General features: G+C 35.8%; 58 protein-coding genes and 1 other annotated feature (2 of these 59 running past the window's edge). Of the genes, 51 read left to right on the top strand and 7 right to left on the bottom strand.

Features of this window, described 5'->3' with window-relative positions:
• From spoIIP to ACFSO7_RS19195, 37 genes are all read left to right on the top strand, one after another.
• Positions 1–718, top strand: the 3' portion of a protein-coding gene (spoIIP, locus tag ACFSO7_RS19375; protein ID WP_377879010.1) for a stage II sporulation protein P. It extends 488 nt beyond the left edge of the window; the window shows 718 of its 1,206 coding nt (coding positions 489–1,206); the start codon falls outside the window, past its left edge; the stop codon is at positions 716–718.
• 12 nt (positions 719–730) lie between these two features.
• Positions 731–1,060 (top strand): YqxA family protein, encoded by a 330-nt coding sequence (locus ACFSO7_RS19370; RefSeq protein ID WP_377879009.1) that lies wholly within the window; start codon positions 731–733, stop codon positions 1,058–1,060.
• A gap of 167 nt (positions 1,061–1,227) precedes the next feature.
• Positions 1,228–3,063 (top strand): translation elongation factor 4, encoded by a 1,836-nt coding sequence (gene lepA, locus ACFSO7_RS19365; RefSeq protein ID WP_377879008.1) that lies wholly within the window; start codon positions 1,228–1,230, stop codon positions 3,061–3,063.
• A 64-nt stretch (positions 3,064–3,127) separates the two neighbouring features.
• The gene (gene hemW / locus ACFSO7_RS19360; RefSeq protein ID WP_377879007.1) at positions 3,128–4,264 is read left to right on the top strand and encodes a radical SAM family heme chaperone HemW; all 1,137 of its coding nucleotides are present in this window, start codon (positions 3,128–3,130) and stop codon (positions 4,262–4,264) included.
• An 85-nt stretch (positions 4,265–4,349) separates the two neighbouring features.
• Complete coding sequence (gene hrcA, locus ACFSO7_RS19355) at positions 4,350–5,381, top strand: heat-inducible transcriptional repressor HrcA (RefSeq protein ID WP_377879006.1); 1,032 nt, start codon at positions 4,350–4,352, stop codon at positions 5,379–5,381.
• 120 nt (positions 5,382–5,501) lie between these two features.
• The gene (grpE, locus tag ACFSO7_RS19350; RefSeq protein ID WP_377879489.1) at positions 5,502–6,026 is read left to right on the top strand and encodes a nucleotide exchange factor GrpE; all 525 of its coding nucleotides are present in this window, start codon (positions 5,502–5,504) and stop codon (positions 6,024–6,026) included.
• Positions 6,027–6,057: 31 nt separating this feature from the next.
• The gene (dnaK, locus tag ACFSO7_RS19345; protein WP_377879005.1) at positions 6,058–7,872 is read left to right on the top strand and encodes a molecular chaperone DnaK; all 1,815 of its coding nucleotides are present in this window, start codon (positions 6,058–6,060) and stop codon (positions 7,870–7,872) included.
• A 139-nt stretch (positions 7,873–8,011) separates the two neighbouring features.
• Entirely contained in the window at positions 8,012–9,136 is a 1,125-nt protein-coding gene (gene dnaJ, locus ACFSO7_RS19340; RefSeq protein ID WP_377879004.1) for a molecular chaperone DnaJ, read from the top strand.
• A gap of 19 nt (positions 9,137–9,155) precedes the next feature.
• Complete coding sequence (gene prmA / locus ACFSO7_RS19335; RefSeq protein ID WP_377879003.1) at positions 9,156–10,094, top strand: 50S ribosomal protein L11 methyltransferase; 939 nt, start codon at positions 9,156–9,158, stop codon at positions 10,092–10,094.
• A 232-nt stretch (positions 10,095–10,326) separates the two neighbouring features.
• Positions 10,327–11,076, top strand: a complete 750-nt coding sequence (locus ACFSO7_RS19330) for a 16S rRNA (uracil(1498)-N(3))-methyltransferase (RefSeq protein WP_377879001.1) — start codon at positions 10,327–10,329, stop codon at positions 11,074–11,076.
• Between the two features lie 6 nt (positions 11,077–11,082).
• Entirely contained in the window at positions 11,083–12,438 is a 1,356-nt protein-coding gene (gene mtaB, locus ACFSO7_RS19325) for a tRNA (N(6)-L-threonylcarbamoyladenosine(37)-C(2))-methylthiotransferase MtaB (protein WP_377879000.1), read from the top strand.
• A 142-nt stretch (positions 12,439–12,580) separates the two neighbouring features.
• The gene (gene rpsU / locus ACFSO7_RS19320) at positions 12,581–12,754 is read left to right on the top strand and encodes a 30S ribosomal protein S21 (RefSeq protein ID WP_019154564.1); all 174 of its coding nucleotides are present in this window, start codon (positions 12,581–12,583) and stop codon (positions 12,752–12,754) included.
• 15 nt (positions 12,755–12,769) lie between these two features.
• A complete protein-coding gene (locus ACFSO7_RS19315; protein ID WP_377878999.1) occupies positions 12,770–13,216 on the top strand; it encodes a GatB/YqeY domain-containing protein in 447 nt (148 codons plus the stop codon).
• A gap of 209 nt (positions 13,217–13,425) precedes the next feature.
• Positions 13,426–14,175 carry an NfeD family protein gene (locus ACFSO7_RS19310; RefSeq protein ID WP_377878998.1) on the top strand — a complete coding sequence of 250 codons (750 nt, stop codon included), beginning with the start codon at positions 13,426–13,428 and terminating at the stop codon, positions 14,173–14,175.
• Positions 14,168–15,166, top strand: coding sequence for a flotillin-like protein FloA (gene floA, locus ACFSO7_RS19305; RefSeq protein ID WP_377878997.1), 999 nt, complete (start codon positions 14,168–14,170; stop codon positions 15,164–15,166). Before ACFSO7_RS19310 ends, floA begins: the two co-directional genes overlap by 8 nt.
• A gap of 32 nt (positions 15,167–15,198) precedes the next feature.
• Complete coding sequence (locus ACFSO7_RS19300; RefSeq protein ID WP_377878996.1) at positions 15,199–15,663, top strand: hypothetical protein; 465 nt, start codon at positions 15,199–15,201, stop codon at positions 15,661–15,663.
• Between the two features lie 62 nt (positions 15,664–15,725).
• A complete protein-coding gene (gene yqfC, locus ACFSO7_RS19295) occupies positions 15,726–16,010 on the top strand; it encodes a sporulation protein YqfC (protein WP_377878995.1) in 285 nt (94 codons plus the stop codon).
• Between the two features lie 15 nt (positions 16,011–16,025).
• Positions 16,026–17,216: a sporulation protein YqfD gene (yqfD, locus tag ACFSO7_RS19290; RefSeq protein ID WP_377878994.1), complete on the top strand. Its 1,191-nt coding sequence runs from the start codon at positions 16,026–16,028 to the stop codon at positions 17,214–17,216.
• The gene (locus ACFSO7_RS19285) at positions 17,217–18,176 is read left to right on the top strand and encodes a PhoH family protein (protein ID WP_377878993.1); all 960 of its coding nucleotides are present in this window, start codon (positions 17,217–17,219) and stop codon (positions 18,174–18,176) included. It abuts the gene before it with no gap.
• 184 nt (positions 18,177–18,360) lie between these two features.
• Positions 18,361–20,496, top strand: a complete 2,136-nt coding sequence (locus ACFSO7_RS19280; RefSeq protein ID WP_377878992.1) for an HD family phosphohydrolase — start codon at positions 18,361–18,363, stop codon at positions 20,494–20,496.
• Positions 20,497–20,513: 17 nt separating this feature from the next.
• Positions 20,514–20,984 carry an rRNA maturation RNase YbeY gene (ybeY, locus tag ACFSO7_RS19275; protein ID WP_377878991.1) on the top strand — a complete coding sequence of 157 codons (471 nt, stop codon included), beginning with the start codon at positions 20,514–20,516 and terminating at the stop codon, positions 20,982–20,984.
• Positions 20,968–21,351, top strand: a complete 384-nt coding sequence (locus tag ACFSO7_RS19270; RefSeq protein ID WP_377878990.1) for a diacylglycerol kinase family protein — start codon at positions 20,968–20,970, stop codon at positions 21,349–21,351. The genes ybeY and ACFSO7_RS19270 overlap by 17 nt, the downstream gene beginning before the upstream one ends.
• 262 nt (positions 21,352–21,613) lie before the next feature.
• Positions 21,614–22,534 (top strand): GTPase Era, encoded by a 921-nt coding sequence (gene era, locus ACFSO7_RS19265; protein ID WP_377878989.1) that lies wholly within the window; start codon positions 21,614–21,616, stop codon positions 22,532–22,534.
• A 139-nt stretch (positions 22,535–22,673) separates the two neighbouring features.
• A complete protein-coding gene (locus ACFSO7_RS19260; protein ID WP_377878988.1) occupies positions 22,674–22,817 on the top strand; it encodes a YqzL family protein in 144 nt (47 codons plus the stop codon).
• A gap of 33 nt (positions 22,818–22,850) precedes the next feature.
• Entirely contained in the window at positions 22,851–23,603 is a 753-nt protein-coding gene (gene recO / locus ACFSO7_RS19255; RefSeq protein ID WP_377878987.1) for a DNA repair protein RecO, read from the top strand.
• Between the two features lie 174 nt (positions 23,604–23,777).
• Positions 23,778–23,957, top strand: a binding site (T-box leader).
• Positions 23,958–24,017: 60 nt separating this feature from the next.
• Positions 24,018–24,908 (top strand): glycine--tRNA ligase subunit alpha, encoded by an 891-nt coding sequence (gene glyQ / locus ACFSO7_RS19250; protein WP_377878986.1) that lies wholly within the window; start codon positions 24,018–24,020, stop codon positions 24,906–24,908.
• Positions 24,901–26,973, top strand: a complete 2,073-nt coding sequence (gene glyS / locus ACFSO7_RS19245) for a glycine--tRNA ligase subunit beta (protein ID WP_377878985.1) — start codon at positions 24,901–24,903, stop codon at positions 26,971–26,973. Before glyQ ends, glyS begins: the two co-directional genes overlap by 8 nt.
• A 112-nt stretch (positions 26,974–27,085) precedes the next feature.
• Positions 27,086–27,718 carry a transcriptional regulator CcpN gene (gene ccpN, locus ACFSO7_RS19240; RefSeq protein ID WP_377879488.1) on the top strand — a complete coding sequence of 211 codons (633 nt, stop codon included), beginning with the start codon at positions 27,086–27,088 and terminating at the stop codon, positions 27,716–27,718.
• A gap of 27 nt (positions 27,719–27,745) precedes the next feature.
• The gene (locus tag ACFSO7_RS19235; RefSeq protein ID WP_377878984.1) at positions 27,746–28,555 is read left to right on the top strand and encodes a pyruvate, water dikinase regulatory protein; all 810 of its coding nucleotides are present in this window, start codon (positions 27,746–27,748) and stop codon (positions 28,553–28,555) included.
• 367 nt (positions 28,556–28,922) lie between these two features.
• Positions 28,923–29,381 carry a YaiI/YqxD family protein gene (locus ACFSO7_RS19230; protein ID WP_377879487.1) on the top strand — a complete coding sequence of 153 codons (459 nt, stop codon included), beginning with the start codon at positions 28,923–28,925 and terminating at the stop codon, positions 29,379–29,381.
• A 34-nt stretch (positions 29,382–29,415) separates the two neighbouring features.
• Entirely contained in the window at positions 29,416–31,230 is a 1,815-nt protein-coding gene (dnaG, locus tag ACFSO7_RS19225; protein ID WP_377878983.1) for a DNA primase, read from the top strand.
• Between the two features lie 40 nt (positions 31,231–31,270).
• On the top strand, positions 31,271–32,395 hold the full coding sequence (gene rpoD / locus ACFSO7_RS19220; RefSeq protein WP_377878982.1) for an RNA polymerase sigma factor RpoD: 1,125 nt from the start codon (positions 31,271–31,273) through the stop codon (positions 32,393–32,395).
• Positions 32,396–32,646: 251 nt separating this feature from the next.
• Positions 32,647–33,165 carry a hypothetical protein gene (locus ACFSO7_RS19215; RefSeq protein WP_377878981.1) on the top strand — a complete coding sequence of 173 codons (519 nt, stop codon included), beginning with the start codon at positions 32,647–32,649 and terminating at the stop codon, positions 33,163–33,165.
• A gap of 92 nt (positions 33,166–33,257) precedes the next feature.
• Complete coding sequence (locus tag ACFSO7_RS19210; protein WP_377878980.1) at positions 33,258–34,397, top strand: acyl-CoA dehydrogenase family protein; 1,140 nt, start codon at positions 33,258–33,260, stop codon at positions 34,395–34,397.
• Between the two features lie 127 nt (positions 34,398–34,524).
• Positions 34,525–34,890, top strand: coding sequence for a cytochrome c550 (gene cccA / locus ACFSO7_RS19205; RefSeq protein ID WP_377878979.1), 366 nt, complete (start codon positions 34,525–34,527; stop codon positions 34,888–34,890).
• Between the two features lie 84 nt (positions 34,891–34,974).
• Positions 34,975–35,685, top strand: a complete 711-nt coding sequence (locus tag ACFSO7_RS19200) for a tRNA (adenine(22)-N(1))-methyltransferase (protein WP_377878978.1) — start codon at positions 34,975–34,977, stop codon at positions 35,683–35,685.
• A complete protein-coding gene (locus ACFSO7_RS19195) occupies positions 35,682–36,797 on the top strand; it encodes a Nif3-like dinuclear metal center hexameric protein (RefSeq protein ID WP_377878977.1) in 1,116 nt (371 codons plus the stop codon). The genes ACFSO7_RS19200 and ACFSO7_RS19195 overlap by 4 nt, the downstream gene beginning before the upstream one ends.
• Before the next feature lie 253 nt (positions 36,798–37,050).
• Here ACFSO7_RS19195 and ACFSO7_RS19190 read toward each other — a convergent pair whose 3' ends face one another.
• Together ACFSO7_RS19190 and vrrA are read right to left on the bottom strand one after the other, a co-directional pair.
• Entirely contained in the window at positions 37,051–37,995 is a 945-nt protein-coding gene (locus ACFSO7_RS19190) for a 4-hydroxy-3-methylbut-2-enyl diphosphate reductase (protein WP_377878976.1), read from the bottom strand.
• A gap of 137 nt (positions 37,996–38,132) precedes the next feature.
• Entirely contained in the window at positions 38,133–38,774 is a 642-nt protein-coding gene (gene vrrA / locus ACFSO7_RS19185) for a VrrA/YqfQ family protein (RefSeq protein WP_377878975.1), read from the bottom strand.
• 236 nt (positions 38,775–39,010) lie between these two features.
• Here vrrA and ACFSO7_RS19180 point away from each other — a divergent pair, with 236 nt between their 5' ends.
• Together ACFSO7_RS19180 and ACFSO7_RS19175 are read left to right on the top strand one after the other, a co-directional pair.
• Positions 39,011–40,327, top strand: a complete 1,317-nt coding sequence (locus ACFSO7_RS19180) for a DEAD/DEAH box helicase (RefSeq protein ID WP_377878974.1) — start codon at positions 39,011–39,013, stop codon at positions 40,325–40,327.
• A gap of 59 nt (positions 40,328–40,386) precedes the next feature.
• Positions 40,387–41,277 carry a deoxyribonuclease IV gene (locus ACFSO7_RS19175; protein WP_377878973.1) on the top strand — a complete coding sequence of 297 codons (891 nt, stop codon included), beginning with the start codon at positions 40,387–40,389 and terminating at the stop codon, positions 41,275–41,277.
• Positions 41,278–41,623: 346 nt separating this feature from the next.
• Here the strand turns inward: ACFSO7_RS19175 and ACFSO7_RS19170 are convergent, their stop codons facing one another.
• Positions 41,624–41,881: a DUF2624 domain-containing protein gene (locus tag ACFSO7_RS19170; protein WP_377878972.1), complete on the bottom strand. Its 258-nt coding sequence runs from the start codon at positions 41,879–41,881 to the stop codon at positions 41,624–41,626.
• 151 nt (positions 41,882–42,032) lie between these two features.
• Between ACFSO7_RS19170 and ACFSO7_RS19165 the strand changes: the two genes are divergently transcribed.
• Genes ACFSO7_RS19165 through zur form a run of 3 tightly spaced genes read left to right on the top strand, consistent with a single transcriptional unit; the run spans position 42,033 to position 44,085 of the window.
• Positions 42,033–42,818 (top strand): metal ABC transporter ATP-binding protein, encoded by a 786-nt coding sequence (locus ACFSO7_RS19165; RefSeq protein ID WP_377878971.1) that lies wholly within the window; start codon positions 42,033–42,035, stop codon positions 42,816–42,818.
• On the top strand, positions 42,815–43,660 hold the full coding sequence (locus ACFSO7_RS19160; RefSeq protein WP_377878970.1) for a metal ABC transporter permease: 846 nt from the start codon (positions 42,815–42,817) through the stop codon (positions 43,658–43,660). Before ACFSO7_RS19165 ends, ACFSO7_RS19160 begins: the two co-directional genes overlap by 4 nt.
• 11 nt (positions 43,661–43,671) lie before the next feature.
• Entirely contained in the window at positions 43,672–44,085 is a 414-nt protein-coding gene (gene zur / locus ACFSO7_RS19155) for a zinc uptake transcriptional repressor Zur (RefSeq protein WP_377878969.1), read from the top strand.
• A gap of 18 nt (positions 44,086–44,103) precedes the next feature.
• Here zur and ACFSO7_RS19150 read toward each other — a convergent pair whose 3' ends face one another.
• Positions 44,104–44,688 carry a hypothetical protein gene (locus ACFSO7_RS19150; protein ID WP_377878968.1) on the bottom strand — a complete coding sequence of 195 codons (585 nt, stop codon included), beginning with the start codon at positions 44,686–44,688 and terminating at the stop codon, positions 44,104–44,106.
• Between the two features lie 245 nt (positions 44,689–44,933).
• Here ACFSO7_RS19150 and ACFSO7_RS19145 point away from each other — a divergent pair, with 245 nt between their 5' ends.
• Complete coding sequence (locus tag ACFSO7_RS19145) at positions 44,934–45,230, top strand: hypothetical protein (protein ID WP_377879486.1); 297 nt, start codon at positions 44,934–44,936, stop codon at positions 45,228–45,230.
• Between the two features lie 229 nt (positions 45,231–45,459).
• On the opposite strand, the gene ispG is transcribed toward ACFSO7_RS19145, so the two are convergent.
• On the bottom strand, positions 45,460–46,557 hold the full coding sequence (ispG, locus tag ACFSO7_RS19140) for a flavodoxin-dependent (E)-4-hydroxy-3-methylbut-2-enyl-diphosphate synthase (protein WP_377879485.1): 1,098 nt from the start codon (positions 46,555–46,557) through the stop codon (positions 45,460–45,462).
• 103 nt (positions 46,558–46,660) lie between these two features.
• Positions 46,661–46,978, bottom strand: coding sequence for a hypothetical protein (locus ACFSO7_RS19135; RefSeq protein WP_377878967.1), 318 nt, complete (start codon positions 46,976–46,978; stop codon positions 46,661–46,663).
• Positions 46,979–47,134: 156 nt separating this feature from the next.
• Between ACFSO7_RS19135 and ACFSO7_RS19130 the strand changes: the two genes are divergently transcribed.
• Entirely contained in the window at positions 47,135–48,808 is a 1,674-nt protein-coding gene (locus ACFSO7_RS19130) for a methyl-accepting chemotaxis protein (protein ID WP_377878966.1), read from the top strand.
• A 26-nt stretch (positions 48,809–48,834) separates the two neighbouring features.
• On the opposite strand, the gene ACFSO7_RS19125 is transcribed toward ACFSO7_RS19130, so the two are convergent.
• Positions 48,835–49,605, bottom strand: coding sequence for a DUF1189 domain-containing protein (locus ACFSO7_RS19125; protein ID WP_377878965.1), 771 nt, complete (start codon positions 49,603–49,605; stop codon positions 48,835–48,837).
• Between the two features lie 268 nt (positions 49,606–49,873).
• Here ACFSO7_RS19125 and ACFSO7_RS19120 point away from each other — a divergent pair, with 268 nt between their 5' ends.
• From ACFSO7_RS19120 to pstB, 7 genes are all read left to right on the top strand, one after another.
• On the top strand, positions 49,874–50,482 hold the full coding sequence (locus ACFSO7_RS19120; RefSeq protein WP_377878964.1) for a superoxide dismutase: 609 nt from the start codon (positions 49,874–49,876) through the stop codon (positions 50,480–50,482).
• A gap of 141 nt (positions 50,483–50,623) precedes the next feature.
• Positions 50,624–51,841 carry an MFS transporter gene (locus ACFSO7_RS19115; RefSeq protein ID WP_377878963.1) on the top strand — a complete coding sequence of 406 codons (1,218 nt, stop codon included), beginning with the start codon at positions 50,624–50,626 and terminating at the stop codon, positions 51,839–51,841.
• Between the two features lie 367 nt (positions 51,842–52,208).
• On the top strand, positions 52,209–54,401 hold the full coding sequence (locus tag ACFSO7_RS19110; protein WP_377878962.1) for a peptidoglycan D,D-transpeptidase FtsI family protein: 2,193 nt from the start codon (positions 52,209–52,211) through the stop codon (positions 54,399–54,401).
• Positions 54,402–54,599: 198 nt separating this feature from the next.
• The gene (locus ACFSO7_RS19105) at positions 54,600–55,556 is read left to right on the top strand and encodes a PstS family phosphate ABC transporter substrate-binding protein (RefSeq protein ID WP_377878961.1); all 957 of its coding nucleotides are present in this window, start codon (positions 54,600–54,602) and stop codon (positions 55,554–55,556) included.
• 74 nt (positions 55,557–55,630) lie between these two features.
• The gene (gene pstC / locus ACFSO7_RS19100) at positions 55,631–56,575 is read left to right on the top strand and encodes a phosphate ABC transporter permease subunit PstC (RefSeq protein ID WP_377878960.1); all 945 of its coding nucleotides are present in this window, start codon (positions 55,631–55,633) and stop codon (positions 56,573–56,575) included.
• Complete coding sequence (pstA, locus tag ACFSO7_RS19095) at positions 56,575–57,453, top strand: phosphate ABC transporter permease PstA (RefSeq protein ID WP_377878959.1); 879 nt, start codon at positions 56,575–56,577, stop codon at positions 57,451–57,453. Before pstC ends, pstA begins: the two co-directional genes overlap by 1 nt.
• A 34-nt stretch (positions 57,454–57,487) precedes the next feature.
• Positions 57,488–57,671: the beginning of a phosphate ABC transporter ATP-binding protein PstB gene (pstB, locus tag ACFSO7_RS19090; protein ID WP_377878957.1), read on the top strand. The gene runs 629 nt beyond the window's last position; 184 of the gene's 813 nt are visible here — the first part of the coding sequence; its start codon is at positions 57,488–57,490; the stop codon falls past the right edge of the window.

The following is a 57,671-nucleotide window of genomic DNA, read 5'->3' as shown; positions in this document are numbered from 1 at the left end:
CGGACAAGATACAAATCCTACACCTCCAGCTTTGACTACAGGGGAACGGAAAGTGGTATTTGTTTACTTTACACATAATCGAGAGTCTTATTTACCTTATTTGAAAGGTGAAACAGATCCAAATCGAGCCTATCATTCAAAGGTGAATGTAACAAAAATTGGTGACAGATTGAAAGATAGCCTTGAGGCTAATGGGGTTGGTACGGAAGTAAGTAAAACGGATGTAATGGGAAATTTAAACAAAAAGAAAATGGTCTTTGGTCAAGCCTATCAAGAATCGCGACCAGTAGTTCAAACGGCAATGTCACAAAATCGAGAGCTACAATATTTTATTGATATTCATCGTGATAGCCATCGAAAAGATATTACAACTACAAACATAAATGGTAAATCATATGCGAATCTTGCCTTTATTATTGGTGCGGAACATGCCAACTATGAGCAAAATCTTAAATTAGCAAAAGAATTGCATCAGCGTTTAAATAAAAAGTACCCAGGTTTAAGTCGTGCAGTTACTGCGAAACAGGGCAAGTTAACGAATGGTAAATTTAATCAAGATTTGTCAAATAAAGCTATCTTAATCGAATTTGGTGGAGTAGATAATACTTTTGAAGAATTATATCGCACAGCAGATGCGTTAGCAGATATTTTTAGTGAGTATTATTGGCAGGCAGAAAAAGTTACTTCCCCAATTGAGCAAGAGGCAGAAGCCCAATAATACCGAATTAAGGTGATAACATTGAAATTATTTTTATTTAAAAGCTTGCTCATAGCGTCCCTCATGTTTCTTTCGGTATTATTCGGGATGCAGCAAGCAAATATCGGAATCCAAAAAATGAAAGGCTACGAAGATCCAAAGTTTAAAAGTGCTTTATCCCTTCAGACTACGGAATCAGGTGAGTTGCACGCCTCAGTATTAGGTAATGACGTGACAAGTCACGATATAGAATCAAAAAAACAAAAGCTAGAAGAACTGAAAGCCTATAACTTTTTTTCAGACCTAGGAAAGAAAATCTCAACGATTATAAGCGGAGGACTACGAGCATTAATGGAAAAATAAATACACTTTACTAATTTAAAGCACTGGGGGACAGTCCCCCAGTGCTTTAAATTAGTAAAGTGAGATGTATATTTACAATACTTGTAGTAATTATTGAATCTTCATAAACCTACTGATATAATCAAAAATAGTTTAAATTGGTCGTAAAGTAGGAGTGAAGCTTTTTAATGAATAGAGAAGAAAAACTGCAAAGACAATCAAAAATACGTAATTTTTCTATTATTGCACATATAGATCATGGGAAATCAACATTGGCTGACCGTATTTTGGAGAAAACAAATGCGTTAACTTCCCGTGAAATGAAAGATCAATTACTAGATTCCATGGACTTAGAACGTGAACGTGGAATAACCATCAAATTAAATGCCGTACAATTAAAATATAAAGCAAAAGATGGTGATGAGTATACTTTCCATCTAATCGATACCCCAGGACATGTTGACTTCACCTATGAAGTTTCCAGAAGTCTTGCTGCCTGTGAAGGTGCTGTATTAGTTGTGGATGCTGCACAAGGGATCGAAGCACAGACATTAGCAAACGTCTACTTAGCTTTAGACAACAATCTTGAAATACTTCCTGTTATTAATAAAATTGATTTGCCAAGTGCAGATCCGGAAAAAGTTCGCAAGGAAATTGAAGAAGTTATTGGTCTTGACGCTTCCGAAGCCGTTTTGGCTTCAGCTAAGGCAGGCATTGGAATCGAGGACATTTTAGAGCAAGTTGTTAAACAAGTTCCTGCTCCAACGGGAGATCCAGATGCACCTTTAAAAGCGCTAATTTTTGACTCTTTATTTGATGCCTATCGTGGAGTCGTTGCCTATATCCGAGTAACGGAAGGAACCGTTAAAGTCGGAGACAAAATCAAAATGATGGCCACTGGCAAAGAATTTGAAGTAAATGAAGTTGGAGTATTTACACCGAAAGCCACTTTAAGAGATGAATTGACCGTTGGTGATGTAGGTTTCTTAACCGCTGCAATCAAAAATGTAGGAGATACTCGAGTAGGGGATACAATTACGAATGCGAAAAATGGAGCGACTGAAGCTCTTCCAGGTTACCGAAAGTTAAATCCAATGGTGTATTGCGGTCTTTATCCAATTGATACGGCAAAATTTAATGATTTACGTGATGCATTAGAGAAGCTTCAATTGAACGATTCAGCACTTCAATTTGAGCCCGAAACATCCCAAGCACTAGGATTTGGATTCCGTTGTGGGTTTTTAGGCTTGCTTCATATGGAAATTATTCAAGAGCGAATTGAACGCGAATTTAAAATCGACTTAATTACAACAGCACCAAGTGTTATTTATCATGTGATTATGACAGATAAAACAGAGATTAATGTGGACAACCCATCGAATATGCCTGACCCACAAAAGATTGACAGAGTAGAGGAGCCGTATGTAAAAGCTACGATGATGACTCCAAATGACTTTGTTGGTGCTATCATGGAACTTTGCCAAGCGAAACGCGGAATTTTTATTGATATGCAATATCTAGATTCCAATCGAGTAAGTATTGTATACGAAATTCCTTTGGCAGAGATTGTTTATGATTTCTTTGATCAATTGAAATCCTCCACAAAGGGCTATGCTTCATTTGACTATGAGCTTATTGGATATAAACCATCGAAGCTTGTGAAAATGGATATTCTTTTGAATTCTGAAAAAGTGGATGCACTAAGCTTTATCGTTCATAATGATTTTGCTTATGAACGCGGGAAAATCATTGTTGAGAAATTGAAGGAACTAATTCCTAGACAACAATTTGAAGTCCCGGTTCAAGCGGCGATTGGTCAGAAAATCGTTGCACGATCTACGATCAAATCGATGGGTAAAAACGTTTTGGCTAAATGTTATGGGGGAGACATTTCCCGTAAGCGGAAGCTATTAGAAAAACAAAAAGAAGGTAAGAAACGCATGAAGTCAGTTGGATCTGTTGAAGTTCCACAAGAAGCGTTTATGGCAGTACTTAAAATGGACGACAATAACTCTAAAAAATAATTTCCTTTTAAAGAGGTTAGCGGCGCTAGCCTCTTTTTAATACTTACTAAAGGTTGTGATTATAGTGATTCAAGCTGCTTACATCCATATCCCATTTTGCCAGCAAATTTGTCACTACTGTGATTTTAATAAAGTTTTCCTAAAAGACCAGCCTGTGGGAGAATATTTAGACTCGCTGGAACAAGAAATGATTTTAACGTTGAAGGAGACACCAACAAAAAAGCTTCATTCCATTTTTGTTGGAGGCGGAACACCAACAGCTTTATCTGAAAATCAGTTAGTCCACTTATGTGAAATCATTCAAAGACAGTTGCCAGTTGATTCGGAAACGGAATTCACCTTTGAAGCCAATCCAGGCGACCTAAATTTGAAAAAGTTTCAAATCCTAAAAGATGCAGGCGTCAATCGAATCAGTTTTGGTGTTCAAACTTTTAATGAAAAATTACTTAAAAAAATCGGAAGATCTCATAGACCTGAAGACGTTTTTCAATCGATTGACTGGGCGAAGACTGCAGGATTTGAAAACATTAGTGTTGATTTAATATATGGTCTTCCTGAACAAACACTATCAGATTTTGAGGAAACGCTGGAAACAGCATTTTCATTAAATATTCCTCATTTTTCTGGATATTCTTTAATTATCGAACCGAAAACGGTTTTCTATAATCTAATGAAAAAAGGCAAACTTCCTCTTGTCGGTGAAGATATGGAAGCCAAAATGTTCGATACATTAATAGATAAAATGGCTAAAAATGGCTATCAACAATACGAAATAAGTAATTTTTCAAAAAAAGGCTTTGAAAGTAAACATAATCTAACATATTGGAATAATGAATATTATTACGGTTTTGGTGCAGGCGCACACAGTTATATAAATGGATATCGAAAAGCTAATTATGGTCCTTTAAAGAAATACTCTGATCCATTGAAAAACTCTCAGCTTCCAATTATGGAAGATCATTTTGTAACGAAAGAAGAACAAATGGAAGAGGAAATGTTCCTAGGTTTGAGAAAAATAAATGGAGTATCGAATGCTACTTTCATAATGAAATATGGAGTATCACCAGTGGAATATTTTTCAAAACCAATAAAAGAATTACAGGAGCGCGGCTTACTAAAGATCGATAATGATCGAATTTACCTCACAAAGCAAGGAATATTTTTAGGGAATGAAGTTTTTCAATCCTTTATAGGTATCTAAATGATTGACATCCTCCCTACCTTTTTGATAATTTATTATTAGAATTAGCACTCGTTACTGGTGAGTGCTAACAGAGGTGATAAATGTGCTTACGAATCGTCAATTACTGATATTACAAGTTATTGTGGATGATTTTATCCATTCTGCTCAACCTGTCGGATCTAGAAGTCTGTCGAAAAAAGAGGAAATTTCCTTTAGTTCGGCTACGATTAGAAATGAAATGGCTGATTTAGAGGAGATGGGGTACATTGAAAAGACGCACACCTCTTCAGGGAGAGTCCCGTCTGAAAAGGGCTATCGCTATTATGTTGATCACTTAGTTTCTCCTCAGGCATTGAATCAGCATGATGTCGGGAAAATTAAATCGATCTTTGCGGAAAAAATATATGAATTAGAAAAAATTGTTCAAAAGTCCGCAAAAATTTTGTCGGAAATGACAAATTACACTTCTATCGTATTAGGACCTGCAGTCAATGTGAATAAACTGAAGAAAATACAAATTGTTCCGTTGAATCAGGAGACAGCTGTAGCCATCATTATTACGGACACGGGCCATGTCGAAAACAGAATGTTTCATTTCCCAAAGACCATGAATATGAATGAAATAGAAAAAATGGTCAATATTCTAAATGATCGATTAGTAGGCGTACCAATTGTAGATCTGACAGATAAAATTTATAAAGAAGTGGCTTTCTTATTGCATCAGCACATCGAAAATTATGATTTAATCATTAATACTTTTGCAGATGCTTTAACGATCGCCCCAAATGAAAAGTTGTTCTATGGCGGAAAAACAAATATGCTAAGCCAACCTGAATTTAATGATATTGAAAAAGTGAAAAGCTTACTTAATATGATTGAACAGGAACAATGGATTTATAATTTTATCCGTCAAAAGCAATCTGGTATCCATGTGAAAATTGGTCGAGAGAATAATAATTCGGCAATGGAGAATTGTAGCTTAATCACAGCAACCTATTCAATAGGAACTGAAACACTGGGCACTATTGCCGTCCTTGGACCAACCAGGATGGAATACTCTAGAGTAATTAGTTTGCTCCAATTTATTAGCAATGATCTAACATCTGTTTTAACGAAACTGTATCAAAGTAAATAGCCGTGGAAATATTGATTAAAGGGTGGGAGACATGCTCTCCCTTAAATCTTTAATAAATGATAACTACTTTTAAGGGAGGTGAGTAAGTTGGCAACAGAAGAAACAAAAGCAAATGCTGAAATGGAAACAGAAGTAGAAGGTACGAAAGAAACAATTGAGGAAGTTTTCGCTGAAGAAGTAGAAGAAACTGGGCAGTTAACCATTCAAAAGGAACTAGAAGCAAAGCTAGAAGAGGCTGATACTCGTTATCTTCGTTTACAAGCTGATTTCGACAATTTCCGTAGACGTACAAAACTTGATTTTGAAGCGAATCAAAAATATAGAGCACAAAATATTATTTCTGACATATTACCAGTTTTGGATAATTTCGAACGTGCATTGCAAACACCAGTAGATAATGAGCAAGCCAAATCCTTACTTCAAGGTATGGAAATGGTTTATCGAAGTCTACTAGAAGCTCTTAATAAAGAAGGTGTTGAAGCAGTTGATGCGGTTGGAAAAGAATTTGATCCACATTTACATCAAGCTGTTATGCAAGTTGAAGCTGAGAATACTAATTCTGGAATCGTATTAGAAGAATTCCAAAAAGGCTATAAGTTAAAGGATCGAGTGATTCGACCTGCAATGGTAAAAGTTAGTCAGTAAAGACTTACATAAATAAGAGGAGGATAAATTCATGAGCAAAATTATTGGTATTGACTTAGGTACAACAAACTCATGTGTGTCTGTTTTAGAGGGCGGAGAGCCAAAAGTTATTCCTAATCCAGAAGGTAACCGTACAACACCTTCTGTAGTTTCTTTTAAAAGTGGTGAAAGACAAGTTGGGGAAGTGGCTAAACGCCAAGCTATTACGAATCCAAATACGATTATGTCCATCAAACGTTATATTGGGACAAATCATAAAGTTGAAATCGAAGGTAAAAATTACACTCCACAGGAAGTTTCGGCAATCATTCTTCAATATTTGAAGTCTTATGCAGAAGACTATCTTGGAGAGCCAGTAACAAAAGCGGTTATTACGGTTCCAGCTTATTTTAATGATGCTGAACGTCAAGCAACGAAAGACGCTGGGAAAATTGCGGGTCTTGAAGTAGAACGTATCATTAACGAACCTACTGCTGCTGCTTTAGCTTATGGATTAGATAAAATGGACCAAGACCAAACGATTCTTGTTTATGACCTTGGTGGCGGTACATTTGACGTGTCTATTTTAGAGCTTGGAGACGGTGTTTTTGAAGTAAAAGCAACTGCTGGTGACAATCGTCTAGGTGGAGATGATTTTGACCAAGTTGTAATGGATTACCTCGTTGAACAATTTAAAAAAGAAAACGGCATTGATTTGTCAAAAGATAAAATGGCTGTACAACGTCTAAAGGACGCTGCTGAAAAAGCGAAAAAAGATTTATCTGGAGTAACCTCTACACAAATTTCATTACCATTCATCACAGCAGGAGAAGCTGGTCCGTTACATTTAGATGTAACAATGACTAGAGCGAAGTTTGATGAAATTTCAGCTCACCTTGTTGAACGTACCATGGGCCCTACACGCCAAGCTCTTCGTGATGCAGGTTTAAATCCTTCTGACATCGATAAAATTATCCTAGTTGGTGGATCAACTCGTATTCCAGCTGTTGTGGAAGCAATTAAAAAAGAAACTGGAAAAGAGCCATCTAAAGGGGTTAATCCAGATGAAGTTGTTGCTATGGGTGCCGCTATTCAAGGTGGGGTTATTTCCGGTGATGTTAAAGATGTTGTCCTACTTGATGTAACACCATTATCTTTAGGTATTGAAACAATGGGATCTGTATTTACAAAATTAATTGAACGTAATACAACAATCCCTACATCTAAATCACAAGTATTCTCTACTGCTGCTGATAGCCAAACAGCTGTTGATATTCACGTTTTACAAGGTGAACGCCCAATGGCATCGGATAATAAAACTTTAGGACGTTTCCAATTAACTGATATTCCACCGGCACCTCGTGGAGTTCCACAAATTGAGGTTACATTTGATATTGATAAAAATGGTATCGTAAATGTTCGTGCAAAAGATTTAGGTACAAATAAAGAACAAGCAATCACCATCAAATCATCTACTGGCCTTTCAGATGATGAAGTTCAAAGAATGGTAAGAGAAGCGGAAGAAAATGCAGAAGCGGATAAATTACGTAAAGAAGAAGTAGAACTACGTAATGAAGCTGACCAATTAGTATTCCAAACAGAGAAAACGATGAAAGACCTTGAAGGCAAAGTGGATGAAGCTGAAATTGCTAAGGCAAATGAAGCAAAAGATGCTCTTAAGGAAGCTATCGAGAAAAACGATCTTGGAGAAATTCGTACGAAAAAGGATGCACTTCAAGAAATCGTTCAAAATCTTACTGTGAAGCTATATGAACAAGCTCAACAGCAAGCACAAGCTGCACAAGGTGCTCCGAAAGATGATAACGTAGTTGATGCAGAATTTGAAGAAGTAAAAGACGACAAATAAGCCTTGCCTAATGAAAAGTCAAAGTCAGTTTTTTAAAATGGCTTTGACTTTTTCGTTGTACTAACGTGCTTCCACTTTTCTAAGTGTTATGCTTTATGATAAAATAATCTTTATGTGAAACGAATCGGGAGTGGAAAAGATGAGTAAAAGGGATTACTATGAAGTACTTGGAGTAAGTAAAAGTGCTTCAAAAGACGAATTAAAAAAAGCCTACCGTAAACTTTCAAAACAATATCATCCAGATATAAACAAAGAAGCTGATGCCGCTGATAAATTTAAAGAAATTGCTGAAGCTTATGAAGTTTTAAGTGATGACCAGAAAAAAGCCCAATATGATCAATTTGGTCATGCAGGTCCTAATCAAGGATTTGGTGGTTCTGATTTTGGTGGAGGTTTTGGCGGTTTTGAGGATATTTTCAACTCATTCTTCGGTGGAGGAGGAACGAGACGAAGAGATCCAAATGCTCCAAGACAAGGGGCGGATTTACAATATACAATGACACTCAATTTTGAAGAAGCTGTTTTTGGCAAAGAAATGGACATTGAAATTCCACGCGAAGAAGCATGTGATACTTGTAACGGTTCAGGTGCAAAGCCGGGGACTAAACCTGAAACATGTAACCACTGTAAAGGTTCTGGTCAATTGAACGTGGAACAAAATACACCTTTTGGCCGAATTGTGAATCGACGAGTCTGTCATTATTGTAATGGTACTGGAAAAGAAATTAAGAACAAATGCAATACTTGCAGTGGAACTGGAAAAGTAAAAAAACGAAGAAAAATCAATGTGAAAATTCCTGCAGGTGTGGATGATGGCCAACAATTGAGAGTCGCTGGTCAAGGTGAGCCAGGTACAAATGGTGGTCCAGCAGGTGATTTATATGTTGTATTCCATATTCGTCCACATGAGTTTTTCGAAAGGGATGGCGATGATATTTATTGTGAAATGCCAATCACTTTCGTTCAGGCGAGTTTAGGTGACGAAATTGAGGTTCCAACAATTCAAGGGAAAATTAAACTTAAAATCCCAGCAGGAACACAAACAGGTACTAAATTTAGATTAAAAGGAAAAGGAGTTCCTAATGTTCGAGGCTATGGTGTGGGTGATCAACATATCCTTGTCCGAATTGTGACTCCGACTAAACTAACAGAAAAACAAAAACAACTTTTAACAGAGTTTGCAGAAATTAGTGGTAGTGTTCCACATGGTGAGCAAGAGGAAGGTTTTTTCTCGAAAGTAAAACGTGCCTTCAAAGGTGACTAAAGGATTGGAGTTGGCGGATGTGAAATGGTCAGAAATTAGCATTCATACGACAAATGAAGCGATTGAACCAATTTCGAATATACTGCATGAGGCAGGGGCTAGTGGTGTAGTAATTGAAGATCCATTTGACTTAACGAAAGAAAGGGAAGACCAGTTTGGTGAGATCTACCAACTTGATCCAAAGGATTATCCTGATGAAGGTGTAATCATTAAAGCTTATATCCCGTTAAATAGTTTTTTAGGTGAAACGGTTGATGGCATAAAAGAGGCGATCAATGGTCTAATTCTGCATAATATTGATATTGGATTAAATAAAGTTAGTATAAGTGAAGTAAATGAAGAGGAATGGGCAACAGCGTGGAAAAAATACTATCATCCTGTGAAAATTTCTGAAAAATTTACGATTGTACCGACTTGGGAAGAATATACACCTGTTCACAGTGATGAGCTTATTATAGAACTTGATCCAGGTATGGCTTTTGGAACAGGAACACATCCCACTACAGTTATGTGTATCCAGGCTTTAGAAAGAACGGTTAAAAAGGGCGATAAAGTCATTGATGTTGGGACTGGATCAGGCGTACTAAGTATTGCTGCAGCAATGCTTGGAGCAAGTAAAATCTCAGCTTATGATCTTGATGAAGTAGCTGTGACAACAGCAAAAATGAATATCGAACTTAATAAGGTTCAAGATATTGTAGAAGTTTCGCAAAAAAATCTTCTTAATGGGGTAGAGGAAGAAGTAGATGGAATTGTTGCCAATATTTTAGCTGAAGTCATTGTTCGATTCACAGATGAAGCCGCAAGAATTATTAAAAAGGACGGCTATTTTATTACCTCGGGTATCATCCAACAGAAAAAACAAGATGTGAAGGATGCACTAACAAATTCTGGATTTGAAATTATCGAAACACTATTGATGGAAGATTGGGTTGCTTTAATCGCAAAAAGAATCTAATTTTCTAAAGAAAGGGGATCTTCCCCTTTTTTCTGTGTTTTTTACAAGTTAAGAAAGCACAACATTTTCGGACTTCGAAAAATGTCTAGCGCAAGCGTTCTGACCCTCGAGGTCAAATGTTCGAAACCCCAAAAGTCAAAGAACGACTTTCTGGGTTTCGAAGCATTTGCTTTTCGGGGCTGATCAAGGCGCTTCCCGCTTTTCTTACAATATTAGATTGGGTGTGTGGTAAATGCAACGTTACTTTTCCTTCGATATAAATACAAATGGACAAGTTGTGATTACAGGTGACGACTATCATCATATTGTTCGAGTCATGAGAATGTCTGAAGGGGATCAACTTGTTTGTGTGAACTCTTCAGGTCAATCAGGGATTTGCACAATTGCAGAAATTACCGATGAATTCGTTCAATGTGATGTAGTAAAATGGGAAGAAGGAACTTCCGAATTACCGATTCGTGTGGTCATTGCGAGTGGTCTGCCTAAAGGGGATAAGCTGGAATGGATTATACAAAAAGGGACAGAACTTGGTGCCAATCAATTTATCCCTTTTACTGCAGCCCGTTCAATTGTGAAATGGGACAATAAAAAGGCTGAAAAAAAAGTCGAAAGATGGCAAAAAATTGCAAAAGAAGCTGCTGAACAATCTCATCGACATAAGATTCCAGGTGTTCATGAGCCAGTAGATTTGCAATCATTAATTGCCTTAAGTGAAGGTTTTGAATGTAAACTTGTCGCTTTTGAAGAAGAGTCACGAAAAGGCGAAACTTCAATATTAGCAAAATCGCTACAAAAATTAAAAGATCAACAATCCTTGATCGTTGTCTTTGGTCCTGAAGGTGGTTTAACTTCTAATGAGGTAGGCCTTCTACAGGAGCATGGTTTTCAATTATGTGGACTAGGTCCAAGAATATTAAGAACAGAAACAGCTCCTTTATATTTATTATCAGCTGTTTCCTATCATTTTGAATTATCGAGGTGATTTATCATGCCAACAGTTGCTTTTCATACATTAGGATGTAAAGTAAACCATTATGAAACAGAAGCCATCTGGCAGCTTTTTAAACAAGAGGGCTATGAACGAGTCGAATTTGAATCGTCATCAGATGTTTATATTATTAATACTTGTACGGTTACAAATACAGGGGATAAAAAAAGTCGTCAAGTGATTCGTCGTGCAGTAAGAAAAAATCCAGATGCAGTTATTTGTGTAACTGGATGTTATGCACAAACATCACCAGCTGAAATCATGGCAATACCTGGTGTGGATGTCGTTGTAGGTACCCAAGATCGTGTTAAAATGCTTGACTATATTGAACAATATAAAAACGAACGACAGCCAATTAATGGTGTTCGTAATATTATGAAAAACCGAGTTTATGAAGAGTTAGATGTTCCAGCGTTTACCGATCGTACTCGTGCCTCATTAAAAATTCAAGAAGGTTGCAATAATTTCTGTACCTTCTGTATTATTCCTTGGGCTCGTGGTTTAATGAGATCTCGTGATCCAAAAGAAGTCGTTAATCAAGCACAGCAATTAGTAGATGCGGGTTATAAAGAGATTGTGTTAACAGGCATTCATACAGGTGGATATGGGGAAGATTTGAAGGATTACAATTTGGCTATGCTTCTTAAGGACTTAGAGGCAAAAGTAACTGGGCTTGAACGTCTTCGTATTTCATCTATTGAAGCAAGCCAAATCACAGATGAAGTGATTGAAGTCATAAATGAATCCAATATTATCGTTCGTCATTTGCATATTCCTATACAATCAGGATCAAATTCTGTTTTAAAAAGAATGCGTCGTAAATATACGATGGAATTCTTTGGTGAACGTTTGGATCGATTGAAAGAAGTCCTACCTGGACTGGCGGTTACTTCTGATGTCATCGTTGGTTTCCCTGGCGAAACAGAAGAAGAATTCATGGAGACTTATAATTTTATAAAAACACATAAATTTTCAGAATTACATGTTTTTCCATATTCAAAACGTACTGGAACACCAGCTGCTCGTATGGATGAGCAAGTTGATGAGGAAGTCAAAAATGAACGTGTCCATCGCTTAATTTCTCTTTCTGATCAATTAGCAAAAGAGTATGCATCACAGTTTGAAGATGAAGTGCTAGAAGTGATACCAGAGGACGTTTTCAAAAACGGCGAAGCAGAAGGATTGTTAGAGGGTTATACTGATAATTACTTAAAAGTTATTTTTCCAGGAAATGAAGAAATGATAGGAAAAATTGTTAAAGTAAAAATCGAGAAGGCAGGATATCCTTATAATGAGGGGCAGTTTGTTCGGGTATTAGATGAAAATGTCTCTTTAAAAGAAAAGGCAGCTATATAAATGTAGTTTTTTGTAGAAATAAGGAGATAAATTACAACGCGAATACGTTTTAATTACAGTTGACCTTGTTTCACTGTTATATTATAATCGTAAGGTACATTGTTTGATGTTAGTGTGTTGTGTTCGGAGGGAGGGAAAGAGAATGTCTAAAACTGTCGTTCGCAAAAACGAATCGCTTGAAGATGCTCTTCGTCGCTTCAAACGTACGGTATCTAAATCTGGTACTATACAAGAAGCTAGAAAGCGCGAATTCTACGAAAAGCCGAGTGTAAAACGTAAGAAGAAGTCTGAGGCTGCAAGAAAACGTAAGTGGTAAGAGAGGGTGTATGTAATGAGTCTTCTCGAGCGTTTAAATAATGATATGAAGCAAGCGATGAAAAACAAAGAAAAAGACAAGCTCTCCGTTATTCGGATGATCAAAGCTACGATGCAAAACGAAGCAATTATGCTTGGCAAGCAGGAGCTTTCTGAAGAAGAAGAGCTAACGGTCCTATCTCGCGAAATGAAACAACGCAAAGACTCCCTCCATGAATTTGATAAAGCTGGTCGTAATGACCTTGTAGAAAAACTACGACAAGAAATAACAGTAGTTGAGTTATACATGCCAAAACAACTTTCTGAAGAGGAAATCGCTAATATTGTAAAAGAAGCAGTAGTAGAAGTTGGTGCCACTTCAAAAGCGGATATGGGTAAAGTGATGTCTGCCATCATGCCGAAAGTTAAAGGTAAGGCTGATGGATCACTAGTAAATAAACTTGTACAACAACACCTTTCATAACTAAACATCAAAGACCGCAAGCATTATGCTTGCGGTCTTTTTAAAAAGAATGAACAAAAGCATAGGGCTTGGCGCTGGAGCTGGACGTGAACCATACATTGCTAATGTGTTGATCACATCCGAGTATTTAAATTTCTTAAACGAAAAAATGAAACTTTCACTCTTTTCATTCGTATTTAAAAGTAAGACAAAAGAAAGGGGGGAAGAAGATGAGAATTAAAGGGGTATTACTCTTTTTTCTGCTTATTATTACCTGCTTTTCATTGAGTATTCTATTTGATGAAAGTTCACTACGACATATAGGAAGTTTCTTAACCAATCCTATCGTAATCACGATACTTTTATCCATAGGTTGTCTAGGACTTGTGCTTGAACTTTATTCTCCGGGATTTGGTTTTTCAGGATTTCTCGGGCTTTCTGCATTTTCATTATTTTTCTATGGCCATCTTGTAGAAGGTCTAATTGGATATGAAATGATTTTTCTTTTTATTATCGGATTTGCACTTATCTTATTAGAACTTTTTTTACCTGGTGGAATTATTGGTATCATTGGTCTTGCCGCTATGTTAGCAAGCTTATTTTTGGCTAGTGATAATATAATTCATATGGGGATATCGATAGTAATCGCACTTTTCATTTCAATCATTGCGTCTATTTTCATGATAAAGGTGTTGGGGAGAAAAATGAGTATTTTCAAAAAAATCATCTTAACCGATTCTACTACAACGGAACAAGGATATGTTTCCAATGTGAATAGAACCGAGTTGATTGGTAGGAAGGGAACTACCTTAACCCAGCTTCGTCCAGCTGGAAAGATTATGATAAATGAAGAAATTGTTGATGCCGTTAGCGAAGGAGCCTTCATACAAAAGGATCAGCTTATTAAGGTTGTTAAGGTTGAAGGTTCAAGGATTGTCGTAAGGGAATTTAGAGAAACAAAGGAGGAAGAAAATGATTGATCCGAGTTTAGCATTTTTCATTATTATTATTGTTATTGGCTTCATTCTGCTTTCTGTATTATTAACATTTGTCCCAGTAATGCTTTGGATTTCAGCATTGGCAGCTGGTGTAAGGGTAAATATATTTACGCTTGTAGGTATGAGACTTCGCCGAGTGACACCAAGTCGAGTGATTAACCCATTGATTAAGGCTCATAAAGCGGGCTTGAATGTAACAATTAATCAATTGGAAAGTCATTATTTAGCTGGTGGTAACGTAGACAGAGTTGTAAACGCTTTAATTGCCGCACATAGAGCCAATATTGAGTTAACCTTTGAAAGATGTGCAGCAATCGACTTAGCTGGTCGAGATGTGTTGGAAGCTGTTCAAATGAGTGTTAACCCAAAAGTAATAGAGACTCCGTTTATCGCGGGTGTGGCTATGGATGGAATTGAAGTGAAAGCTAAAGCTAGAATCACTGTTCGTGCTAATATTGAACGATTAGTAGGTGGTGCTGGTGAGGAAACGATTGTTGCCCGTGTTGGGGAAGGGATTGTATCAACGATCGGGGGATCGGATAATCATAAAAAAGTATTGGAAAACCCAGATATGATCTCACAAACAGTTCTTTCTAAAGGTTTAGATGCAGGAACAGCATTTGAAATTCTATCGATTGATATTGCGGATGTAGATATCGGTAAAAATATCGGTGCAGAATTACAAACGGAACAAGCAGAAGCAGATAAAAAAATTGCTCAAGCAAAAGCAGAAGAACGCCGTGCAATGGCGGTAGCCCAAGAACAAGAAATGAAGGCGAAAGTACAAGAAATGCGTGCAAAAGTAGTAGAAGCAGAAGCTACGGTTCCTTTGGCTATGGCGGAAGCTTTAAAATCTGGAAATATTGGTGTCATGGATTATATGAATATCCAAAATATTTCAGCAGATACCGATATGAGAGGTTCAATCGGCAAATTGTCTAGTGATAAAAAAGATGATGACAGAAATAAATAGATTTATTTTAGCGAAGAAGGGAGGTTTCCCTTTTGGATTTTATCTTTGACAATTGGGTGGTTTTTCTCTTTATTATTGGAGCGATTACTTCCGTTTTAAAAAAATTAAAGGAATCGAATAATGATCATTCACGAACAAAACAAACGGAATGGAAAAAAGGGAGAGACTTTCCACCAATAGTTCATGAAAACCAACCAGAAATTTTACGTTCCGACTCGAAACCAAGTATGAAAAAAGAGAAAAGGCTGGAGAAGTACGAAGATAGGAAGGAAGTTTCTGAAAAAAGTATTCAAAATGAAAAAATTACTTCTATAAAACATACTAGTCAGCAAAGAGAAAAACGAAAAGAAATCATTTCGGAAATTGAAAAAAATGGGGAGGATTTTGACTTTACTCCTAAAAAAGATAATGTGATTGAGGGGGTTATTTGGGCGGAAATTCTTGGACCACCAAGAGCTCTAAAATCTCATTCAACAAGAAGAATAGCTAAAAAATAAGGTTAATGTTCTATTACCTCCTTTTATCTCATACATTTGAGATGAAAGGGGGTTCTTTTTTTATGACCAAAAGATGGGGACTTAAGGTCCGAAAATGGATGACAGAAAAAATGGATCTTCCTCAAGATGTCATGATGGATTTACCCCGAATTACGATGATCGGACAAATTCATATTTATATAGAAAATCACCGTGGACTTCTAACCTTCTCTGACCAAGAGTTGCGCCTTTTATTGAAACAAGGTCAATTACTTGTAAAAGGAAAAGGATTTGTTATCAAAACTATACTACCAGAGGAAATCCTCTTAGAAGGAAAAATAGATCATGTCATTTATTTAAACGAATAATTCAGGGGGAAGAAAATGAAGAATCAGTGGATCGAATTTTATTCCGGCATAGTCACTGTAAAGGTTACTGGAAAAGGGATTGAAAGATTTATTAATTCCCTCACAAGAAATGGGCTTGTTATTTGGAATGTCAAAAAGGTGGGAACCGATACAATTCTTTTTAAGATGAAATTATCCGATGTTAAACATTTACGTAAAGCAAAACGGTCATTTGACTGTAAAGTTAAATTCCTGCAAAGAAAAGGTGCACCATTTCTTTTGAAAAGATTGTTTCGTAATGGCGGATTCCTAGTTGGAGCACTTGGTTTTATCCTTATCATGATCCTCCTATCAAATATGGTATGGGGGATTGAGATTAAAGGAGCAAAACCTTCAACTGAACATCAAATTAGAAAAGAACTAACGAAACTAGGAATAGATGTAGGAAAGCTTCAATTCAATATTGATGATGTTGATACAATTCAAAAAAAATTAACAGATCGAATCGAAGCATTGACTTGGATCGGTGTGGAATTAAAAGGGACGACCTACCACTTTCAAGTTGTTGAAAAAAATCAACCTGAAAAACCTAAGCTTTTAAGTCCAAGAAATTTGGTCGCTAAGAAAAAAGCGGTCATCGTAAAAATATTTGTCGAAAAAGGACAAGCTAAGGTAAAACTATTTGATCATGTTGTTCCTGGGCAATTGCTAGTATCGGGTACAATTGGTAAGGAAGAGCAGCCAACGATTATCCCAGCAAAAGCAGAAATTCTTGGTGAAACATGGTATAAATCTGATGTGACTTTACCGTTGAAATCGACTTTCTACGTATTCAATGGTGGAGAGAAGGAAAAACAAGCGATTCGATTTGGGAAATTTCAAGTTCCATTTTGGGGATTTGGAAAAATTCCATTTCAGGAGTATGAAAAGGAAACAACAGAAAAGAAAATTCGTCTTTTAAAGTGGGAGCTCCCTATTTCCTATGTAAAGGAAACATATCGTGAGCGAGAAAAAGTAACTAGGGAATACACGAAAGAAGAAGGTTTACAAATGGCAAGCAATTTGGCAAGAGAAGATATTAAAGGGATCTTGTCAGAAGGGGCTAGTATAAAGGGTGAAAAAGTTTTGCACCAATCCATTCAGAATGGTAAAGTTAACTTATCAATTCATTTCCAAGTTATAGAAGATATTGTTAAGGCGCAACCAATCACTCAAGGAGACTCGTAAATGACAGAAGAAATTAAAACAATGGATATTCATCTAGATAACCCAAATGAGGCATTAAATTTATTTGGTAATGCAGATTCAAATCTAAAGATGCTCGAACAAGAATTAACTGTTTCAGTGATCACAAGAGGAGAATCAGTAATCATATCAGGTAGCTCTCAAAATGTTGAAATAGCTGGGAAGATATTAGAGAAACTTCTTTTCATTATTCGTAGAGGGATAAATATCAGTTCAAGAGATGTGTTATACGCCATTCAGCTTGCTCATAAAGGGACTTTGGAATATTTCATTGAAATATATGATGAAGAAATTACTAAAAATGCAAAAGGTAAATCGATCCGTATAAAAACACTAGGACAACGTCATTATGTCACAGCGATTAAACAAAATGATTTAGTATTTGGTATCGGGCCTGCTGGTACAGGAAAAACCTATTTAGCTGTTGTCATGGCTGTTAATGCATTGAAAAACGGGCAAGTGAAACGTATTATTTTGACTAGGCCAGCAGTAGAGGCGGGAGAAAGTCTTGGCTTTTTACCAGGAGATCTAAAAGAAAAAGTGGATCCATATTTAAGACCTTTATATGATGCTTTACATGATATTTTAGGAGCAGAACATACAGGTAGACTCATGGAGCGAGGAACGATCGAAATTGCCCCTTTAGCTTATATGAGGGGACGTACACTTGATGATGCTTTTGTTATTCTTGATGAAGCACAAAACACTACACACGCTCAAATGAAAATGTTTTTAACTCGTCTTGGATTTGGGTCGAAAATGGTCATCACAGGTGATCGAACACAGATTGATTTGCCAAAGGGAGCTAAATCTGGGCTAATCGTCGCTGAAGAAATTTTGAATAATGTAAAAGGTATTTCCCTTATTTATTTAGAGCAAAGCGATGTGGTTCGCCATCCTTTAGTAGGTCGAATCATTGCGGCTTATGAGACACTAAATTAAATTTACAAAGAGACTAGTCTACAAGAATTTCATGATTAAGACTAGTCTTTTTTGCATTTTGGCGCATTAAAGGGTTTTTTAGTGAAAAAAGTTATGAAAACTGTTATGATTTTACAAAACATACTGAAATGCGAAAGCATTCGCTTATCTAGTCTAATCATGGACTGTGATAGGAGGGGAAGATATGGATAATTTTCAAAAACACTTAGGGAAATTAAGGAATTTATTAGATATTTCTTTTTTTCGTGTTTTATTGTATTTGATTATGGGATTTGTTCTATTTATGTCCATGTATAGCAATGTCAAACCTGAAAAACTAGATATTAGAAGATTAGAGGTATCAAAACAAACAGTACGTTCGCCAAGTACTGTGGAAGATAAGTTAAGTACGGAGAAAAAGAGGAAAGAAGCATCAGAACAGGTAAAAGATGTTTATGTTGTCAATCGGGAAATTGCTGAGAATAGAATTGATTTAACGATTTCGATATTTGAATCGGCTCTTGAGGTAAATGAAGATATAAAGGAATCACTTGCGAATACAGATGAAACAGACAAAATACCTCCAAGCATACAAACAAGGGTAACAACGTTAAAAGAAAAATTGACTGAGAATGAAACTAAAGAACTTTCGAACCAAACTTTCGAAGCGCTCCTCCTTGCCAAGAAAGATGAAGTATTGATCGCAAAGGATTTAACCATTACTGCCATTAATGAAGTAATGAGCGTTAGTATTTCAGCTGATGGTGTGGAAAATGCGAAAAAGCGATTAGAAGAGCAACTGAAATTCTCAAGCTTGAATAGTAATTTAAAATCTGCGGCTATCGAAATTGGTAGATATGCAGTTATTCAAAATAAATTTTACGATCAAAAAGCTACAGAAGAATCAAGACAGCAAAAAATGGAAAGTGTTGAACCTGTGAAAATTTTACAGGGGCAAATTATTGTTGAAGAAGGTCAACTCGTCAATCCAGATATTTATCGTCAGTTAGAACTAGTAGGATTGATAAATAGTGAAAAGGCTATCCAACCATTTGTTGGTCTAACATTGATTATTTCTATTATGCTCGCTTCCATTTATTATTATTTTAACGAGTTAAGAACATCAGCAGAGACAAAACAATCTTATTTACTTTTATTTAGTATCATCTTTATTTTAGCAATTATCATTATGAAAATAGTTAGCTTGTTCCAACAATTTGACTATGCAGAAATCGGTTATATATATCCAGTTGCAATGGGAGCACTTCTTATCAAAATATTAATGGAAGAAAAGCTCTCGATTCTTTTTACTATGATTATTGCCGTTTGCGGCAGTATAATTTTTAATCAAGGTGTAGCAGGTACATTTAACACTTCAGTTGGAATTTATATATTATGTAGCGGGATTGCGGGCATCCTTATCTTAAGTAGACAAAATCATCGATCAAAAATTTTAAAGGCTGGTCTTTATGTTTCAGTGGTTAATTTGGTCGTTATATTTTCGTTAATGTTTTTACAAAATGGGCAATATAGTGGTCTTGACTACGGTTTTTATGTCATTGTTGCTCTCGTATCAGGGATTACTTCGTCTGTTCTTACAATCGGGTTTTTACCATTCTTTGAAGCAAGCTTTGGGATTTTGTCAACGATGCGCTTAATTGAGCTTTCTAATCCTAACCATCCGCTTTTAAGAAAAATACTTACAGAAGCACCGGGGACATATCATCATAGTGTAATGGTAGCGAATCTAGCGGAGGCTGCCTGTGAGGCGATTGGTGCAAATGGACTTCTTGCACGTGTCGGTTGTTATTATCATGATATTGGGAAAACTAAGAGGCCACAATTTTTCATTGAAAATCAAATGAATATTGAAAATCCTCATGATCGTTTACCACCTCAAACGAGTAGAAATATCATTGTTGCTCATGCGACAGATGGGGCAGAAATGCTTAAAAAGCACCGAATGCCAAAAGAAATTGTGGATATTGCGGAACAACATCATGGGACAACTTTATTAAAATTCTTCTACCATAAGGCTAAGAAAAATGGTCTTGAGGCTAAAGAAGAAGATTATCGTTATCCAGGACCACGTGCACAAACGAAGGAATCAGCTATCATAGGGATTGCAGATAGTGTAGAGGCAGCTGTCAGGTCGATGTCACAGCCATCTGCTGAACAAATTGAATCATTAATTCGTAATATTATTGCGGACAGACTTCAAGATGGTCAATTTAATGAATGTGATTTAACTTTAAAGGAAATAAATGTAGTTGCACATTCATTAAGTGAAACACTTAAAGGTATATTCCATTCACGAATAGAATATCCAAAAAATGAGTAATCAAGGGTGGACGAAGAATGACTTTAGAAATTGATTTTGTAGATGAAACAAGTAGTTTATCTGTAGAAGAGATTACGGAAATAGGCAGTTTATTGAATTTTGCTGCTAAGAGACAAGAGGTTGAAATAGGGAGTGAAATCTCCATTACCTTTGTTACAAATGAGAGGATTCAAGAAATTAATCGAGAATACCGGAACAAGGATAAATCAACAGATGTGATTTCCTTTGCAATGGAAGAGCTTGGTGAAGGAGAAGTGGAAATTGTCGGAGCCGATCAACCAAGAGTTTTGGGAGATATTATTATTTCCATCCCAAAGGCAAAGGAACAAGCAGAAGAGTATGGTCATTCTTTCCTGCGTGAATTAGGATTTCTAGCGGTTCATGGTTTTCTCCATTTATTAGGGTTTGACCATGAAACGGAGGAAGAAGAAAAGGAAATGTTTTCTTTACAAAGAGAACTTTTAGAAGATTATGGCCTTAAACGATAAAAAACGGAAACGTAAATTTGCTGATACCTTCAAGTTTGCAATTGAAGGTATTTGTTGTTCCATTTTTCAAGAACGAAATATGAGGATCCACATAATTATTTCTTTATTAGTCGTATTTATCGGCTATTGTCTTTCGATCAATCGTACAGAATGGATGTTTATTTTATTTGCTATTGGCGGAATGCTTGCATTGGAAATGATAAATTCTGCAATAGAGAGGGTAGTTGATTTAGTAACAGACTACCAGTTTCATTCATTAGCTAAACAAGCAAAAGACATCGCGGCAGGTGCTGTTCTAACGTATGCTTTCTTATCCATCATTATAGGAATGATCATCTTCATTCCTAAAATTATTACACTTTTTTGAGAGGAGCTAAATAAGCTCCTCTATTTTTCAACCTTATTTGATAATGTTAAACACTTTCGATAAAATGACATAAATAAGGCAAATAGCCTTAAATGTTTAGAAAATTCAAATTTTTATATTACGTTTTTGCAACAACTAATGAAATAGGAAAAGAAATGAGGTAAAATAAGAAATAAAGAAATTTAGTTTAACCTGTTAATTGCTTATACTAAAGATTTTAGAATTTGTACTTACTAGGATATGCGCATACCGGAGGAATCAAATGAACAATCAAAAGCAAAGCACAGCATACAAATCAGGTTTTATTTCCATTATTGGCAGACCGAATGTTGGGAAATCAACCTTCCTAAACCGAGTCATTGGGCAGAAAATTGCCATTATGAGCGATAAACCACAAACAACTCGAAATAAAGTCCAAGGAGTATTAACAACAGAAGATTCGCAACTCATTTTTATCGATACACCTGGAATTCATAAACCAAAACATAAACTAGGCGATTTTATGATGAAGGTCGCACAAAATACGTTAAAAGGTGTAGACCTTATTCTCTTTATGGTAAATGCTGAAGAAGGATTTGGCCGTGGAGAAGAATTTATCATTGAAAAGTTTCAGACTGTGAATACACCTATCTTCTTAATCATTAATAAAATTGACAAAATACACCCTGACGCACTCTTTACATTAATTGAATCATATAAGGAAAAATATCCTTTCCAGGAAATCGTCCCAATTTCGGCATTGGAAGGAAATAATGTTGAACATCTTTTAAAGGTAATTAAGGAAGTTTTACCTGAAGGGCCACAATATTATCCAGCAGATCAAGTAACCGATCATCCAGAGCGATTTATTGTCTCGGAATTAATTCGTGAAAAAGCTTTACACTTAACACGGGAAGAAATACCTCATTCCTTAGCAGTTGTAATTGAAAAAATGGAACGAAGACATGAGAAAGATGTCATCAATGTAATGGCAACAATTATTGTCGAGAGAGATTCCCAAAAAGGGATTATTATTGGAAAACAAGGAAGTATGCTAAAGGAAATTGGGAAACGTGCGAGAATCGATATTGAAAATTTATTAGGTTCAAAGGTTTTTCTTGAGCTTTGGGTTAAAGTTCAAAAGGATTGGCGGAATAAGATGTCACAGTTACGAGATTATGGATTTCGAGATGATGAGTATTAATCCTTAGATTGGTAAAAAATGTTTATTCATAATTAGAATTAGTAAATATTTCGTCTCATGAAATTTGATTGTTTGGCTAAGATAAACGTAAGGATTTGGGATTTACAACGCTAGTAAAAATTGAAAGGTGGGGTTTTCGATGTTAGATTTTACCTGGAAAGTGTTTTCTCAAACAGGTAACATTGACACTTATCTAATCTTTAAGGAGTTAGAGAAGGAAAAGCAAGAAATACCCAGAAATCAGGATGATGAGCTAGCTGAGATTGATTTTCCCATCTCATAGATTTGTCACAAATATATTGGATGGTGACGCTAGATGCTTCAAAAATGCGAAGGCATCGTCATAAGAACAACCGATTACAGTGAAACAAATAAAATTGTAACATTATACACCCGTGAATGGGGAAAGGTAGGAGTGATGGCGCGTGGTGCAAAAAAGCCAAACAGTCGATTGGCTGCCATCACTCAGCTTTTTTCTTACGGTTATTACTTAATTCAAAAAGGAAATGGTTTAGGTACTTTACAGCAAGGAGAAATGATTTCTTCCATGAGAACCATTCGTGAAGATATCATTTTAACTGCTTATGCCAGCTATATTTTAGAATTAACAGATAAGTGTACAGATGAAAAAAAACCTAATCCTTATTTATTTGAACTATTATTACAAACAATTAACTATATGAATGAAGAGTACGATTTAGACATTCTCATTCATATTTTTGAAATGAAAATGTTAAACTCCTTAGGTCTGTATCCAATTTTAAATCAATGCGCCGTTTGTGGTAAAACAGACGGTCATTTTTCATTTTCTATTCGTGAAAATGGCTTCATTTGTCATCGATGCTTAGAAACAGATCCTTATCATTTTAAGATTTCAAGTTCAACCGTGAAGTTATTAAGGATCTTTTATTTTTTTGATTTATCTAGATTAGGAGATATTTCGGTAAAAGCAGAAACAAAACAGGAACTAAAAAAAATTATTCATGCTTATTATGAAGAATATTCTGGGCTTCATTTAAAATCCAAAAAATTTCTTGACCAAATGGACCAATTCCGAATGAAGTTATAACCTTGTTGACAATGAGTAAATATTTAATATAATATCTTTATTATATAAGAAAAGCGTAAGCGCCTTGATCAGCCCCGACAAGCAAATGCTTCGAAACTCAGAAAGTCGTTCTTTGACTTTTTGAGTTTCGAACATTTGACCTCGAGGGGCTAGGCGCTGGAGCCAGACAAAAAAATAGTTGCTAAGAAGGAAAATAGTACTTATTTCCCTCTATGAAAGCGAGCCTAGGATAGTGGGAGCTAGGTGATAGAACAATAAGGAAGGCGTTCTGGAGCAGCATTTAGTTAAAGTGGCAACTTTTATATTTTAAAGGTTGCAATTAGGGTGGAACCGCGGGTAACTCTCGTCCCTATGCTTAGGCATAGGGACGAGAGTTTTTTGTTTTTTAAAAATTTATGGAGGTGTATTGTACCAATGAATATTCAAAACATGATTTTAACGTTACAAAAGCATTGGTCAGAGCAAGGTTGCATTTTGATGCAGGCCTATGATGTTGAAAAAGGAGCGGGAACAATGAGTCCGTATACATTCCTGCGAGCGATCGGACCAGAGCCATGGAATGTTGCTTATGTTGAGCCATCACGTAGACCTGCTGATGGAAGGTATGGGGAAAATCCTAACCGACTTTATCAGCACCATCAATTTCAGGTGATTATGAAACCATCACCAGATAATATCCAAGAGCTTTATTTAGATTCACTTAAAGCCTTAGGGATTAATCCACTTGAGCATGATATTCGTTTTGTTGAAGATAACTGGGAAAACCCATCTTTAGGTTGTGCAGGTTTAGGATGGGAAGTGTGGTTGGATGGAATGGAAATTACTCAATTTACGTATTTCCAACAAGTTGGTGGATTAGAATGTAAGCCTGTATCTGTTGAGATTACGTATGGAATTGAACGTTTAGCTTCTTATATTCAAGACAAAGAAAATGTATTTGATTTAGAGTGGACAGAAGGGTTTACAGTTCGAGATATCTTTTATCAGCCTGAATACGAACATTCAAAATATACATTTGAAACTTCTAATAAAGAAATGCTCTTTAATCTATTTAACATATATGAACAAGAAGCACACCAGCAAATGGATAATGGTCTCGTGCATCCAGCGTATGATTATGTGTTAAAGTGCTCACATGTTTTCAATCTTTTAGATGCGAGGGGGGCCATTTCTGTTACTGAAAGAACAGGTTATATTGGCCGCTGCCGAAATTTAGCACGAAAAGTAGCGAAAACATTTTATGAAGAAAGGGAAAAACTTGGATTCCCTATTTTAAAACGTGAGGAGGCAAACAAAAATGAGTAAACGTGACTTGCTATTGGAAATTGGATTAGAAGAAATGCCTGCTCGCTTTATTTCAGAAACTTCCTTGCAGCTAGAACAAAAGGTTACTGCTTGGTTAGATGAAAATAAAATATCTTATGATAAATTATACCGCTATTCCACTCCAAGAAGATTAGCAATCCTTCTCGAAGGTGTAGCTGAAAAACAAGAAGATAGTCAAGAAGAGGCGAAAGGACCTGCGAAGAAGATTGCTCTTAATGATCAAGGGGAGTGGAGTAAAGCTGCCATTGGTTTTACAAAAGGTCAAGGTGTAAATGTAGAGGATATCTATTTCAAAGAGATCAATGGAATTGAATATGCTCATGTGAATAAATTTACAAAGGGGAAGGAAACGAAAGAATTATTTCCTAACTTAAAACAAGTAATTACAAATCTTTATTTTCCAAAAAATATGCGCTGGGCTAATCAGGATCTAAAATATATTCGCCCAATTAAGTGGTTAGTAGCTTTATTTGGAACTGAAATCATCCCATTTGAAATAACGAATGTTCATACAGATCGATTCACTTTTGGGCATCGCTTTCTAGGTGAGAGAATCACTCTCGATACACCTTCAGATTATGTACAAAGGATGCTTAGTCAATTTGTTATGGTCGATGCTTCTGAAAGAAAGACAGCTATTTTATCACAACTTGAAAATTTAATGGAAGAAAAAGATTGGCAAATTCCTGTTGATGAAGACTTACTTGAGGAAGTAACAAATCTTGTTGAGTACCCAACCGTTTTGTTCGGGCAATTTGAAGAATCGTTCTTGGATTTACCAGAACAAGTGTTAATTACATCAATGAAAGAGCATCAACGTTATTTCCCAGTTAAATCAATAGAAGGGCAGTTATTGCCTTTCTTCGTAACGGTAAGAAATGGTGATCATATGCACTTGGAAACCGTTGCAAAGGGAAATGAAAAGGTGTTACGTGCTAGGCTTTCAGATGCTGCATTTTTCTATAAGGAAGATCAAAAATTAAAGATTGATGATTGTTTACAAAAACTAAATTCCATTGTCTATCATGAAGAAATAGGGACACTTTCTAATAAAATGGCAAGGGTTCGTGAATTGGCAAACAAAATTGCATTATTAACGATAGAAAATGCCGAAGAACAAAAAGCAGTAGACCGGGCGGCAGAAATTTGTAAATTTGATTTAGTAACAAATTTAGTTTATGAATTTCCAGAATTACAAGGGGTAATGGGTGAAAAATATGCCATGCAAAAAGGTGAAGATGATCTTGTGGCATTAGCCATCAATGAGCATTATATGCCACGTAGTGCTGATGGAATGACTCCAACCAGCAATGTTGGTGCTGTACTTGCTCTTGCAGATAAACTTGATACAATTACCTCTTTCTTTGCAATTGGAAAGATTCCAAGCGGTTCTCAAGATCCATACGCACTTCGACGTCAAGCATCAGGTATTGTTCAAATATTATTAGATCGAAAATGGAATGTTTCTTTAGAAGAAATACTTTCATTTACAATCAATTTAATTGAACAGGCAAAAATCCAAAAGAAATCAAATGAAGAAATGAATGAAGAGCTCATAAGCTTTTTTAAACTTCGAATCAAACATTTACTACAGGAAAAAGGGATTCGTTATGATATTATAGAAGCTATTTTAGGTGGAAATATCGGTGTTGTAGGCTCACTTGTCTCTCGTGCTTTAATTTTAGATCAGAAAAAAGCAGATGTTGATTTTAAAGAGAATATGGAAGCCTTAAGTAGGGTATTAAATATTGCTGGGAAAATTGACGAAATACAAGAGGTTAAGCCATCATTATTCGAAAATGAATTTGAAAAAACATTATATGAGCAAATACAATTACTTGAGAAAAATCTTGACCATTTGAACAACGACGAAAAGAATTATGAGTTATTAATCTCTTTAAAACCTGCCATTGACAATTTCTTCGATCATACAATGGTCATGGTAGATAACCAAGAAATCAAAATGAATCGATTAAGTTTACTCGCAACTCTTGCAAATTATATTTTAAACTTTGCAAAAGTGAATGAGATCATTGTCAAATAACTGTAAAAGCCTGTCATCATTACGACAGGCTTTTAATCTTTTTCATTTACCTATATTAAGTATATAATAATTCTTATGAATAAATCGTATTTATCATTTGATTAATTAGGTGGTGATCACAATCGAATTAAATAAACGACAAGAGCTAATATTGCAAATTGTCAAAGATAGTGGCCCGATTACGGGTGAACAAATAGCCGATCAACTAAATTTAACCAGGGCAACATTAAGACCTGATTTAGCCATTCTTACGATGGCTGGTTTTTTAGATGCCAGACCACGTGTAGGCTATTTTTACACTGGGAAATCGGGAACACAATTATTGACGGAAAATTTAAAGAAACTCTATGTAAAGGATTATCAGTCGATACCAGTAGTTGTAAGTGAAAATGTGTCTGTATATGACGCTATTTGTACGATGTTTCTAGAAGATGTAGGAACGATGTTTGTTGTAGATCAGGCAACTGTTCTAGTTGGGGTTCTTTCTAGAAAAGATTTACTTCGAGCAAGTTTAGGAAAACAGGATTTATCCAATATTCCTGTGAATATTATTATGACGCGAATGCCGAACATAACAATGTGTCAAAAGGAAGACTTATTAATCGAAGTAGCCAAGAAGCTAATTGAAAAGCAAATTGATGCGTTACCCATTGTGAAAGAAACTGAAAAAGGATTTGAAGTCATTGGTAGAATAACAAAAACAAATATAACGAAAGCTTTTTTATCACTTGCTCAAGACCAATAAACGAAGTGGAGAGGAGAATGTCAATAAATGAGTAATTCCGTTGTCATCTATGTTGTATCTGATTCAGTTGGTGAAACGGCTGAGCTTGTTACGAAGGCAGCTATAAGCCAATTTAATGGATCAGATATAGTCCTGAAAAGATTTCCTTATGTAGAAGATCAAGCTAATATCGACGAAGTGATATCTTTAGTGAAGTATGATAAAGGAATGATTGCTTTTACATTAGTAAAGCCAGAAATAAGAAAATATATGATTAAACGCTCAACTGAAGAAGGAATATATGCCTTTGATCTCATCGGACCATTAATGGACGAAATTCAACAACAAAGTGGAAAAACACCTTTATTTGAGCCTGGACTTGTTCGAAAGCTTGATGAAGATTATTTTAAAAAAGTAGAAGCGATTGAATTTGCTGTGAAATATGATGATGGTCGAGATCCAAGAGGAATTTTAAAAGCGGATATCGTTTTGGTTGGAGTGTCGCGAACTTCGAAGACACCTCTTTCACAATATTTAGCCCATAAGCGTCTTAAAGTGGCGAATGTGCCTTTAGTTCCAGAAGTGGATCCACCAGAGGAATTATTTTCAGTTCCCATTGAAAAATGCTTTGGGTTAAAAATAAGCCCTGAAAAGCTAAATCATATTCGAAGAGAAAGATTAATTTCCCTAGGATTAAATGATACAGCAAGTTACGCCAAAATTGATAGAATTAAAGAGGAAATAACCTACTTTCAGAAAATTGTAGACAAGATTGGCTGTACTGTAATTGACGTAACAAACAAAGCTGTTGAAGAAACGGCGAATGATATTTTGTATCAAATTAAGAGACGAGGATAGAAATAAAAGGGAATACACTTAGGATTTTTCTATAACTCACATTTCAAACCACATAATTGCAATATTTATGTGGTTTTACTTTTTAAATAATATCCTGTAAATTCAGAACAAATTTGCTTTCTTATTAAGTTTTCGTTTTACTAAATAAAAAACTGAAAAAATCATGGAAATTCTATCTTTTCTATACTATAATTAAAAATTGTGATAAAAAAGCATGATAGTAGGTTTAGACTTGCAATGTTACGAATAAACTATTTATTGTTAGAAGTCAAGGCTGTGGTTTTAAAAAAATTCGACATAAAGTTAATAATTGAAAAGTTGAATTTAAAAGAAGGAAAATGTGGAGTGATGTAGAATAACTAGTAATATAACAGACATTCCGACAATTTTTGTTGATGCTGACGCTTGTCCGGTGAAGATGGAGATTGTCGAAATAGCTAATTCTTTTTCTGTTAATTGTTTGTTTGTTGCGTCCTATGCACATGTTTCAACAGATCCAGTTCGTGCTAAATGGAAGTATGTAGATACTCATAAAGAAGCCGTTGATTTTTACATAATGAATCAGGTTTCAAAAGGCGACATTGTCGTGACTCAGGATATTGGTTTAGCCTCGACGGTCTTGCCATTTGGGGTTTATGCTTTATCACCAAGGGGAACCTTATATAGTGAAGAAACGATTCATACGGCTTTAGATTTGAGATTTCTTTCTGCAAAAGCTCGAAAACAAGGGATTTATGGCAAAGGACCGAAGGCATTCACCCAACAAGACAGAGATTGTTTTGTTCAAACATTAACAAAAATTTTGTCGAATTTTGCAGGAATTTAAATTTGTATCACGAAATACTTATGGAGATGTTTTTATGGCGGAACGAATTGCAGAAGAAAAAATTAATCAAATCCGTCAATCAGTGGATATTGTTGAAATAGTTAGTGAATATGTCCAACTGAAAAAACAAGGTCGTAACTATTTTGGTTTATGTCCTTTCCATGGTGAGAACTCTCCTTCTTTTTCCGTTTCACCTGATAAGCAAATTTTCCATTGTTTTGGTTGTGGAGCAGGCGGAAATGTATTTTCTTTTTTAATGGATATTGAAGGATATTCTTTTCTTGAAACAGCTGTAATTTTGGCTGAAAAAGGAAATATTGAACTTTCTGTAGACCCTTCATCTTTAGGTAAAGAGACGAAAGTTTCTGATGATGTTCAACAAATACTTGATGCTCATGATTTGTTACGTAAATTTTATCATCATTTGTTAGTAAATACAAAAGAGGGTCAACATGCATTAGAGTATTTATTAGATCGTGGCTTTTCAATGGAATCGATTAAAAAATTTCAAATTGGCTACGCGTTGAATTCATGGGAATTTGTTTCTAAGTTTCTACAGAAAAGAAATTTCACACCGGAAATATTAGAGAAATCCGGTTTAATTATTAAACGTGAAAGTGATGGAAGCTCTTTCGATCGTTTTCGTGACCGAATCATGTTTCCTATTTTTGATCGACATGGAAAAACGATTGCCTTTTCAGGAAGATCATTAGGGCAAGATGAGCCAAAATATTTAAATAGTCCAGAAACGGCAATCTTTAATAAAAGTAAAATTTTATATAATTTTCATCTGGCAAAACCAAGTATTCGTAAAACAAGCCACGTTATTCTTTTTGAAGGGTTTGCAGATGTTATTGCAGCAGATCGTTCAAGTATAGAAAATAGTGTAGGTACAATGGGAACCTCATTGACAGAGGACCATGTAAATCAATTGAAAAAGATTGTTCAGTCTGTAACGATTTGTTATGACTCTGATCATGCTGGTATCGAAGCTGCCTTCCGGGCAGGTACAATGCTCTTTGGAGCTGGTTTATTAGCAAAGGTAGCCTTACTTCCAGATGGATTAGATCCTGATGACTATGTCAAAATATATGGAACTGATAAGTTTCGTCAAGAAGTAATGGGTTCGACTTTAACATGGATGGCCTTTAAACTTCGATATTTTCGAAGAGGAAAAAACTTGCAGGATGAAGGAGATCGTTTACGTTATATCGAAGAAGTATTAAAGGAAATTCGTAAGCTCAATAATGCGGTAGAACGAGATCATTATTTGCGGCAGATAGCAAATGAGTTTTCCTATTCCTTAGATGCTTTAAATCAGCAGCTTGGCCCAATATCACGAAGTGAAAATGGCGATTTAACACAAAGTAAATTTCCAGCTAAACAAACATCAGTTACGACAACTAAGCGTGTTAAAAGTATGCTACCTGCCTATCAAACGGCAGAGCGTCGCCTACTTGCTCATATGATTAGAAATAGTGATGTCGCTTATCAGGTGCAGGATCTTCTTAAAGGAAATACTTTAAATATTGATGAACACCAAGCGATTATGACTTATCTAATTGGCTATTATGAGGAGGGGAATCCTCCTAATCCGAGTGACTTTCTCAATTATTTAAAAGATGAAACATTAAAAAGAATAGTTGTTGAAATTGAAATGATGTCCATAAATTTAGAAATTACACCTCAAGAATTAAATGATTATTTAAAACAGGTGTTGAATTTTCATAAAATGTTAAAGATAAAGGAAATGAATGCAGAAAAAAAAGAAGCTGAAAAGCAAAAAGACTTTTTAAAAGCGGCTGCAATAGGGATGGAAATCATTCAATTGCAAAAAGCATTAAAGTAAATAAGGTAAGATGCTAAGGATTTTGGAAGGAGGGGGCCATATGAGTGAGAAATCAACTGGTTCAAAAGAAGTTGAAACAGAATTGTCCCTTGAGCAAATAAAAGACCAATTAACAGCGATCGGTAAAAAAACAGGTGTTCTTGCCTACGATGATATTGCAGAAAAAATGTCTTCTTTTGAGTTGGATTCCCATCAGATGGATGAATTTTATGAGTTTTTAGGTGACCAAGGGGTCGAATTAGTTGGTGACAGTGATGAAGATGAAGATCCAAAGATTCAAGAGTTGTCAAAAGATGATGAGTTCGATTTAAATGATCTAAGTGTACCTCCTGGTGTAAAAATAAATGACCCTGTTCGGATGTATTTGAAAGAAATTGGCCGTGTTGATCTTCTGTCTGGTGAAGAAGAGATTTCTCTTGCTGAACGAATAGAAGAAGGAGACGAAGAAGCAAAACGACGTCTAGCTGAAGCGAACTTAAGACTTGTTGTAAGTATCGCAAAGCGCTATGTTGGCCGTGGAATGCTATTTTTGGATCTTATTCAAGAAGGAAATATGGGTTTAATTAAAGCTGTAGAAAAGTTTGATTTTCGAAAAGGATTTAAATTCAGTACGTATGCTACATGGTGGATTCGTCAGGCTATTACTCGTGCGATTGCCGACCAAGCAAGAACGATTCGTATCCCTGTTCATATGGTGGAGACAATAAACAAATTAATTAGGGTCCAAAGACAATTATTACAAGATTTAGGTCGAGAACCATCTCCAGAAGAGATAGCTGAAGATATGGACTTAACACCTGATAAAGTGAGAGAAATTTTAAAAATAGCTCAAGAACCTGTATCACTTGAAACACCAATTGGTGAAGAAGATGATTCACATCTTGGTGATTTTATTGAAGACCAAGATGCCACTTCTCCATCGGAACATGCAGCTTATGAGTTACTGAAAGAACAATTAGAAGACGTTCTAGATACTTTAACAGACCGTGAAGAAAACGTACTGCGTCTTCGTTTTGGCTTAGATGACGGTCGCACACGTACCCTTGAAGAAGTTGGTAAAGTGTTCGGAGTTACGAGAGAGCGTATTCGTCAAATAGAAGCAAAAGCACTGCGAAAGTTAAGACATCCAAGTCGTAGTAAACGACTAAAAGACTTTTTAGAATAGAATACAAAACAGTTGTCAGATAATAGTTTACTTCTTATGATAGAAGTAAACTATTTTTTTTAGCTAAATAAATTAAAATTAACAATATGTGGGTACTCTGGACTCGTTTATCGTGATCCAGCTCCAGAGGCTAGCCCCTCGAGGTCAAATGTTCGCCACCCGAAAAGTCAAATAACGACTTTCCAGGTGTCGAAGCATTTGCTTGTCGGGGCTGAACAAGCCTCTAACGCATTTTGTACTTAGGAGAAATTATGGACGTTCAAAGAAAAAAAATCATTATAAAAGAAATTGAATACTGGAAAGAGAGTTCATTGTTACCAGAACATTATTGCAATTTTTTATTGACGCTTTATTCCGAAGGGAATCATCCAGGAACGGAATTGAAAAGCAAAAAACAAGGGAATTGGTCTATTAGCTTGTTTTTAATGGCAATTGCTTCTGTATTTGTCATTTATTTTACTGAATTATCTTTCATATTGCAAATCAGCATTTATTTATTTTATTTGTTGTGCGGCATTATTTTAATTAAATACTTTTTCAAAAAAGGAATATTGTCTCACCTGTCATTTGTTTTTTCAGCGCTTGTTTTTCTATTAGCAACCATTCAAATCGTTTCTCATACATATCCTAATAATACGCTGTTCCTATATATATCCCTAATTCTGAACTGTTTAATGTGGGTTGCTACAGGGGTTAAATTTAAACTTATTTATTTTACTATTTCAGGCTTATTGGGACTATCTACGATTATTATTTCTATTTTTGTATAATAAAATATATTTAAAAGTTTTTAAATGTTGAGAAAATTACTAAATCCCTTTTATAATAGTATAGTAAGCGCATACATTTGAGGGGGATGAAAATGAATTTTGATTTAACTAGCGAACAAGAAATGATACGAAAAATGATTAGGGAGTTTGCCGATGCTGAAGTAGCACCTGGTGCCTATGATCGCGATAAAACAAAAGAATTTCCAATAGAGCCTTTTCGTAAGTTAGCAGAAATGGGAATGATGGGTTTACCATTCCCTGAAGAGTATGGCGGAGGTGGAGCTGATACAGTAAGCTTTGCGATCGTTGTTGAAGAATTAAGTCGGGCTTGTGGCTCAACAGGTATTACATACTCTGCTCATATTTCTTTAGGAGGAGCACCACTAAATCTATTCGGTACGAAGGAGCAAAAAGAAAAATATTTAGCCCCTATTTGTTCTGGGGAATCGTTTGGTGCATTCGGATTGACAGAACCAAATGCTGGATCCGATGCTGGAGGAACGCAAACAACAGCAGTCCTAAAAGATGGAGAATATGTGGTTAATGGTAGTAAATGCTTTATTACAAATGCTAGCTACGCAAAACACTTAGCCTTAACAGCTATCACTGATCAAAAGGATGGAAATAAAGAAATTAGTGCGATTATCGTACCAACAGATGCAAAAGGCTTTAAAATTATCGATAATTATGAAAAAATGGGCTTAAATGCCTCGAATACAACAGAACTTGTACTTGAAGATGTTCATGTACCTTCAGAAAATCTTCTTGGAAAAAGAGGAGAAGGATTTAAACAATTCCTTATTACACTTGATGGTGGTCGTATTGGAATTGGTGCGATGGCGGTAGGTATTGCACAAGCGGCTTATGAAAAGGCATTACAATATGCGAAGGAAAGAAAACAATTTGGGCGATCACTTTCACAATTTCAAGCAATCCAATTTAAATTAGCTGATATGGCTCTTAAAATTGAGCTAGCTAGAACGATGGTATATAAAGCAGCATGGCTTAAAGATCAAGGAAGAAAGTTTTCTAAAGAAGCATCAATGTGTAAACTTTATGCATCTGAAATTTGTATGGAAGTGACAAGCCAAGCTGTTCAAATCCATGGAGGATACGGATACATGAAGGATTACCATGTTGAAAGATTTATGAGAGATGCAAAATTATTAGAAATTGGTGAAGGTACCTCAGAAGTTCAAAGAATGGTCATTTCTCGTGAAATTGGTTGCTAATTTTCAAAAAAAATATATTTCTAATATAAAGTTTTCATAAAGACTTTCCCTTCCTACTTTTTTAAAGTAAAATAGTAATTGTTTGTACACAATAACATTAAGAAGTTCTACATAGGGAGGTAATGTAATGAATCGTAATCCGATTATGCCATTTGTTTTAATCATGGTCTTTGGTATCGGACTCATGTTTTTCCTATCTTTTAAAGGATTAGGTGATCATGAAGAAATCGCTAAGGATGCTGAAGGTGGAAAAGAAAAGACTGAAGATGTTGCTTCTGCGACTCCAGAGGATACGTATAAATCCACTTGTATCGGTTGCCATGGTGATGCTTACCAAGGCGGAATGGGTCCTGCATTAAAAGGAATTGGCGACAAAAAAACAAAAGACGAAATTAAAGAAATCTTAACAAACGGTACACCTGGTGGTATGCCAGGTGGATTAGTAGCAGGTAATGAAGATGCTATGGCCGAATGGTTAACAACGTTAAAATAATTGTTTTTGAAAAGTCCTTTGCATAAGCAAAGGACTTTTCTTATACTAAGAAAAGTAATAGAAATAATGATTGGTGTGGTATATATGAATACAGAAAAATTATCAGCGCGACTTCAACTAGTAGTAAATTTTATTCCGAAGGGCTACAATCTAGCAGATATTGGCTCAGACCATGCTTATTTACCTTGTTATGCCGTGAAAAAAGGGATTGTTCCTTTTGCCATTGCAGGTGAAGTAGTTGAAGGTCCATACCAGTCTGCCTTACGCCAAGTTAAGGACGAGGAGTTAACGAACAGGGTCTCTGTACGTAAAGGGAATGGATTAGAGGTGATTCAGCCCGGTGAGGTGGATTGTATCACCATCGCAGGTATGGGTGGCACGCTCATTTCAAATATATTAGAAGCCGGGAAAGAAAAACTAGTAAATGTAAAGAGGCTTATTTTACAACCAAATATTAGTGCAATTTCGATACGTCAGTGGCTTATTCAAAATGATTGGGAATTAGTCGAAGAAGAAATTATTGAAGAAGATGGAAAAATTTACGAGGTACTAGTTGCGGAAAGAGGCAATTCCCAAAAGCCATATCAAATGGAATTACATAAAGGATTACTATTGGGACCATTTTTATTGAAAAGAAGAAATGAAGTGTTTATAAAAAAATGGCTGGATGAAAAAAGAAATTGGGAAAAAATTATGACCCAACTTTTGAGTGCAAGTCAAACGGTAGAAAACATGGGGAAAATGACAGAATTAAAAGCAAAAATCAAAATGGTAGAGGAGGTATTGGAAAAATGAAAACGGTGAATGGGTATGAGGTGATTCAAGTATTTGAAAGCTTTTCACCTAAAAATTTGGCGATGGAAGGAGATAAAATTGGCCTTCAAATTGGAAACTTAAATCGTAAAGTCCAAAATGTCATGATTGCCTTAGATGTTTTGGAAGAAGTGGTGGATGAAGCAATACAAAAAGATGTTCAATTAATCATCGCCCACCACCCACCCATTTTTCGGCCACTCGCTAAAATTACGGCAGACAATCCTACAGGTCGTCTGATTGAAAAGCTTATTAAGCATGATATTGCCGTATACGCTGCCCATACAAATTTAGACGTTGCTGTTGGAGGGGTAAATGATCTTCTGGCTGAGGCACTTGGTTTAAAGGATGCAGAAGTATTAGTTCCGACCTTTGAAATAGGATTAAAGAAATTAGCTGTTTTTGTTCCTAAAACGCATGAACATTTGGTAAGAGAAGCAATAGGTAAAGTGGGTGCTGGTTCCATTGGAAATTATAAATATTGTAGCTTTACTTCTAATGGAACAGGTAGATTTTTACCTGGAGAACATGCAAAACCGTATGTAGGTGAATCGGGTCGTTTAGAAGATGTTGAAGAAGTAAAAATTGAAACCATTTATCCAGAGCATTTGGAAAAGAAAGTATTAAGTGCAATGATAAAAGCCCATCCATATGAGGAAGTAGCATACGATCTCTACCGTCTAGACAATAAAGGAGAAACCCTTGGTCTAGGAAGAGTAGGGTATGTAGATGAAATATCACTAAGAGATTTTGTAGAAGTATTAAAAACAGCTCTGGAAGTGAAAAAGGTTCGTGTGGTGGGAGACTTAGATGCAAAAGTTAAGAAAGTTGCTGTTTTAGGTGGAGATGGAAATAAATACTTTCCGAATGCCATTTATAAAGGTGCTGATGTGTATGTGACAGGTGATTTTTATTATCATACTGCCCATGATGCGGCAGCACAAGGTCTTAATGTTATTGATCCTGGACATAATATTGAAAAGGTAATGAAAAAGGGTGTTGCAAAAACATTAACTCAAGCGTTTTTAGAAAGAGAGTATGAGATCAATGTTTTTCCTTCAGAAATTGATACAGATCCTTTTCAATTTGTGTAAGAAAAGCGCGGGGCGCCTTGATCAGCCCCGACAAGCAAATGCTTCGCCAGCCGGAAAGTCGTTCTTTGACTTTTTGGCTGGCGAACAGTTGACCTCGAGGTCAACAAAAACGCGACATCCTGTCGCATTGTCGACACTAGTACATCCTGTACGTCGGGGCTAGGACGCTTGCGCTGGACAATTTTCGAAGTCCGAAAATGTTATACTTTCTAATCTTGTTAAAAAAGAAACGAGGGATAGCCCTCGTTCTTTTTTAATCTATATTTTTTACTTTTGGAAGTATTCTGTTTAAAGGAACCTTTTTCTCCGTTGTCCAGGTGTTTTCATTGTTAGGATCAAACTGTTCTAAGAAACTAATGACCTCTTTTGTAATAGGAGTTGGTGTCGATGCTCCTGAAGTGACTGCAACAGTGTTAGCATCCTTGATCCATTTAATATCGAGTTCAGTGACATCGGCGATACGATAAGCTGTAGTTCCTGCGATTTCTTCCGATACTTGAGCAAGTCGATTAGAGTTATTACTCTTTGGATCACCGACAACTATTAATACATCTGCATCAGTGGCTTGTTCGGCAACTGCTTCTTGACGAACTTGAGTAGCCATACATATCTCTTTGTGTATTTCTACATGTGGGAACTTTTCTTGTACCTTCTGCATCACGTGCGCTACATCCCATTGACTCATCGTTGTTTGATTCGTAACAATTAACTTTTCATGATTGATCGTTAACTTCTCTACATCTTGTTCCGTCTCTACTAAATGAACTTTACCTGGTGCGACACCAACGGCACCTTCAGGCTCTGGATGTCCTTTTTTTCCAATATAAATGATTTCAAAGCCATCACCGACTTTTTCTTCAATTAAAAGATGTGTTTTCGTCACATCAGGACATGTAGCATCAATCGTTACGAGCCCTTTTAACTTGGCAAGCTCGCGAACTTCAGGAGAAATTCCATGGGCAGTAAAGATAACTGTCCCCTTATCTACTTTATCTAGTATTTCTTTTCGATCATTCCCATCTAGAGTAATGATCCCTTCCTGTTCAAAAGCATCTGTAACATGTTTATTATGAACGATCATTCCTAAAATATAGATTGGTCTCGGTAATGATTTATCTAATGAAGCATTTCGTGCAATAACCATTGCGTCAACAACGCCATAGCAGTAACCGCGTGGAGAAATTTTCAATACATCCATTTGTGTATCCTCCCGTTCTTATACTCTTAATCTACGTCTATATTATATAAAACCTATTAGAAGATTACAAAGGAAGAAATCACATATCAGGTAGTACTAATATTCAAAAAAAATAAGAGCGCATTTTAGCACCCTTATTATATATATAGTTTCGGGATGGAATGGTGTTCTTTTGATCCTTTTCTTTCGATTCGTTCGAGGGAATGACGGGATGTTTTTTCTTTCGATTCGATTTTGTCTTCGTGCGATTCTTTGACATCACTACTCTCAACATCAATAGACTCTGAGTGACTAGAGTTTGTTTCCGTGTCCTCACTTGTTGCGTCTTTAAACCCACGATAAAGTTTCCATAAACTTGGTAAATTTTTGACAAGAGGGACATATTGTTGAAATTGCTGAATGACAGGTCCAAATTGCTGAGCTGTTTTTAGAACACTTTGTGTATTATTTAGTAATCCATTTAGAGCTTCTGGGTTTGTGATGGTTCTTAATAGTCCTCCTGTATTACTAGGTGCTGAACGACTCATGGGAGCTAGAGACCCTTGAAATCCTCCTTGTGGCTGTTTATTACGTCCTAGAATTTTGGCTAGCAATCCTCCACCTTTATTGCCTTGATTCCTACCCATGCCAGGCGGGAATCCTCCCCTTTGAGGAGTTGGATTAAATCCTGCCATTGGCATACCTTGCATTCGATGCATTCCACCCGGAAATCTAGGTGGCATCATCCTTGGCCCATATCCGTGTTGCATTGGAGTATTCGGCCTAAGTGGTATTGGCATCCTAATACCCTCCTTTTGAATAATACCTATCTAATAGGAAAATAACAGAAATAGTTCCTACATATTAAAATATGCAATTATATTCGTTTTGCTTTAGTAAAAAAGAAAGAAGTGTCCTATAAATTACATAAAAATCAATAATCACTGGAAAACAGTGAGATAGGTGGAGATTTCTTTCAAACTTTATTATAATTACAAGATGAACCAAAAATAAGGATAACCTAGGAGTTAATAAAATGACCGAATCAAAATTTCGAACGTATAATCTAAAGAATTTTTTAATAAATGCTGTTGAAGGATTTGGCTTCAATCAACCAACAGAAATCCAAGAGAAAATGATTCCTATTGTTTTAAAGGGTGAAAGTGCTATTGGGCAATCTCAGACCGGGACAGGGAAAACCCTAGCGTATGTACTACCGATTTTACAAAAAATTGATCCTAGTAAACAGCAAGTACAAGCAGTAATTACAGCGCCAACTAGGGAATTAGCAAATCAAATTTATCACCAAATTCTTAAAGTAACTGAAAATGCTTCTGAAGAAGAAACAATTGTTGCACGCTGTTATATTGGTGGGACAGACAAAGCTCGTTCCATTGAAAAATTAAAAGTACAACCACATATCGTAGTAGGTACACCTTCAAGAATTAATGATTTAGTAAAAGAACAGGCTCTTTTTGTTCACACTGCTAATATTTTAGTAGTCGATGAGGCTGACCTCATGTTAGACATGGGCTTTATCGTCGATGTTGACAAAATTGCTGCTAAAATGCCAGAAAATCTTGAAATGTATGTTTTTTCTGCGACCATTCCAGAAAAACTTAAACCTTTTTTGAAAAAATATATGGAGAATCCAAGATATGTTCATATAGAACCAAAACAGGTTTCCGCTTCAAACTTAACACATGTGCTTTTACCTACAAGACATCGTAATAAAGTAGTTTTAACCTTTGAAGCGTTAAAGCTGTATAACCCATACTTAGCTATTGTTTTTACGAATACAAAGAAAAAAGCAGATGAAGTTGCTGATGCCCTGCTAGTAAAAGGGTTAAAAGTAGGAAGAATTCATGGAGATTTAAGTCCACGAGACCGTAAAAAAATGATGAAGCAAATTCAAAATCTTGAATTTCAATTTATCGTAGCAACGGATCTAGCGGCACGTGGAATTGATATTGAAGGGGTCAGTCATATCATTAACTTTGAACTCCCAACAGATTTAGATTTTTATATTCACCGGGTTGGGCGTACAGCACGTGCAGGATTTTCAGGGACTGCCTTAACAATATATGAGACATCGGATGAAGATGCTTTAGCACGTCTTGAAAAAATGGGAATTGAATTTCATTCTGTTGATATCCAAAAAGGTGAATGGATCGATTTGGAGGACCGTAATAAGCGTAAAAAGCGCGAGAAGCAAGTCGATAAAATCGATGAAAAGGCACGCAGCATGGTTCAAAAACCGAATAAAGTGAAACCAGGCTATAAGAAGAAAATGCAGTGGGAAGTAGACAAAATTAAAAAGCGGGAAAGAAGAATCCAAAAGAAAAAGAAGTAAATAAGCAGCTGCATCTAGAAAATTTCTAATGCTTAGCTTATACAAGGGGAGATTAAATCATGTTGAAAATCGGTTCACACGTTTCGATGAGTGGAAGTAAGATGCTCTTAGCAGCTAGTGAAGAGGCAGTGTCATACGGGGCAAATACCTTTATGATCTATACAGGTGCACCACAAAATACACGCAGAAAAAAAATTGAGGATTTAAATATTGAAGCTGGACGAAAGCATATGGAGCTAAATGGAATTGATGAAATAATTGTTCATGCTCCTTATATCATTAATATTGGGAATACGACTAACCCAAGTACTTTTGAACTTGGAGTTAATTTTCTTCGTTCAGAGATTGACCGGACGGAAGCACTTGGAGCTTCGCAAATCGTTCTTCATCCCGGTGCACATGTTGGTGCTGGAACAGAAGAAGGAATAAAGAAGATTGTCGAAGGATTAAATGAAGTACTTACTAGTCATGATAAAGTGCAAATTGCTCTTGAAACAATGGCAGGAAAGGGATCCGAATGTGGAAAATCTTTTGAGGAGCTTGCCATGATTATCGATGGTGTTGTTTACAACGATAAAATCTCGATTTGTTTTGACACTTGTCATACACATGATGCAGGCTATGATATTGTTGATGATTTTGATGGAGTTTTAAATGAATTCGATAAGATCATCGGTATAAACCGTTTAAAAGTCATTCATGTTAACGATAGTAAAAATGCACGTGGGATGCGAAAGGATCGACATGAAAATATCGGCTTCGGTCATATTGGCTTTAAAGCTTTGAATCATATTGTTCATCACCCGCAATTAATAAACGTTCCGAAAATTCTCGAAACACCATATGTTGGTGAAGATAAGAACAACCAAAAACCACCATACAAACATGAAATCGACATGTTAAGAAAACAACAATTTGAAGAAAATTTTAGAGATTTGATTTTTCAATAAGTTTAATAAGAAAAGCGGAAGCGCCTTGATCAGCCCCGATAAAGAAGACTGGTCGATTGGCGAGAGTAGCGAAGCCAGAGACCTAGTCGCACTTATGCAAACCGTTCTTTGGTTTGCCAAGCAAATGATTCGCCACCCGGAAAGTCGTTCTTTGACTTTTTGGGTGGCGAACATTTGAGCTCGAGGTCGACAAGAACGCGACGACGTCCTGTTGCATTGTCGACACTTGTACATCCTGTACGTCGGGGCTAGGACGCTTGCGCTGGAAAATTTCCGAAGTCGAAAAAATTTATACTTATTTAATAAATAGAGGGAAAAGCATTAGTGCTTTTCCCTTTCCAAATATCTATTGCTTCGTAAACTGTATAAAAAGTCGATTCACTTCTTTGGCGGTCTCAGGGCCGGCAATCCTAGCGATTTCTTTTATTAGTGTAGATCTTGCTTTATCATCGAAAATATTTACCTTTTCATTTCTTAAGTAATCAGCAATTTTTTTAGCGTGTTCGCGGCTAATTTTCACTTGAAATTGCTGGGCATATTTTAATAATTCTTCAGTTGTTATCGTATTTATTTTATGGTTTATGATGTTTTCGAAAATCTTCATGTTTATCACCCCTCCTTTATTAGCCTATGCTTCCTTTTAGAAGATTGTGACAAAAGAAGAACCGGTTTATAAACTTTACAAATGATGAATAATTAAGGTATACTACAGAATGTTAAATCGGAATGATTCTTAATTAAGTAAGGTGATATAGTTGAAATTAAAAAAAACCATTGTCGAAATAGACCATGTTTCATATAAATATGAAAGTGAACTAGTTCTTGAGGATATCCATTTATCGATCCCAAAAGGAGCGTTTCTTGCCATTGTTGGTCCAAATGGTTCGGGAAAATCCACTCTCATAAAACTATTATTGAATCTTTTGAAACCACTAAAAGGGAAAATTCTTTTATTTGGTGAGGAAATTGACAAATTTAAAGATTGGCAAAAAGTCGGTTACGTCTCACAAAAAGCAAATTCCTTTAATTCTGGTTTTCCGGCCACCGTTTTTGAAGTAGTAGCAAGTGGCCTGACAAAACGACTTGGATTATTTCGATTTCTAAAAAAAGAGGATAAACAAAAAATAATGGATGCGATTGATTCTGTTGATATGATGCCATTTATGAATCGAAATATTGGAGAGCTTTCAGGTGGTCAACAACAAAGAGTATTTATTGCAAGATCCTTAGTAAGTAATCCAGAATTACTAATTTTAGATGAGCCAACAGTAGGGGTCGATGCAAAAAATGTAAAGCATTTTTACGAGATGTTAGAAAATTTAAATAAAAAGTGGGGAATCACTTTACTTCTTGTCACACATGATATTAGCGCTATTTCGGATAAGGTTACCCATGTCGCATGCTTAAATAAAAATTTACATTTTCACGGTGAAGCAAAGGAATATGAAAATTTTCAAAATGATGAAATGTCTATGTTCTATGGACATGATATCCATATTCTTTCACATGATCATCATCACCATGGAGGAAACACGAAATGATATCCGGATTACTTCAATATGAATTTTTACAAAATGCCTTTCTGACTGGAATGTTGATTGGGCTTGTAGCACCATTAATTGGTGTATTTATCGTCGTAAGAAGACTTTCACTTATTGCAGATGCTTTAAGTCATGTCACTTTAGCTGGTATTGCAGCAAGTTTATTACTGACTAAGAAATTTTCAATCTTTTCTGGTCTAAACCCTCTTTATTTAGGAATGACCTTTTCCGTTGTTGGGTCATTATTTATTGAAAAATTAAGAAGTGTGTATAAACATTATCAAGAATTAGCTATTCCTATTATCCTTTCAGGAGGTATAGGTCTTGGAGTAATTTTTATTTCCTTAGCGGACGGTTTTAATACAGATTTATTTAGCTATTTATTTGGTAGTGTTAGTGCAGTAAGCCGAATGGATTTACTCATTATTTTTATAATCAGTATTTTAGTTATTGCTCTTATAATTTTATTGTATAAAGAATTATTTTTACTTTCCTTTGATGAAGAACATGCGAAAGCTTCCGGGATCGCTGCAAAATCGGTTCATTTTATTTTCATCATTTTGGTCGCCTTGGTCATAGCGGCTTCAATGAGAATCGTTGGAATTTTACTGGTTTCTTCACTAATGACATTACCTGTTGCGGCAAGTATTCGTATTGCTAAAGGGTTTAAACAGACGATTTTTTATTCGATTGTTTTTGGAGAACTGTCCGTATTAGGCGGTCTGACTTCATCTTATTATTTAGATCTTGCACCAGGTGGGACGATTGTTATGATTGCAGTGATCATATTAGTCATAGCAATCATGTTAAGAAGATTTAGAATCATTAATGCGGGAAAATGAGGTGATGAACAATGAATATTGAAACAGCCTTAGAAATATTAAAAAATAATGGCTATAAGCATACAGGAAAAAGAGAAGAAATGCTTGAACTATTTGCTAACCGTAATAAGTATTTAACGGCAAAAGATGTATTAGAACAATTAAAAGAAGCCTATCCTGGCTTAAGTTTTGATACGATTTACCGTAATTTATCATTATTTGTAGAGTTAGGGATTATCGAGATGACAGAATTATCAGGGGAAAAGCATTTCCGTTTCACCTGCTCACACAATCATCATCATCACCATTTTATTTGTTTAGAGTGCGGGAAAACGAAACAAATTGGTGTATGCCCGATGGATGGATTGAATGAAGATTTAAAGGGATATGATGTATCAGGTCATAAATTTGAAATCTATGGTCGCTGTCCGGAATGCGTTTTTTAAAATAAAGAGGTTCGTTCATTATGAACGAACCTCTTTGTCATCTTCTAACCATTTCTTAACCCACGTGGCTGCTTCCAGCCAATTATTCACACGAATAACGGATGAGGGAATGGGATCCTGATTATAAGGAGTATCAAATAATAATACAGGAATTTGGCATTGCTCAGATATCATTACAGCATTGTCATGTTTATCTTCTAAAAAAATATCTACTTTGTGATCTTTAGCTGCTTCAATTTTATGATGGGTACCAATTAATTCTATATGATGAAATGGAATTTCATGTTTCTTGAACCATTTTTCAGTAATGTCTAATAAATGATTACCACGGGCACTAATAAAATATAATTCGTGTTCCCGAGCCCAATCGAACAGTACATCTTTTGCTCCTTCAGCTAACGGTGATCCGTTATAAATGGCCGGTTCTGTCTTAGTGAACCACTCGGCAAATTCCTGTTCCGGGACATTGACAAGTGGTGTCAACTCATATTGTTTTACATCAGCCAATGTTAGATTTAATTTAAAGGCATCATTAATAAAAGGAATAAGGGAGGATGGACATGTAACAGTTCCATCAATATCAATACCGAATCTTTTTTTCATAGACGGATTCTCCTAACTTTAACTGCATTAGAATTTATCTTAACAAAACGTTTCTAGAATAAAAAGTGTTTAAAAAGAAAATTTTAGCATAAGAAAAAATTTGTCACATAAGAGGTAAACATTAACATAATGAAATGGATTTCCTAAGTAAACAATATTAATGCTCCTAAAATTGAAAGCGAGGGATCAACTTGACAGATCAAGAGCGAAATTTCGAAGAAGATCATCTTCGTTATCGAGGCGAGATAGGTGATCATGATCATTTGGAAGAAACCTCTGCTGAAATAGCAGCGCCGATAAGAATTGACCATGGACGTGTTCGGGGCAATGATAGGGAAGTATCAGGTGGAAGAGGAATTGGTTTTGCGGCCATTATCCTATCCATTTTGTCTTTATTTGTCCTCCCTGTACTATTTGGGGCTGCTGGGATTGTTTTAGGTTTCATTGCTCGTCGAAAAGGTTCAGAGGGACTTGGGAACTGGGCAATTGGTTTGGGAGCATTATCGATTATTATTGGTATCTTTATTGTCCCTTTCTTTTAGATAAGGAAGTGTGGATACCCTATAACAGATAAAAAGGCTGTTCCAATTGGAGCAGCCTTTTTAAAAAGATAAGAAATAATAACATTTTCGGACATCGAAAATTGTCCAGCTCCAGCGCCTAGCCCCTCGAGGTCAAATGTTCGCCAGTCAAAAAGTCAAAGAACGACTTTCCGGCTGGCGAAGCATTTGCTTGTCGGGGCTGATCAAGGCGCTTGCGCTTTTATTATAATTAAATTTTTTGTTCTTCTTTTTGTTTGTTTATAAAATATTCTTCTGCAATCGCATCAATTTCTTTTTTCAATTCTTCAACCATTGTAGCTTCAGGGACTTTACGAACAATTTCTCCTTTACGGAAAAGTAAGCCTTCCCCTCTAGCACCAGCAATACCAATATCAGCTTCTCGAGCTTCACCAGGACCATTTACTGCACAACCTAGAACAGCTATTTTAATTGGTGCTTTTATTTTTTGGATATATTCTTCGACTTCATTGGCGATGGAAATTAAATCAATTTCAATTCGACCACATGTAGGACAGGAAATCAATGTTGCTGCATTTGAAGATAATCCGAATACCTTTAATAATTCACGAGCTACCTTAACTTCTTCCACAGGATCAGCACTTAATGAAATTCTTAAAGTATTACCAATCCCTTTATTAAGGATTGCTCCGAGTCCTGCAGCGCTTTTCACAGTGCCTGAAAATAAAGTACCTGACTCGGTAATTCCTAGGTGTAAAGGATAATCAAAGGCTCTAGATGCTTTATCATATGCTTCGATAGCTAAGTTCACATCCGATGCCTTCATCGATACAATAATATCATGAAAATCTAGATCTTCTAATATTTTGATGTGATGCAGGGCACTTTCAACCATACCGTCGGCAGTTGGGTAACCATACTTCTCAAGGATTCTTTTTTCTAGTGAACCCGCATTCACACCGATTCGAATCGGTATTCCCTTTGCTTTTGCTGCATTTACAACAGCTTCTACCTTTTCACGTTTACCGATATTTCCGGGATTAATTCGAATTTTATCGGCTCCACCTTCAATCGCTTTTAAGGCTAATTTATAATCAAAATGGATATCAACCACTAAAGGAATATTAATTCTTTTTTTAATTTCAGAAATAGCATTGGCTGCTCGTTCATCGGGACAAGCTACACGAACAATTTGGCAACCCGCTTCCTCTAGTCGTTTAATTTCAGCAACGGTTGCTTCCACATCATGTGTCTTTGTTGTTGTCATACTTTGAATCACTAATTCATTATTTCCACCAATCGTTAAATTCCCAACTTTAACGGGACGTGTTTTTGTGCGATGGATGATTTCCTTCAAGAGTTTTCGCTCCTTTAAAAGTTCGAATTCAAATACCAAATAGGCAATACAACTATTTTATCAGTGAAACCATAAAATTGACAAGATAGATGCCCTAATTGGAGTAATCAGGGAATCGATATGTTTTTCCGATTTGTATTTTCTCCGGATAGATGCCGTTATTTAACTTTACAAAGTCGGTCACAATTTTATCAATAGATACGGGAATCTGAGTGTTTAGTTTTCTTTCGATAATGGTTAAGACAGTATCCCCAGCCATAACCTTTTCTTCAAAAAAAGGATTTCCAGACGCTTCTACAGCCATAGTCGACTCGATTTCCTCGTTTACTGTAGGAAGAGTTCCATGTGTTAAATCAAAAAATACAATATAGCATACAAGTAGAATGATGAGTGCTCCAAATAATTTTTTCATGGGACAAACTCTCCTTAGAACGTTTGTCCCATATGTATGCAGCTAAGTTATTCATTAGAACTTAAATAAGTGTTCAGAGGAAAATTTACATAGGATTAATATCTGCTTAATATTTATTCGTCACAATAATAGGGAGTGTACGAGGGAGGAGAACAGATGAAAATCCAGTTTATACATAAGATTTCACTTAAAGTTCGGTTATTATCTTTAATTCTTTTGCTCCTTTTTTTATCGGTCGCTATCGTTGGATATTTTTCATACGATAAATCCTTAAAAACAACGAAGCTTCTTATGGAGCAAAGGCTTGATCGAGAAGTAAAAACAGTTTACAACATGTCACAAAATGCTATGCTCCTTTTTGTAGGAAATGATGATAAATATAAAAAAGAAATGAATAAAATCATCAAGCAGCAGGATTTGGAGCTTGCCAAAGATGGTTTAAAGAGCGATTTTTTCTTATTTGATAAAAAAGATGCACACCCTTTCGACATAAATGTAAATTCAACCATTCGTTTTGATAAAAAGGTAATTGAAAAAATGAATAAAATAGAGAATGGAATCTTACATGAAAAAATAGATAAGAAGGAATACACGATAGCCTTCCATTCTATACAAGAAATGAAAGGAATATATGCTATTGTCATTGATGAGGATAGTTATTTACAGCCTATATATCAAATACGGGAATTTATATGGATGGTAATGCTCATTAGTCTTATTACCTCATCAATAATAAGTATTTTCTTTATTGAAAGCATTACAAGACCATTAAGATCACTAATGGTAGTGATGAAGGAAATTCAAAAGGGGAATTTAATGGACACATCAAAAGTGAAAACTTCCATACCTGAAATCTCTTCTCTAGTAAGTGGTTTTCAAATGATGGTAAAACAAATGACAGGATTATTAAAGAATATCGCATTGACTTCTGAGCAATTGTCCTCTACTGGACAGGAATTGATTTACATATCGGGCGAAACCATTCAGGAAAACGAACGTTTATTACAATCATTACAGGTTGTGAAAATAGGAGCAGAGGAAACTGCAGGAGGCTCGGAACAGACCATTCAATTATTTCAAAAAATGAAAGGATCTATCGATACCATTCATTCGCAAATGGACGAAATAACAATGAAAACATCCTCTATGAACCAGTCTGCTATAAATGGTGAAAAAGGTGTGTCTGATTTAGTTTCTTCTATTGGTAAATTAGAATATGAAATGGGTATTTTAGCAGGTTCGATTCAACAAGTAAAAAATCATACTTCCACAATTTCAAATATTGTCTCTTTTATCAAGGACCTTTCAAGTCAAACGAAATTGTTAGCTTTAAATGCCACCATTGAAGCAGCCCGTGCAGGGGAAAGTGGAAAAGGTTTTGCAGTAGTAGCGAATGAAGTGAGAAAACTTGCCGAGCAATCCACTAAATCTGCGGAAAAAATTGTGAATTCTATCGAAGAAATGGAAAAAATCTCTATAATGGTATCTACAGATTTCGATAAAATGAGTTCTTATATGAAAGAACATATTAGTCAAGCAAACGTTAGTAAACAGTCATTCGACTTTTTATTGAAGGAAATGACGAATGTAACTGAGAATATAGAAAAAGTATTAGTAGAAGTGAAGGAGCTTGCTTTGAATTTTCCACATATGGAAGAAAGTACTGAATACTTTGTATCCATTTCCCAAGAAACACTTGTTAATACTTTACAAATGATTTCTGTTTCACAAGAACAATCTGAAAAAATAATTACTAGTCATCATGCTGGAAAAAAGTTAAATCATCTTGCGAATACACTTATGGAGCAGACTAATGAATTCAAAATTTAAAAATAACAACGTGCATATGCACGTTGTTATTTTTGTTTTTTAACAGGTATTTCTTTAAGTGCTAACATCAATACCATAATTGACACTAACCAATTTATAAGGAAACCATTTGGTACTGTGGTTTGAAGAGCGACCATAATAGCAAAGAATATCGTTGGTATGGTAACGCTGTAAGCAGCCATTCGCCATAGTTGGCGATAAGGAACATTTTTTTGTAATAGTTTTGCTAGGAAAATACCAACTGCAGCATAAATGGAGATACCGATAAATTTCAATCCACTTGAAAAAATATACATAACTAAAATCAGAATTGGCAAGAAGATCATTTTTAAGTTATCCATAGAATGAATGAATGACACAATATCTTTATTTGCTAATTTCATGTCTGAAAACAGAGCATAATTATAGGTTTGTACTTGTCCTCCTGCTGCGAATACAAATTCATTTTTTAATAATGCAATTGCATTCTCACTGTCTCCAATATCATCTGCTTGAAGTGATCCAGTTGAATCAAGAATGATATTAAAATCATCTTTTTCAATAGTGACAGGGGTTTTGCTATCTAGTGATAACTGCCCATCTTTAATGACAAAAGTGGGAACCTCATTCTCAAAGGTATTTTTAGTTACTTCTAGCCCATTTACGATTGCTGCTGAAAAGTAATAAGCAGAAGGTATCAATGATAGGAATGAAAGGAAAAAAACGTATAAGATTGTTTTTCCTATACCTTGGAAGCGGAATTTTGCAATGTCTTTAGGAGAATATAGACTTTTAATAAATTGATTAAATAAATTCATTTCTTTGTAGACACATCCTTGGATAAAATTCTTCAACTACTAGGTTATTCTATCATAAAAAGTAAGGAATTAATTATTTTAAATGGGGAATGGTAACTTTGTTAGTTTGTTCAGCTATCAAGGCGCTTCTGCTTTTTTATGAGCGTTATATTTGAAACGTTTGCCTAAGTTTGGTAATCTAAGCTAAAGTGCTTTAGAAATATTTCAATCTCTATTGATGTAACTATTCTAAAGTAAAACAATACATAATTTAAGGAGGAAGAAAAACATGGCATTTGAATTACCACAATTACCGTATGCTTATGATGCATTAGAACCACATATCGATAAGGAAACGATGAATATTCATCATTCCAAACACCACAATGCATATGTAACGAATTTAAACAATGCATTAGCTGGAAACGAAGAGCTTCTTTCTAAATCTGTTGAAGAAGTTATTGCAAATTTAGATGCTGTTCCTGAGGCTGCTCGTATGGCAGTTAGAAATAATGGTGGGGGTCATGCAAACCACACATTATTTTGGCAAATTCTTTCTCCTAATGGTGGCGGTGCCCCAACTGGTGAATTAGCAGACGCTATCAATAATAAGTTCGGCAGCTTTGAAAGCTTTAAAGAAGAGTTTGCTAAAGCAGCTACAACTCGTTTCGGTTCAGGCTGGGCTTGGTTAGCTGTAAACAATGGTGAGTTAGAAGTAACAAGCACACCTAATCAAGATTCTCCAGTAATGGAAGGTAAAACACCAATCCTTGGTCTTGATGTTTGGGAACATGCTTATTATTTGAAATTCCAAAATCGTCGTCCAGATTACATCACAACTTTCTGGAACGTTGTAAATTGGGATGAAGTATCAAAACGTTTCCAAAGTGCAAAATAATAATTTTTAGAAGCAAGCGGGTTTAGCCGCTTGCTTCTTTTTTAGTTTAAATTTGAAATAAGAATGGATGTAAAGTTCTTCCAATAATAATCATCTCACATTGGTAAACACTACTTCTAACGACAAAAGGGGAGTTTACATATGTCGAAATGGAAAAGAATTATTGGAGAAGTTGAATTAACAAGAGATTTAACGCTATTACTTCTAATTGGTGGTTTATATTCCTTAAGTGTTGCTTTATCCAATACATTTGTAAATATTTATTTATGGAAGCAAACAGGCGAGTTTCTAGATTTAGGAATTTACAATTTATCTGTAGTTGTTCTACAACCTCTTACTTTCATTTTAGCAGGAAGATGGGCGAAAAAGGTTGACCGCGTTATTGTTTTACGAATCGGAGTTATTTTCCTAGCCTTTTTCTATTTATTAGTATTATGGATTGGGGAAAATGCTTCTTCTTTCTTAATTTTACTAGGAAGTGTTTTAGGAATTGGGTATGGATTTTATTGGTTAGCCTTCAATGTTTTAACATTTGAGATTACTGAACCAGAAACAAGAGATTTCTTTAATGGATTTTTAGGAATTTTATCATCTGCTGGAGGTATGATTGGCCCTATTGTTGCTGGATTCGTCATTTCCAAGCTCGAACGATTTACTGGCTATACAATCGTTTTTGGGATATCATTAGCCCTTTTCACGCTTGCTGTTTTTTTTAGCTTTTCATTAAAGCGACGTTCCGCTGTCGGGAAATTCTCATTTGTACGAATTATAAAGGAACGTAAGCATAATAAAAATTGGCGTTTAATAACAGATGCACACTTTTTCCAGGGGCTAAGGGAAGGGACCTTTCTATTTGTTATTTCTGTACTAGTATTTATATCCACTGGTAGTGAACTAGCTCTTGGTACATATGGCTTATTAAATTCAGGTATTGCATTTATCGCTTATTATGCAGCCTCAAGATTTATTAAAAAGGAATATCGCAAGAAATCCATCTTTATTGGAGGATGTCTACTATACATTGCGATTTTCTTAATTGCATTTGACGTGACCTTTCTAAAATTATTAATTTATGCAAGCGTCATTGCCATTGCTTATCCGATTTTACTTGTTCCGTACATGTCTATGACGTATGACATCATTGGATCTGGTTGGAAAGCAAGCGAAATGAGAATTGAATATATTGTTGTTAGGGAATTATTTTTAAATCTTGGTCGAGCTGTTTCAGTAATTTCCTTTATTATTGCAGTGACTTTTTTTAATGAAAAAACAAGTATTCCCACACTTTTGTTAATACTTGGCGCCGGTCATACTTGTATTTATTTCTTTGTTAGAAAAATTAAATTATCTATTTCATAAAAAGGAGGGTTATTTCCCTTCTTTTTTACATTGTCCAGCTCCAGTGCCTAGCCCCGACGTACAGGAAGTACTAGTTCCGACAATGCGAAAGGATGTCGCGACTTTGTCAACCTCGAGGTCAAATGTTCGAAACCCAAAAGTCAAAGTACGATGGGTTTCGAAGCATTTGCTTGGCAAACCAAAGAACGGTTTGCATAAGTGCGACTAGGTCTCTGGCTTCGCTACTCTCGCCAATCGACCAGTCTTCTTTATCGGGGCTAATCAAGTCACTTACGCTTTTTTTATTTGGGAAGTGTTTCTCATAGAAAAAAAAAACTGTATCTTATACAATAGTAAAAGGATGTTAAATTAAAGGAAGTGTGACCTAGTGGTTAATCAGAAGAAAAAGAAGAAAACTCATGTTCCTTTACGCCTGAACATACTTTTCTTCATTGTTTTCGTATTGTTTTCATTACTCATTTTACGTTTAGGCGTTGTCCAAATTGTTTATGGTGATGATTTTAAAAGAGAGATTGAACGGACAGAGGATATTACAGTAAATAATCCAGTGCCTAGAGGAAAGATGTTTGATCGAAATGGACAAATAATCGTTGATAATACTCCTGAAAATGCGATTACTTATACGAAATACCAAGGAACAAATCAAGAAGAAATGCTGGAGGTAGCAGAACGACTTGCTGCCCTCATCGAAAAGGACACGGATAAGGTCCGAGAGCGGGATAAAAAAGATTATTGGATTATGAAGAACCCTGTCCGGGCAAAAGAAAAAATTACAAAATCGGAATGGACTAAATTCGCTGAAAAAAAATTGACCAATAAAGATCTTTATAAACTGCAGTTAGAACGGATAACGGAAGAAGAATTAAAAGAGCTTACAAAGAAGGACTTGGAGATCCGAGCTATCTTCCAAGAATTTAATAGTGGTTATGCCTTAACACCACAAATTGTAAAGAATAAAAATGTAACCCCTGAAGAGTTTGCTATTGTGAGCGAAAACTTACAGTACCTGCCTGGTGTTGATACGACTACAGATTGGGAAAGGGCTTACACCTTTGGTAATACTTTAAAAACAATACTAGGCAAGGTTTCTTCGTCTGATAAAGGATTGCCTAGTGAAAGATTAGATTATTATTTGGCAAGAGACTATAGCCGAAATGATCGTGTTGGCTTAAGTTATATTGAACAGCAATATGAGGATGTACTACACGGCCAAAAAGCTAAAGTAAAGAATAAAACGGACAAAGCAGGTAATGTTCTAGATACGATTGTTGTATCTGAAGGAAAAAGGGGTAAGGACTTAGTACTAACTGTTGATATGGATTTACAGCTTGCTGTAGAAAAGATTATCGAAGAAGAGTTACTGGATGCTAAAAGGGAGCGAAATACCGAATTATTAGACCGAGCTTTTGTTGTTGTAATGGATCCACATACAGGCGAAATTTTAACGCTTGCTGGAAAACAAATTGCGAAGAATGAAGAGACAGGTAAACAAGAAATGTTAGATTTTGCTTATGGAACCTTTACGACTTCGTATAATGCGGGATCTGCTGTTAAAGGTGCCACGGTTTTAACTGGCTATCAAACCGGTGCTCTTCATCCTGGTGACTCGCATTATGATGCGCCGATACAAATTAAAGGGACTCCTAAGAAATCTTCATGGAAGAACTTTGGATCTGTAAATGATATTAGAGCTTTACAAGTATCTTCCAACGTTTATATGTTTAAAACGGCTATAGATATTGGAAAAGGGAATTATCAATATAATCAACCAATTTATTTTAAAAATACTCATGCATTTGAAGATATACGCAACGCTTTTAGTCAATATGGCTTGGGTGTAAGAACAGGTTTAGACTTACCAAATGAAATGGTCGGCTTCAAAGGAACTGAAAAATTACCTGGTTTCTTACTAGATTTATCAATAGGCCAATATGATACGTACACACCAATGCAATTAGCCCAATATGTTTCAACGATTGCCAATGGAGGTTACCGAGTTCAGCCGCATATTGTTAAGGAGATTCGGGAGCCATTATTAAATAATAATGAGCTCGGTCCAATTGTTGAAGAAATAAAACCAACGATATTAAATCATATTGACGCAAAACAAGAATGGATTGAGCGAGTACAAGAGGGATTTAGACGCGTGATGCAAATGCCAGGTGGAACCGCCTATGGTGCATTTAGTTCTGCCACATACCATCCAGCAGGAAAAACGGGGACAGCTCAAGCACAATATGATGGACCTGAAATGGCAAAATTTAAGGCAAGAGGCCAAAAACCACCAGAAGTGATGAATCTAAGTCTTGTTGGATATGCTCCCCATGATAATCCAGAAGTTGCTATGGCGGTATTAGTCCCATGGGCATATAACGCTAAGGAGGGGCATCACGCAAACAATGATATCGGTCGAAGAGTGTTAGATACTTACTTCAATCTAAAAAAGAAAAGGATGGAAGAAAATACTCAAAAGGAAAATTCTACTTATAAAGTGGAACGACCTGATTCAGCAACTAGTTCTGAAGAGAACAATAATGAAAATAATAATGAAAATCAGTAAACCCGTCGAAAAAGACGGGTTTTTTTCTTGTATTTGTACAAAATACCAATAGATCCAATTTAAGACAATCAGTTAAATCCACTGTTTATTCATATTTACAAAACCTTTACAAACGATTAAAACCAGGTTAACAGTGGGTCGTTATGATCTAAGTGTAGGACAAAATAAACAACCAAAATCCTTAGGGGGAATCAACGAATGAAAAGCTTAAAAAATTTAGCACTAACTGCAATGATGGGTGGCGTGCTAGTTTTCTCAGCAGCATGTGGAGCAGAGGAAGCAGGAAAAAGCACAGGTGCTGGCGAAGATAATAAGCAACTTTCAGGAGAAATCAAAATTGACGGATCATCGACTGTATATCCAATTATGGAAGCTGTATCCGAAGAATATCAAATGGTTCAACCAGATGTAAAAGTTTCAGTAGGATTATCTGGTACAGGTGGTGGTTTTAAAGCATTTATCGCTGGTGAAACAGATTTGAGTAATGCTTCACGTCCAATTAAAGAAGAAGAAAAAGCACAACTTGAAGAAAAAGGTATTGAATACACTGAATTAAGATTAGCTTTTGATGGTCTATCGGTGGTTATAAATAAAGATAATACTTGGGTTGATCACCTTACAATTGATGAATTAAAGAAAATGTGGATTGAAGATGGGAAAGTAAAAAAATGGTCTGATATTCGTGAAGGCTGGCCAGCAGAAGAAATTAAATTTTATTCCCCTGGTACAGATTCTGGAACATTTGATTATTTTGATGAAGTAATTTTAGATGAAAAACCTGTTGTCGAAAAAGCAACATTATCTGAAGATGATAATGTTTTAGTTCAAGGTGTTACTGGTGACAAAAATGCAATTGGTTATTTTGGGTACGCCTACTATTTAGAAAATAAAGATAAGCTAAAGGTTGTCCCAATCGATGGTGGCAATGGTCCTGTAGAACCGACAAATGAAACAATTGAGTCAGGTGAATATGCACCATTATCTCGACCATTATTCACTTACGTGAAAAATGAATCAGTGAAAAAACCAGAAGTTTTCGACTATGTTAAGTTTGCAATTGAAAATGCTGGTGATTTATCTGAAGAGGTAGGGTATGTCCGTCTGCCTGAAGAGGAATATGATAAAGATTTAAAAGCATTAGAGGGGTTAAAGTAATCTGAAAATGAAAAGATGGGAAGCGTCTAAAATATGCTTCTCATCTTGTCATTTGACTAGGGGGGGTTTACTTTATGGCATTAGAAAATCGATCATTATCTGTACAAGAAATGATAGAGAAAAAGAAAAGAAAAAAAAATATTCATTCATCTATCGAGAAAATGATACCTACAATTCTATTAATTACAGCTATCATTTCGGTGTTAACTACGTTTGGTATAGTCTTCACATTGATATTTGAAACGTTTACTTTTTTTACAAAGGTTTCAATCATTGAATTTATTACATCTAAAAAATGGTACCCATTTTCGGAATCAAATGGGTCATATGGAATATTACCGTTAGTTTCAGGTACTTTGAGAGTTACATTGATTGCTGTTATCGTAGCGGTTCCAATCGGGGTTGCATCAGCTGTATTTTTAAGTGAATATGCATCTGATCGAACAAGAAGAATAATAAAACCAATATTAGAGGTTCTTGCAGGGATTCCGACAATTGTTTATGGTTTTTTTGCATTAACGTTCGTAACACCAGTTTTACGTGAGTGGATACCTTCTTTGGAAATATTTAATGCATTAAGTCCTGGAATTGTGATTGGGATTATGATCACTCCGATGATTGCTTCTCTTTCTGAGGATGCAATGTCATCCGTTCCAAATTCCATGAGGGAAGGTGCCCTTGCATTAGGGTCAACGAAATTTGAAGTTTCAATGAAAGTTGTTCTTCCTGCTGCTATATCTGGGATTGTGGCATCAATTGTATTGGCGATTTCAAGAGCGATTGGTGAAACAATGATTGTTGCAGTTGCAGGTGGATCTACACCAACTTTAGGTTTAGATGTAACGCATTCGATTCAAACAATGACAGCTTATATTGTTCAAGTTAGTACAGGGGATGCAGGATACGGTACGACCATTTACTACAGCATCTATGCGGTAGGTATGACTTTATTTGTCTTTACTCTAGTAATGAATTTACTAGCGCAATATATCTCAAAACGTTTTAGGGAGGAATATTAATGAAATTAATTGATCATTCCAAAGTGGTCAGCCGTATGACTCCTAGATTGGTTTGGAATCAAATATTTAAAATGATATTCTTTCTTTCTACTTTATTTGGCTTATTTATCTTAGGAATATTAATCTATCGAATTTTCACCCAAGGATCAGGATTTTTAAGTTGGGAATTTCTACAAAACTTACCGTCTAGAAAACCAGAGCGGGCAGGAATTAAAACAGCCCTAATTGGAACGATTTGGCTAATGGCTGTTACCGCACCTATTTCGTTATTAATTGGGGTAGGAACTGCTTTATATTTGGAGGAATATGCAAAGAAAAGTCGGTTTACTGATTTTATTCAAGTAAACATTTCTAATCTAGCAGGTGTACCGTCTATTGTCTTCGGACTACTTGGTTTAACACTCTTTGTCCGTGCGATGTCCTTAGGGACAAGTGTACTCGCTGCGGGGCTAACCATGAGCTTACTTGTACTTCCGGTAATTATTGTTGCTTCACAGGAAGCAATTCGATCTGTGCCGAAAGAACTAAGAGAAGCTTCATTTGGAATGGGGGCTACTAAGTGGCAAACGATTGTACGAGTTGTGCTTCCAGCGGCAATTCCAGGGATTTTAACCGGGGGAATATTAGCGTTGTCACGTGCGATTGGAGAAACAGCACCACTAGTTGTGTTAGGTTTGCCATTGTTTATCGCTTTTTTACCTAAAACGGTTTTTGATACATTTACTGTTTTACCTATGCAAATTTATAACTGGACAAGTCGACCACAAGAGGATTTTCATGCCCTCGCTGCTTCAGGAATTATTGTCCTAATGATTATGTTAATTATTATGAACTCAATCGCTGTGATTATTCGAAATAAATATCAAAAGCGTTATTAATATCTTCTAAAATCATAAAGGAGGTAACAAAAATATGAATATTGTGATTGAAAAAGATGTGAAAACGAAGGATTTGGAACAGGAACTAAAGAAGGCTACTGTTTATCAAACAAAACAACTCAATTTATGGTACGGTGAAAACCATGCTCTTAAGAATATAGATCTTGATATTTATGAAAACGAGGTTACTGCCATAATCGGTCCTTCAGGTTGCGGTA

It is taken from the genome of Bacillus sp. CGMCC 1.16607, assembly GCF_042683745.1.
GTDB lineage: Bacteria > Bacillota > Bacilli > Bacillales > Cytobacillaceae > Pseudoneobacillus.
The sequence above is the reverse complement of the archived record's forward strand: the minus strand, read 5'-3'. Positions and strand labels throughout refer to the sequence as shown.

Bases quoted from the DNA above. Each gene is read 5' to 3' on its own strand.
- lepA (WP_377879008.1), top strand. From the start codon at position 1,228: ATGAATAGAGAAGAAAAACTGCAAAGACAATCAAAAATACGTAATTTT.
- grpE (WP_377879489.1), top strand. From the start codon at position 5,502: ATGGAAACAGAAGTAGAAGGTACGAAAGAAACAATTGAGGAAGTTTTC.
- dnaK (WP_377879005.1), top strand. From the start codon at position 6,058: ATGAGCAAAATTATTGGTATTGACTTAGGTACAACAAACTCATGTGTG.
- dnaJ (WP_377879004.1), top strand. From the start codon at position 8,012: ATGAGTAAAAGGGATTACTATGAAGTACTTGGAGTAAGTAAAAGTGCT.
- ACFSO7_RS19330 (WP_377879001.1), top strand. From the start codon at position 10,327: ATGCAACGTTACTTTTCCTTCGATATAAATACAAATGGACAAGTTGTG.
- mtaB (WP_377879000.1), top strand. From the start codon at position 11,083: ATGCCAACAGTTGCTTTTCATACATTAGGATGTAAAGTAAACCATTAT.
- rpsU (WP_019154564.1), top strand. From the start codon at position 12,581: ATGTCTAAAACTGTCGTTCGCAAAAACGAATCGCTTGAAGATGCTCTT.
- ACFSO7_RS19315 (WP_377878999.1), top strand. From the start codon at position 12,770: ATGAGTCTTCTCGAGCGTTTAAATAATGATATGAAGCAAGCGATGAAA.
- ACFSO7_RS19310 (WP_377878998.1), top strand. From the start codon at position 13,426: ATGAGAATTAAAGGGGTATTACTCTTTTTTCTGCTTATTATTACCTGC.
- floA (WP_377878997.1), top strand. From the start codon at position 14,168: ATGATTGATCCGAGTTTAGCATTTTTCATTATTATTATTGTTATTGGC.
- yqfC (WP_377878995.1), top strand. From the start codon at position 15,726: ATGACCAAAAGATGGGGACTTAAGGTCCGAAAATGGATGACAGAAAAA.
- yqfD (WP_377878994.1), top strand. From the start codon at position 16,026: ATGAAGAATCAGTGGATCGAATTTTATTCCGGCATAGTCACTGTAAAG.
- ACFSO7_RS19285 (WP_377878993.1), top strand. From the start codon at position 17,217: ATGACAGAAGAAATTAAAACAATGGATATTCATCTAGATAACCCAAAT.
- ACFSO7_RS19280 (WP_377878992.1), top strand. From the start codon at position 18,361: ATGGATAATTTTCAAAAACACTTAGGGAAATTAAGGAATTTATTAGAT.
- ybeY (WP_377878991.1), top strand. From the start codon at position 20,514: ATGACTTTAGAAATTGATTTTGTAGATGAAACAAGTAGTTTATCTGTA.
- ACFSO7_RS19270 (WP_377878990.1), top strand. From the start codon at position 20,968: ATGGCCTTAAACGATAAAAAACGGAAACGTAAATTTGCTGATACCTTC.
- era (WP_377878989.1), top strand. From the start codon at position 21,614: ATGAACAATCAAAAGCAAAGCACAGCATACAAATCAGGTTTTATTTCC.
- ACFSO7_RS19260 (WP_377878988.1), top strand. From the start codon at position 22,674: ATGTTAGATTTTACCTGGAAAGTGTTTTCTCAAACAGGTAACATTGAC.
- recO (WP_377878987.1), top strand. From the start codon at position 22,851: ATGCTTCAAAAATGCGAAGGCATCGTCATAAGAACAACCGATTACAGT.
- glyQ (WP_377878986.1), top strand. From the start codon at position 24,018: ATGAATATTCAAAACATGATTTTAACGTTACAAAAGCATTGGTCAGAG.
- glyS (WP_377878985.1), top strand. From the start codon at position 24,901: ATGAGTAAACGTGACTTGCTATTGGAAATTGGATTAGAAGAAATGCCT.
- ACFSO7_RS19235 (WP_377878984.1), top strand. From the start codon at position 27,746: ATGAGTAATTCCGTTGTCATCTATGTTGTATCTGATTCAGTTGGTGAA.
- dnaG (WP_377878983.1), top strand. From the start codon at position 29,416: ATGGCGGAACGAATTGCAGAAGAAAAAATTAATCAAATCCGTCAATCA.
- rpoD (WP_377878982.1), top strand. From the start codon at position 31,271: ATGAGTGAGAAATCAACTGGTTCAAAAGAAGTTGAAACAGAATTGTCC.
- ACFSO7_RS19215 (WP_377878981.1), top strand. From the start codon at position 32,647: ATGGACGTTCAAAGAAAAAAAATCATTATAAAAGAAATTGAATACTGG.
- ACFSO7_RS19210 (WP_377878980.1), top strand. From the start codon at position 33,258: ATGAATTTTGATTTAACTAGCGAACAAGAAATGATACGAAAAATGATT.
- cccA (WP_377878979.1), top strand. From the start codon at position 34,525: ATGAATCGTAATCCGATTATGCCATTTGTTTTAATCATGGTCTTTGGT.
- ACFSO7_RS19200 (WP_377878978.1), top strand. From the start codon at position 34,975: ATGAATACAGAAAAATTATCAGCGCGACTTCAACTAGTAGTAAATTTT.
- ACFSO7_RS19195 (WP_377878977.1), top strand. From the start codon at position 35,682: ATGAAAACGGTGAATGGGTATGAGGTGATTCAAGTATTTGAAAGCTTT.
- ACFSO7_RS19190 (WP_377878976.1), bottom strand. From the start codon at position 37,995: ATGGATGTATTGAAAATTTCTCCACGCGGTTACTGCTATGGCGTTGTT.
- vrrA (WP_377878975.1), bottom strand. From the start codon at position 38,774: ATGCCAATACCACTTAGGCCGAATACTCCAATGCAACACGGATATGGG.
- ACFSO7_RS19180 (WP_377878974.1), top strand. From the start codon at position 39,011: ATGACCGAATCAAAATTTCGAACGTATAATCTAAAGAATTTTTTAATA.
- ACFSO7_RS19175 (WP_377878973.1), top strand. From the start codon at position 40,387: ATGTTGAAAATCGGTTCACACGTTTCGATGAGTGGAAGTAAGATGCTC.
- ACFSO7_RS19170 (WP_377878972.1), bottom strand. From the start codon at position 41,881: ATGAAGATTTTCGAAAACATCATAAACCATAAAATAAATACGATAACA.
- ACFSO7_RS19160 (WP_377878970.1), top strand. From the start codon at position 42,815: ATGATATCCGGATTACTTCAATATGAATTTTTACAAAATGCCTTTCTG.
- zur (WP_377878969.1), top strand. From the start codon at position 43,672: ATGAATATTGAAACAGCCTTAGAAATATTAAAAAATAATGGCTATAAG.
- ACFSO7_RS19150 (WP_377878968.1), bottom strand. From the start codon at position 44,688: ATGAAAAAAAGATTCGGTATTGATATTGATGGAACTGTTACATGTCCA.
- ACFSO7_RS19135 (WP_377878967.1), bottom strand. From the start codon at position 46,978: ATGAAAAAATTATTTGGAGCACTCATCATTCTACTTGTATGCTATATT.
- ACFSO7_RS19130 (WP_377878966.1), top strand. From the start codon at position 47,135: ATGAAAATCCAGTTTATACATAAGATTTCACTTAAAGTTCGGTTATTA.
- ACFSO7_RS19125 (WP_377878965.1), bottom strand. From the start codon at position 49,605: ATGAATTTATTTAATCAATTTATTAAAAGTCTATATTCTCCTAAAGAC.
- ACFSO7_RS19120 (WP_377878964.1), top strand. From the start codon at position 49,874: ATGGCATTTGAATTACCACAATTACCGTATGCTTATGATGCATTAGAA.
- ACFSO7_RS19115 (WP_377878963.1), top strand. From the start codon at position 50,624: ATGTCGAAATGGAAAAGAATTATTGGAGAAGTTGAATTAACAAGAGAT.
- ACFSO7_RS19105 (WP_377878961.1), top strand. From the start codon at position 54,600: ATGAAAAGCTTAAAAAATTTAGCACTAACTGCAATGATGGGTGGCGTG.
- pstC (WP_377878960.1), top strand. From the start codon at position 55,631: ATGGCATTAGAAAATCGATCATTATCTGTACAAGAAATGATAGAGAAA.
- pstA (WP_377878959.1), top strand. From the start codon at position 56,575: ATGAAATTAATTGATCATTCCAAAGTGGTCAGCCGTATGACTCCTAGA.